This window comes from Mesorhizobium sp. WSM4850 (genome assembly GCF_055811735.1).
Map to the genome: position 1 here is coordinate 61637 of NZ_JBVVPV010000006.1, position 54352 is coordinate 115988.

Consider the following 54352-nt stretch of genomic DNA (forward strand, 5'->3'; position numbering starts at 1 on the left):
CACCGGGGTGTTGGCCCCTGACCGCCCACCCCCATACCCCCCCTTTTGGGGGTTTTTTGCCCCCCACGCCCACTGGGGGGCCCGCGGCGCGTGGAGCGCCGACATCTTTCGCGACGAAGTAAGACGCTGGCGATCTAGGCGAAACGACCCCCTCTGCCCTGCCGGGCATCTCCCCCCTCGAGGGGGGAGATCACGCGCTACTCCGCCGTGCCTTCCTCATACTCTGCCGACATCGACAGCCATTTTTCCTCATGGCCGGCCAGTGTCTGGGCCAGTTGCGAGCGCTCCTTGGCCAGCCGTGTCGCCGTCGACGGGTCCTTTTCGTAGACCGCCGGATTGGCGAGTTCGTCCTCGATCAAGTCGATGCGCTTGCGAATGCGGTCCATCAGCGCTTCGGTGGCGCGGATCTCCTTGGCCAGCGGCTCGAAGGCGGTGCGGCGCGCTGCCGCGTCACGGCGGCGGTCGGCCTTCGAGGCCTTTTCGGCCTCGCGCTTGCCGCGGCGGTCGCCGGCCACGCCGGTGACCAGCGTCTTGTAATCATCGAGGTCCCCGTCAAAAGGATTGACCGTCCCGTCCTTGACCAGCCACAGCCGGTCGGCCGTTGCCTCGAGCAGATGGCGGTCGTGCGAGATCAGGATGACGGCGCCGGGAAACTCGTTCAGCGCATGGATCAACGATTCACGGCTGTCGATATCGAGATGGTTGGTCGGTTCGTCGAGGATGAACAGGTTTGGCCCCTCGAACGCCGACAGGCCCATCAACAGCCGCGCCTTCTCGCCGCCCGACAGGTCCTTGGCGGCGGTGTTCATCTTTTCGGTGGTCAGTCCGAACTGGGCGACACGGCCGCGCACCTTCGATTCCGGTGCTTCCGGCATCAGCCGGCGGACATGCTCATAGGCGTTTTCACTCGGTCGGAGATCGTCGAGCTGATGCTGGGCAAAGATCGCCACCTTCAGGCCGGGCGCCACCGTCATGGTGCCGGTCTCCTGCTTCAGGCGGCCGGACAGCAATTTGGCGAAGGTCGACTTGCCGTTGCCGTTGGCGCCGAGCAGTGCGATACGGTCGTCGGCATCGATGCGCAGCGTCATCTTCTTCAGGATCGGCTCACCCTCGACATAGCCGACATTGACGTTGTTGAGCGCAATGATCGGCGAGGCCACCGTCTTCACCGGCTCGGGAAAGGAGAACGGCCGCACGTTGTCGTTCACAATCGCGGCGATCGGCTTCATCTTCTCCAGCGCCTTGATGCGCGACTGCGCCTGTCTCGCCTTGGAAGCCTTGGCGCGGAAGCGCTCGACGAAGGACTCCATGTGCTTGCGTGCGGCTTCCTGCTTGACCCTGCCCTTCTCCTGCAATTCGCGCTGCTCGGTGAATTGGCGCTCGAACTGGTCGTAGCCGCCGCGCCAGAAGGTCAGCTTCTTCTGGTCGAGATGGACGATCGAGTTGACGGCGCGGTTGAGCAGGTCGCGGTCGTGCGAGATCAGCAGCACTGTGTGCGGATATTTCGACACGTAGTTTTCCAGCCACAGCGTGCCTTCGAGGTCGAGATAGTTGGTCGGTTCGTCGAGCAGCAGCAGATCGGGCTCGGCAAACAGCACCGCCGCGAGTGCGACGCGCATGCGCCAGCCGCCGGAGAACGACGAGGCCGGCCGCCGCTGGGCGGCGTCGTCGAAGCCGAGGCCGGCGAGGATGGTGGCGGCACGAGACTCGGCCGAATGGGCGTCGATATCGGCCAGCCGCATGTGGATGTCGGCGATACGGTGCGGATCGGTCGCCGTCGTTTCCTCATCGAGCAATGCGGAGCGTTCGAGGTCGGCCTTGAGCACGATCTCGATCAGCGGCTCCTCGGTGCCGGGAGCCTCCTGCGCCACCTGGCCGATGCGCGTGTTCTTCGGCAGGCCGATCGAGCCGGTCTCGGAGGCGAGGTCGCCGGTGATCGCCTTGAACAAAGTGGTCTTGCCGGTGCCGTTGCGGCCGACAAGCCCTGCCTTGCTGCCGGCCGGCAAGGTCAGCGAGGCATGGTCAAGAAGCAGGCGTCCGGCCATGCGGAGCGAAAGGTCGTTGATGATCAGCATGGCCGCGCTTTTGCACGGGACGTCAGCGCTTCGCAAGACCTCGAGCACCGGTTGGCCGCATAAGGCATGAAAATGGCCGCCAGCGGCAGGTTGCCCGGTGCCGCGGGACGAGAAAGAAGACGATTGATCCGATCGCCGGCCTCGCCGGATCAAAGGACCAGCTCCGGGCTGGACCGGGAACCGGCTGCGATAGAGTGGCGCCTGGCGAGCACCGGCTTCTCAGCCGAAAACTGCACATTTGTCAGTTAATTGCCGGTGCAAAGGCGGTCGTCTTCGACTATCGCGTCATGACGCTAAGGCAAGACTCAGCTATGTCTAGGTGTGCGGCGGACCTGATACCCGCCTGGCCGGCGTCATCGCTCCCCTCCCAAGCGGCGCCGGCCATCTTTCCTACAGCTTTCACTGCGCCGGCGGCGCGGCGGGTTGATCATCGCCTGGCGTTGAGTTGGGCGCAGGGTCGACCTGCGGGTTTTGATCGGCGCCGGGAGCCTTTGTCGGTGGAATGTTGTTGTCGCAGGCCGCGACAGCCAGCGCTGCGGCCAAGACGAGCCAAGTCGGGGCCAGCAAAGTTGAGAGCTTGTTCATCGCAACCTCCTGTCACCGGGCAAACGAGACGGTGCCGATTTGGTTGCACGCTCGGGCAAGAGCTTGGGACGTTTTGGAACCCGGGGAACAAAACGAGAGAGGGGAACAAAACGCGGGCTCCTCGGTTGGTCCACACCAATGGAGAAAATCATGATCCGTCTGCTCATAGCCGGGGCCGCCGTCTATGTGGCCTACCGCATCGTCAGGGAAATCGTCGACGAAGTGCCCGACGACTTCGATCCGCTGTTGCTGCCGCCTCCCGATGACGACAAGTCGCTGCCGCGGCAGTCAGCGGCGATGGGCGTCGAGCCGCAGCGCTAGTTTCGGTTCGTCGGTGGGGCGCCAGTAGGATCGGAAGCATCGGACGCACGTACGAAAGCGTTGCGAACAAAGCAGAAACGATGCTTGATGGGCAATGAACCTCGCTGCCCGTGATTCGACCTTCCGGCCTGCCTATCTCGCAAAGCTGAATGCCGAGCAGTGCGTTGCCGTCGAGCATGGTGACGGCAAGGTCGCCGGGCCACTGCTGGTGATCGCCGGGGCCGGCTCCGGCAAGACCAGCACGCTGGCGCATCGCGTCGCGCATCTGATCGTCAGGGGCGCCGACCCTAGGCGCATCCTTTTGATGACGTTTTCGCGTCGCGCCGCATCGGAATTGGCCAAGCGGGTCGAGCGCATCGCCGGCGAGGTGCTCGGCCGCGACGCTTCCATCATCACCGATGCGCTTACCTGGGCCGGCACGTTTCACGGCATCGGCGCCAGGCTGCTGCGCGACTACGCGCTGGAGATCGGCCTCGATCCGGCCTTCACCATCCACGACCGCGAGGATTCGGCCGACCTGATGAATCTCGCCCGGCACGAACTAGGCTTCTCGAAGACTGAAGGCCGTTTTCCGACCAAGGGCACGTGCCTGGCGATCTATTCGCGTGCCGTCAACGCGCAGGCGCCGCTCGGCGAAGTTTTGGGTTCGGTGTTTCCCTGGTGCGCGGGATGGGCAGAACAGCTTAAGGCGCTGTTCGCCCGATATGTCGAGGCCAAGCAGGCGCAGAACGTGCTCGATTACGACGACCTGCTGCTCTACTGGGCGCAGATGGCCGGCGAGCCGGAGATATCGGCGCATCTGGGTGGGCGTTTCGACCATGTGCTGGTCGACGAATACCAGGACACCAACCGGCTGCAGGCCTCGATCCTCGCGGCGCTCAAGCCGGACGGATCCGGGCTGACGGTGGTCGGCGACGATGCGCAGTCGATCTATTCGTTTCGCGCCGCGGAAGTGCGCAACATCCTCGACTTTCCAAAACAGTTCGCCCGGCCGGCCGAGATCGTCATGCTGGAGCGCAACTACCGCTCGACCGAGACCATCCTGGCCGCCGCCAATGCGGTAATCGGCGAGGCCTCGGAGCGCTTTACCAAGAACCTCTGGTCGGAGCGCAAATCGACCGAAAAGCCGAAGCTGGTCAGCGTCCGCGACGAGGCCGAGCAGGCGAGTTACGTCTGTCAGGCGATCCTGACCGAGCGCGAGGCGGGCACGGCGCTGAAGGCGCAGGCCGTGCTGTTTCGCGCCTCGCACCACAGCGGGCCGCTGGAGATCGAACTGACGCGCCGCAACATCCCGTTCGTCAAGTTCGGCGGGCTGAAGTTCCTCGACGCCGCCCATGTCAAGGACGTGCTGGCGGTGCTGCGCTTCGCCGAGAACCCGCGCGACCGCGTCGCCGGTTTTCGCGTGCTGCAGCTTTTGCCCGGCATCGGCCCTTCGGCGGCTTCGCAGATCGTCGACACCATGGCGACGTCGCTCGACGAAGCGATGGGGCTGGCGCGCTACCGGCCGCCGCAACGCGCCGCCGACGACTGGCCGGGTTTCGTCGCGCTGTTCTCGCAGCTTCGCGCCGGGTCGGGAAAATGGCCTGTTGACCTCGAACAGGTCAGGCTCTGGTATGAGCCGCATCTCGACCGCATCCACGAGGACGCAACGACACGCCGGGCCGATATTCTGCAGCTCGAGCAGATCGCCTCGGGCTATGCCTCGCGCGAGCGTTTCCTCACCGAGCTGACCCTCGATCCGCCGGATGCAACCAGCGACGAGGCCGGGCCGCCGCATCGCGACGAGGACTATCTGATCCTGTCGACCATCCATTCGGCCAAGGGCCAGGAATGGAAGAACGTCTTCGTGCTCAACACCGTCGACGGCTGCATCCCGATCGATCTCGCCGTCGGCTCGAAGGAGGATATCGACGAGGAGCGCCGCCTGCTCTACGTGGCGATGACGCGGGCCAAGGACGGCCTGCACCTGGTCATGCCGCAGCGCTTTTTCGTCCACGGCCAGGCGGCGCGCGGCGATCGCCATGTTTACGCCTCGCGCACCCGCTTCATCCCGGCCTCGATCCTCGGCGCCTTCGAACAGACATCGTGGGCGAGCATCCAGGCCACGGATGATCCGCGCCGCCAGCCGCAAGTGCGCGTCGACCTTGGCGCCCGCATGCGCGACATGTGGAAATAGGCCGCTCTTCGGCACGACGCTCATGCCACGGAGCTTGGTGGCGAAAATCAAATTTCGGCAACATGGAACCTGATGCCGCAATCCGCGTTTCTGGGCGTCCTACCCCCGGTCGGAGAGCGGCGTCCGCCCGTCACCTCCGCCCAATTCGAGAGGCCAGAATGCACGATAAGACATTTTTCACCCCGGTCGCCGTAACCGTCGGCGCCGGCCATAAGCGCATGATCGCTTCGCTGTTCGACATGCATGAGTTCCTGACCGAGTTCCCGCCATCGCGGCGACGCCTGAGCTATGGCGCGGCGGTGAAGGCCTGCGAGGCGGCACGCGCTGGCGAGATCTCGCCCGAGGCCGCGCGCGACGCCCTGACCACCTTCGCAGTTTCGGCAGGCATTCTCTGGCCCTCGGCGCAGCCGGCAGTCTCGGTCAAGCCGATCTCCCGCGGCCAGGGGGGATACGCCGCCTGACTGCGCCAGGCCTGTTTTGCGACTATAGCCCGTCGAAGTTGCTGTTCGCCTTCGACGGGTTTCCTGTCAATTCGATCCGGATGATCCCAAATCAGGCGTAGGCGCGGCCCTCTTCGCTGCGCTGGAACAGCGTCAGGTCGAGCGGCACCGAAGGCCGGCCGAGAATGGTCAGGATCGCGTGCGCCTGGCCGCGGTGATGGGTCTGGTGATTGAAGAAATGATCAAGCGCCGGCGCCAATCGCTGCGAGACGGTGCGCATGTCGGAGACGGTCATGTAGGAGAAGCGGCCGGACAAAGCCTTGTCGCTTGACGCCCCAACCCAGTCGACGATCCTTTTGTCTTCGGCCTCGCGCGCCAGCCGCAAGCCCGGCAGGGCGCGGTGCAGGACCGTGTCGAGCCTGGCCGGCGCGTCGCCCTCGCCGGTAAAGCGCCTCATCCAGATGCGATCGGCAGTCAGGACATGGTTGAGCGTCCCCATCATCGAGCCGAAGAAGACCCCGACGTTGCGGTGAAAATCTTCCTCGTCGAGATCGGCGGCGGCATCGTAGATGCGGCTATTGGCCCATTGATTGTAGGCCGCAAACATCATGAAGTGCTGTTTCATCGTTTTCTCCGGCCCGCGAGACCCCGTTTCGGGTGCTTACCGCAAGGCCCGAACGTCGCTCTAGTAGACCGCAGGGAAGCTGCCGCCAATGACCATTCTGCTCTATGATCTCGTCGGACGCGATGGCGCCCGTCCGTTCAGCCCGCATTGCTGGAAGGCGACGATGGCGCTTGCCCACAAGGGCCTCGATATCTCAACCGTGCCGACACGCTTTCTCGAAATGCCCACCGTTGAAGGCGGCGTTTCAAAACTCGTTCCGGTGATCCGCGACGGCGAGAAGGTGGTCGCCGATTCTTTCGCCATCGCGCTCTATCTCGACGAGGCCTATCCAGAGCGACCGACATTGTTTTGCGGCGACGGCGGCAAGGCGATGGCGCGCTTCGTCGAACGCTGGTCGCAACTGACCATCCACCCCTATGTCACCACTGCGGCGATCATGGACCTGCACGCCATGCAGGACGAGGCCAACGCCGCCTATTTTCGCCAAAGCCGCGAGCAGCGCTTCGGCAAGAGACTGGAAGAGGTGGTGGCGGCGCGGGACGCCGGCCTTGGTGCCTTCCGTGCCTCGCTGGAACCATTGCGCTCGATGCTTGCCTATCAGCCGTTCATCGGCGGCCAATCACCGCTGTTTGCCGACTACATCGTCTTCGGCGCGCTGCAATGGGCGCGCATCGCCTCGCCCTACCGGTTGCTCGACGACAACGATGTGGTGGCGCAGTGGTTCGAGCGCTGCCTCGACCTGCATGATGGGCTCGGCCGCACGGTGGCGGCGGCTGCCGCCGCGGCATAGGGGAGTAAGGGAGTAGGGCAGTGGGGAGTAAGGAAGTAGCGGCGGCGCGCATTCCTACTCCCCTACTGCCCCACTGCCCTACTGCCCTATTCCCCTACTGCCTACTTCCTACTTCCTTACTGCCCTACTCCCCTAGCAAAGACAGCACGAGCACCATGACCTCAGACCCGGAATTCCCGGACGATTTTCGCGCCGATCTGGCCAATCTCTTGCTGTGGCGGCGGGATGTCAGGCGATTCAGGCCGACACCGCTCCCCGAAGGCGCGCTGGAACGGCTGCTTGACCTCGCCAGCATTGCGCCCTCGGTCGGGCTGAGCCAGCCCTGGCGTTTCGTCATGGTCGAGAGTGCGGAATGCCGCGCCGCCGTCAGGACATGCTTCGAGCGCTGCAATGCGGAGGCGCTCGCATCGTTCGGCGGCGAACGCGCCGCGCTCTACGCGCGCCTGAAGCTTGCCGGCCTGAACGAGGCGCCTTGTCAATTCGCGGTCTTCGCCGACCGCGGGACGCAACAGGGGCATGGGCTCGGCCGCCTGACCATGCCCGCTACCATCGAATATTCGGCGGTGATGGCGATCCATACTTTTTGGCTGGCGGCGCGCGCCGAAGGAATAGGCATGGGCTGGGTCTCGATCCTCGACCCGGCCGAAATGGCGACGATCCTGGACGCGCCGCCGGAGTGGACGCTGATCGGTTACTTCTGCGTCGGCTGCCCCTGCGAGAACCACAGCGTGCCGGAACTGGAACGGGAAGGCTGGGAAGTCCGGCGCGCTTCGATGGTGACAAGGCGGTAGGGCAACGGCAACGCTGCCATCCTCTTTTGCAGGGAAGAATGGATATCATGGTTGATTTCGCCGGTCGCCGGCGTTGCCGACAAGACACCATGGCAAAGCCAGCCGTGACGGCCTTGATCTGAGGAAGGGCACAAGATGTTTCGCTACGACGTGCAGGCCGAGATCTGGGTCTATCCAGGCAAGGGCGGCTGGCATTTCGTGACGCTGCCGCCGGAGCTTGGGGCACGGATCAAGTCGGCAATGGCGGGGATGGCACGGCCCTGGGGCTCGCTTGGCGTGGAAGCCGTCATCGGCCAGACCAGATGGCGAACATCGCTGTTTCCCGACAAGAAATCCGGCAGCCTGCTGTTGCCGATCAAGACGGCGGTGCGGGTCCGCGAAGGCCTTCGGGCTGGCGACACGGCCAATCTGACGATCGAGATGAAGTTATGACAACATTGGTTTTGGCTGACGGCGACACGCTATGCCGCGGCTAAAGCACGTCGGAGACGCGCTTAAGTTCTTGTTTTTATGCATGTCGTTATCGCAAAATCGCTGCGCACTTTTGCGCGACATGCATTAGCGCCAGCCCCTTGGCAAGCCGGCGGGCGGCTTGTATAGAGCCCGCCACCGTGAATTCCACCCTCCATCACAAGGACGACCCCATGGCGCTCGAACGCACCTTTTCCATGATCAAGCCGGACGCAACCCGGCGCAATCTCACCGGCGCCATTACCCAGATACTCGAAGAAGCCGGCCTGCGCGTCGTCGCCTCGCGCCGGGTGTGGATGAGCCGCCGCGAGGCGGAAGGTTTTTATGCCGTGCACAAGGATCGTCCGTTCTTCGGCGAACTGGTCGAGTCGATGTCGTCGGGCCCAACGGTCGTGCAGGTGCTGGAAGGCGAGAACGCCATTGCCAAAAACCGCGACGTGATGGGCGCCACCAACCCGGCCAACGCCGCCGAAGGCACCATCCGCAAAGTGCACGCGCTGTCGATCGGCGAGAATTCCGTGCACGGCTCCGACGCGCCGGAGACCGCCGCGCAGGAGATCAAATACTGGTTCTCGGACACCGAGATCGTCGGCTGAGCCGATAAGTCACCACGTCATATGCAGAAAGGCCGGCGCAATGCCGGCCTTTTTCGTTGCGGCGATCCGGCACCGGACGCCGGGCGCCGACACCCGCCAACTGCGCGTGATGCTCAAAAACCGAAACCGGTTATCAGCTCGCGGCGTTGAAGCGCAGGATGACGCGGTCGTCTTTGTCGACGATGATGAGCTTGCCGGCGTCGACGTGATACGATGCCGCCTTGGCCAGCGCCTCGAACAGCGCCTTTTCCTCGGCCATAGTCTCGGGCGCGCAGGCCTTGAACGTCGAACCGATGTCACTGATGGCAATCGTCGAACCATCGACTTTGGCGGTGGCGAAGTAGACGTTGCAAGGCCCGCTGCCTCCGGCCTTGCCGGCCTCGTCGATCCTGAACGTCGCCTGCGGCTCGGCGATCACACCAATGCCGTCGATATACTCGATCAGCCAGCTCTGCCCGACCACCGGGGCCGACGCCGGCTGCTCGCTCGACGTCACCATCTTCAGCATGATGGTCTGCGGCGCGTCGCTCAGTGGATCGACCTGGTGGCGCATATCGGAGATGAACAACAGCCTGTCGTCGACGGTGATGCGCGCCTGCAGCGCATAGGTCATATGAGGCCGGATCACCTGGGGATCAAAGCTGATCTCGAACTTGATCGGCACCTGGCCGGCCGGCGCCACCTTGCGCTCGCCGATGACAGCGGCCGTCGCGTCGGCCAGCGAGACATCGGCAAGCTGCACGGAAAGCACGGCTTTCGGCGGCAGAGCGATGCGCTCGCGATACATCACCTCGCCCTTCAGGGTCTTCTCGGCAGCGACTGACAGCTCAGGCACCACCAGTATACCGACCAGCGGCACGACACCGAAGATGAAGAACTCGGTGATCCTGCCCAGCATGATCCTGCTCCCCATAATGCGCCAAACTGGTCGGAAGGTCTCGCAGGATTGCGGTGGTTCCGTGGCGCCCCACACGGGCTGTTCACACGGCGGTGCCTTCCGGCGGCTCGTTGCCCTGTGGTCGGCCTCCTTGGCGTGACAGGCGAAATATTGCTCACGCCAGGTCCCCATGCGATCACGAAGTCGTGTTCCAAAAAGATGTAACGCAGGGAACCTCCGAACCGAACTAACCATGCGCGCTTGAGGAACGGCGCGCGCAACAACCCAAGCGGAGGTGAAATCATGTCAACAAGATCAACCGTGAGCACGGCCTTTCTGGCCGGCGCCGTTGCCACGGCCCTTGCTTCTTTTGCGACGGCCGCGCCGCTGTCCGAGGCAGAGGCCAAGGCAGCGATGGATGCCGGCAAGGAGAAGTGCTTTGGCGTCGCCCTGAAGGGGCAGAACGACTGCGCGGCAGGACCAGGCACCACCTGCCAAGGCACCTCGACGGTCGATTACCAGGGCAACGCCTGGAAGTTCGTCGACGGCGGCACCTGTACGACGATGGACCTGCCCGGCGACCGCAAGGGCTCGCCCACGGCGCTGACCCGCGACGTCCCGTCCTAAGCAATGCAAGCTGCCCGGAAAGCGGAGATGAAGATGAACGGACTGGCCCCGGCATCCCGCACATCGAAAACCTCGCGCTTTCCGGCGCACCCGATCGCCGGCCTTGCCGGCACCAGTTTCAAGCACGGGCATCTGCACGCGATCCTTGGCGACGGCCCAAAGGACGGCTTCTTCGAGGTCCACGCCGAAAACTACATGGGCGCCGGCGGTCCGCCGCACGATGCGCTGACCAGGATTCGCCGCGACTATCCCGTTTCGCTGCACGGGGTGTGCATGTCGATCGGCGGACCGCGGCCGCTCGACAAAGTGCATCTCGGCCGCTTCAAGGCGCTCGTCGACCGCTATGAGCCGGCGCTCGTTTCCGAGCATCTCGCCTGGTCGACCCACGACACCACCTATTACAACGACCTGCTTCCCCTGCCCTATACGCCGGCAACGGTTTCGCGCGTGGCGGATCACATCGATGAAATGCAGGAGACGATCGGCCGCCCGATCCTGCTCGAGAACCCCTCGACCTACGTCCTTTTCGCGGAATCGACGATGAGCGAGACGGATTTCATCGGCGCGCTGGTGCAGCGCACCGGTTGCGGCCTGCTGCTCGACGTCAACAATGTTTTCGTTTCGGCCACCAATCACGGCTATTCAGCCGTTTCCTACCTCGCGGATTTCCCGCTCGATCATGTCGGGGAAATCCATCTGGCCGGGCACGCCGAGCAGGAGGATGACGAAGGCGACCTGCTGCTCATCGACAGCCATGACGGTCCGGTCGCCGACGCGGTCTGGAAGCTCTTCGATATCGTCATCGGCCGATGCGGACCGCTGCCGACGCTGATCGAGTGGGACAGCAACATTCCCGACTGGCCGGTGCTCAAGGCGGAGGCCGCCGCCGCCCAAGCGATTCTCTACCATCACGGCGACAGCCACCATGTGTTCGGAAAAGCCCATGCCGCAGGATGAGCTCCAGTCGGGCGATCTTAGCCACCGGTTCGACTATGCCACGGCATTCACCGCCGGTTTGCTCGATCCTGACCGTGCCCCGCCTGACGCCGTCTCAGGGCCGAACGGGAAGGCGGCAGTCAAACGATACGCCGTCTACCGCAACAACGTCACGGTCAGCCTGATCGATGCGCTGGTCGCCAGCTTTCCAGCGACGCTGCGTATCACCGGCCCGGACTTCTTTCGGGCGATGGCGCGCTTCCATGTCCGCGAAACGCCACCCACTTCGCCGCTTCTGTTCGAATACGGCCGCGACTTTCCCGACTTCATCGAGCGCTACGATTATGCGCGGCCGATGCCATGGCTGGCTGACGTGGCGCGCCTGGAGCGGGCCTGGCTCGACGCCTATCATGCCGCCGACGCGGAACCGCTGGCTTGCGTAGCACTGGCCTCGATCCCGCCCGAACGGCTGGCCGATACCGTGTTCGTACGGCACTCGGCAACGCATGCCATTCGCTCGCGCTATCCGGTCGTGACGATCTTTGCGGCGAACCGGCGCGACGGCCCCGTCGGGCGGATCGAGGCGGACGGCCCTGAAGATGCGCTGGTCACGCGGCCCGGACTCGAAGTCTTTGTTCGCCACCTGCCGCCCGGCGGCGCAGCTTTTCTGGATCGTCTGATGGCGGGCGAGCCGCTCGGCGCGGCGGCCGCGGCAGCATTTGCGGAAACTGCCGAATTCGACCTTGCCGCCAACATTGCCGGCCTGCTGCAAGCAGGCGCCTTCACAGCGGCAGACCAGGGAGGGTGAGCATGACGAACCATGGATGGAACGCCAGCACCGAGCCGCGAGGGGCTGCCACCCTCGTCGAGAGGGTGAATGCCGCGCTGCGCACGAGTGCCACACCGTCGCTGACGCAACTCGTCCTGCGCTGCGCCCTCGCTGTCCCGTTCTGGCGGTCCGGCGTCAACAAATGGGACGGGTTTTTGCAGCTGAACGAGGTGGCCGTGCTGCTTTTCAGTTCGGAGCTCAAGCTGCATCTGCCCGGCGGCCCCTACGATTTTCCCGCGCCTGGGCTGGTGGCGTTCGCCTCAGGATCGGCGGAAATCCTGCTGCCAATTCTTCTCGTTCTCGGCCTGGCGACACGACTGGCGGCATTCGGCCTGCTCGTGATGACGCTGGTCATACAACTCACCGTGCCGGACGGCTGGCCGCTGCACATCACCTGGGCGGCGATGGCGCTCGGCATCATGGCGTGGGGACCCGGCCGGATTGCGCTCGATCACTGGATCGGCACTGACAAGGGCTGATGGAAGGCCCGGGGGCTGATGGGAGGCCGAGGGGTGATCGGGGTTGATGTGAACCTCGCCCTCCAGCGGTGACGCGAAGCATCAATTTCGTTTCGGCACGGCCTGCTTCCAGCGGCTTGCGGCCTCGTCGTCGGCCTCCTTGGCGTCGACCCAGCCGCCTTGCGAGCCGTCGGTGTGGTGTTCCTTCTTCCAGAACGGCGCGCGCGATTTTAGATAATCCATCAGGAAGTTCGCCGCCTCGAACGCCGCCTGGCGGTGGGCGGAGGCCGCGACCACCAGCACGATGTTCTCACCGGGCGCGATCCTGCCGTGGCGATGGATGGCGGTGAGCCCCTGCAGCGGCCAGCGCTGAACCGCTTCGGCGGCGATGCGGCCGATCTCGGCCTCGGCCATGCCGGGATAATGTTCGAGCTCGAGTGCCGCGAGCCTGCCCGCTTCATCGCGGCAGAGACCTGAGAAAGTCACCACGGCGCCGATGTCGGCGCGGCCTTGCGTCATCCTGGCGATCTCGGCGGCGACATCGAAATCCTCCGCCTGGATGCGCACCGTCGGCACCACCGCGCCGGGCATTTCAACCACCCGTCATCGGCGGGAACAGCGCGATCTCGCGCGCGCCTGATATCTTCTCGCGGTGCTCGACATGTTCCTGGTTGATGGCGACGCGGATCACGTCAGGATATTGCAGCGCGTGCTCGTACTCCTCGCCGCGCGATTTCAGCCAGCGCAGCAGGTCGGCCACCGTCTCGATGCCGGCGGGCAAATCGACGTCCTCTTGCGGCTTGCCGATCCGCTCGCGCACCCAGGCGAAATAGATGAGCCTCGTCGACATGCTACTCGTCCATGATGTGCTTGAGGCCGGCACGGAAATAGTCGTAGCCGGTGTAAAGCGTCACCAGCGCGGCGATCCACAACAGCACAAGCCCGATCTGGGTGGTCAGCGGGAAGATCTTGTCGCCGGCAGGTCCCGCGAGCAGAAAGGCGATGGCGATCATCTGGATGGTGGTCTTCCACTTCGCCAGCTGCGTCACCGGCACCGAGACCTTCAGCGCCGCCAGATATTCGCGCAGGCCCGAGACCAGGATCTCGCGGCACAGGATGATGATTGCCGCCCACAGCGACCAGCCGGCGATGCCGGCATGCCTATCGGTATCGGCCGCCAGCAGCAGCAGGCATGTGGCGACCAGCAACTTGTCGGCGATCGGATCGAGCATCTTGCCGATATTCGAGGTCTGCTGCCAGGCGCGCGCCAGATAGCCGTCGAAATAATCGGTGATCGAGGCAAGCAGGAAAATGACCAGCGCCGACCAGCGGGCGAAGTCGCTCGACTTCAGATGGCCTTCGAGAAAAAAACACAGCACAACCAGCGGCACCGCGAGGATGCGGACGTAGGTGAGCATGTTGGGCAGGTTGAATGCGCGCTGGGCCATTTCTTTGGAACTCTTTCTACCTGCCTACTCAAATCAGAAGCGAATGTGGGGGGTCAACAGATGATAGTCGATGGACCAGCCGAAAATAGCCGAATTATCAGCTCTCGTGAAAATGGTTGTAGACCAGCTTGGCGACCTGTTCGGAAATGCCATCGACCTTGACCAGATCCTCGATCGCGGCGCGGCTGACCGCCTTGGCGGTGCCGAAATGCATGAGCAGCGCGCGCTTGCGACCGGGACCGATGCCGCTGATCTCGTCAAGCGGGCTCTTGACCATCTCCTTCTTGCGGCGGGCGCGGTGGGAGCCGATGGCGAAACGGTGGACCTCGTCGCGCAGCCGCTGAACGAAATAGAGCACGGGGTCGCGTACGGGGAGCGAAAACGGTGGCTTGCCCCTGACGAAGAAGCGTTCACGGCCGGCGTCACGGTCCTGGCCCTTGGCGATGCCGATGGCCTGGACACGGTCCTCGATGCCGAGGTCGGCGAGGATTTGTCGCACCGCCGTCATCTGGCCCTGGCCGCCATCGATGAGGATGACGTCTGGCCAGGCCGGGAAGCCGCCTGCATCCTCGATATCGTCGCCCTGTTCGGCCAGGATGTCGTCCGCCGCCAGTTCGCTCCGCGGCACATCGCCATGTTCCTTCAGCAGACGGGAGAAACGCCGCTCCATCACCTCGCGCATCATGCCGAAATCGTCTCCCGGCGTTATCTCGGTCGAGCGGATGTTGAATTTCCGGTACTGGTTCTTCACGAAGCCTTCCGGCCCGGCGACCACCATGGCGCCGACGGCGTTGGTGCCCATGATGTGGGAGTTGTCGTAGACCTCGATGCGCACCGGCGGTTTCTTCAGGCCGAAAGTCTCGGCGAAACCGGTGAGCAACCGCCCTTGCGTCGAGGTCTCGGCCAGCCGGCGGCCGAGCGCCTCACGGGCATTCTGCAGGGCGTTGTCGGTCAAATCCTTCTTCTCGCCGCGCTGCGGCACCGAGATCGCCACCTTGCGACCCGCGCGGGTGGAGAGCGCCTCAGCCAGCAATTCCTGGTCCTCGACGCCATGCGACAACAGGATGGCGCGCGGCGTCGGCTTGTCGTCATAGAATTGCGCCAGGAACGAGCCCAGCACCTCGGCCGCCTCCATCGCCGGATCGGCCTTGGGGAAATAGGCGCGGTTGCCCCAGTTCTGGCCGGTGCGGAAGAAGAAGACCTGGATGCAGACCTGGCCGCCTTCCTGATGGATGGCGAAGACATCGGCCTCGTCGACGGTCTGCGGGTTGATGCCCTGATGGCTCTGCACATGCGACAACGCCGCCAGCCGGTCGCGATAGATTGCGGCGCGCTCGAAATCGAGATTCTCCGCGGCCTGCTGCATGGCGGCGGAGATGTCGGTCTTCACCTTCTGGCTGCGGCCGGACAGGAAGTCCTTCGCCTCGGCGACCAGCCTGGCATAGTCACTATGCGAGATTTCGCCGGTGCACGGGCCGGCGCATCGCTTGATCTGGAACAGCAGGCACGGCCGGGTGCGGTTCTCGTAGAAGGAGTTGGTGCAACTCCTGAGCAGGAAGGCGCGCTGCAGCGAGTTGATGGTGCGGCCGACGGCGCCGGCCGAGGCGAAGGGGCCGAAATAGTCGCCCTTGCGCGAGCGCGCGCCGCGATGTTTGTAGATGCCGGGCGAGACATGATCGCCGGTCAAAAGGATGTAGGGAAACGACTTGTCGTCCCGCATCAGCACATTGAAACGCGGCCGCAAGCGCTTGATAAGATTTGCTTCCAGCAGCAGCGCTTCGATCTCGGTGCGGGTGACGACGAACTCCATCGTCGCCGTCTCGCGCACCATGCGGCCGATGCGGCTGGTGTGGAAGCGGCCTTGTGCGTAATTGGTCACCCGCTTCTTCAGGCTGCGCGCCTTGCCGACATAGAGCACGTCGCCTGCGGCATTCATCATGCGGTAGACGCCGGGCGCGTTGGGCAGCCGTTTGACCAGCGTCTGGATGACTTCGGCGCCGACCATGCCGTCGGCATCGCCGGCATGCGGCGTCCAATCGATGGCGGTGAAGGCGACGTCAGGGCCACCGGGACCGGGCGTTGACGGTTCGACGATCTCCTCCGCCACCTCGTCCTCGAGGTCGACATCGGGCGGCAGGTCTACGGCAGCGCCGACACGTTTGGGTTTCTGGTCCATGGGACTCATTCGACAATGCCTGTCACATCGGGAGTCTGCCACGCAAGGTGCTGGCCGCCGTCGAGCGCGATCATCTGGCCGGTGACCGAGCTTGCGCCCCAGAGATAGCGGATGGTGGCGCCGAATTCAGGCAATTCCGGGCCGCGCTTCAGGATCAGGCCGTCGACCTGCGCGGCAAAGTCGCTGTCTTGCTGACGCGCGCTCTTCAGCGTCGGGCCGGGACCGATGGCATTGACGCGAATGCGGGGTGCTAGCGCCTGCGCCATCATCTGCGTCTGCGTCCACAATGTCGATTTCGACAGCGCATAGGAGAAATAGCGGGGCGTCGGGCGCCAGACGCGCTGGTCGATCATATTGACGATCAGCCCTTCCTCGCCTTCCGGCAGCGCGCGGGCGAATTGTTGCGCCAAAAATGCCGGCGCCTTCACGTGGATGGCGAAGTGACGGTCCCAGGCAAGCCAGTCGACGTCCTGAACCGTATCGTCCACGAACAGCGACGCATTGTTGACCAGCAGTGTAACAGGCCCGAGCGCGGCTTCGGCGCGGCCAACGAGGTCCTCGACCGCGGCCATGTCGGTCAGGTCAGCGGCGACCACAGCAGCCCGGCCACCCTGGCCAAAATGACCGCCGTTGATCCGCGCGGCCAATGCTTCCGCCTCGGCCCGCGAGCGGTTGCAATGGATGGCGACGGCAAAACCGTTCGCGGCGAGATCCTCGACGATCGCCTTGCCGATCCGCTGGCCCCCGCCCGTCACCAGCGCCGTTCCAGCGGCCTTGCTCATCCTGTCAATCCTCAATGGGGCTCGATTTTGAGCCAGCCGGCAAAATATGGCCGGCGAAGCGTTAAATGCCGTTCGGACCTTGGGCAGCATTGTGGCAAAGCGGCCGGATCAGTCTTTCGACTGTGGCCGGGACTCGGCCTGCCAGCCGCAATATAGGACTACGGACCCCTTGCTCCAAGCGTCGTTCAGCGCGGCACGGCTAAGCCTCCTGACACCATCTGTTGCGCAGATGCAACGTCAAAGTTCAGCCTTATTCGTGCCAGGTAATGACCCAAGTTCAGGTTCGCTTCAGCCGTATTTTGACACGACATTCGGAACCGTTGAGCGCCAGACCCGTTTTTCCCCCGGCGGGTTGAGGGCGCTTGTGAAAAGCAAGCCTGTGCCTGTGGCTTAAGGAGTAAAGAACAATGCAAGCCAATCTTAAATTTGCGCGACCGCTGGCGGTGGCGTTCGGGCTCTTCGCCCTCGGCGGAACCGCCTATGCTGCTGACGTCATCGCGGAAGAGCCGCCGGCCCCCGCCCCGATCGCCGAACTTCCGGTCGCTTCCTGGGCCGGTCCCTATGCCGGTGTGAGCGTCGGCTACGGCTTCAGCGGTCACGCCGATGCCGAGGATATCGGCACTGACGTCGACACCGATGGTTTTGTCGGCGGCGTCTTCGGCGGCTATCAGTGGCAGCAAGAGAACTTCGTCTACGGTGCTGAAGCCGATATCGGCTATAGCGGCATCGAGGGCGACGATGGCGGCGTTGAGGCCAAGGGCGGCTTCGAAGGCTCGCTGCGCGCCCGCCTCGGCTACGCCGTCACCCCGGAAATCCTGCTCTACGGCACCGCCGGTGGCGCGCTCAAGAACCAGGAGATCGAAGCGGCCGGCGCCAGCGACGAAAACACCATGCTCGGCTGGACGGCCGGCGTCGGTACCGACATCAAGATCACCGACAATGTGTTCGGCCGTGTCGAGTATCGCTACACCGACTTCGGCGACAAGGACTTTGACGGTATCGGCAAGGTCAAGTCGACCGACAACCGCGTCACCTTCGGCGTCGGTATGAAGTTCTAAAATCGTCCAAGCCACGACACGAAAAAGCCGGGCCTCGTGCCCGGCTTTTTTTATGACCCCTTCTCTGGCTGCCGCTCACGCCGGGACGCAGGGTTTCAGCTCGGGAAACTTCTCGTCAAATCGCGTTGCCCATCGGACCAGCCTGCTGCGGCCCTTTTCCCATTTTCCGGCAAAGCGCAGTGAGAGATAGCCAAGGCAGGCGCGCAGCGCCAGCTGGCCGGCGGTGATCTTTTTTGGCAGCTTAGGCGGATTGGCGTTGAGCAGGTCGAGCGCGCTGGTGATCTTGGCCCACTGGCGGTCGAGCCACGGCTGGTAGACCATGTCCTCGGGGCGCGTGCGCCGCTCATAGACCATCGACAGCGCGCAGTCGCAGATGCCGTCGGCCAGTGCCTCAAGCACTTCCGCCTCGAGGCGCTTGTCGGGATTGCGCGGAAACAGCGCGTTCTTCGACATGCGGTTGAGATGCTGGGTAATTGCGCGGCTATCGTGGATCGAGCGGCCGTCGTCGAGCACCAGCACCGGGATCTTGCCGAGTGGATTGGCGTCGATCAGATCAGCCGGTTTGTCTTCTGTTTTTATCGGCACGAGCTCGACGGCGATGCCGGCATAAAGCGCGGCCATGCGCACTTTGGAACTATAGGGTGACGTGGACGCGTAGAGCAGTCTGGGCATGATCGGGTTCCTGTTTGCCGAGTACAGAGCATGGACGCGCAAAGGACACTGTAGCACTTTGAATTTGCGTGTGATCCATTTCCGCGACACTGTTGGCCGGACATCCCGACATGATCAACAGCCCACAGGCGGAAAAACCGGGCGCCACGGCGAACGACCGTCCTCTTCCATGATCCGCAGGCAGATGAGCGGTACAGTTCCAGCCTGAGAGCATCTGAACAGGTCAGACGGGTTCGAAACCGAGCCAACTCGGTCTTGCACCAAGAATTTCTCTCCGGGCACAGAGAAATGCCCCACCGGACTTCGCCATAAGGCGAAGTCCTGGGAGCTGCGAAAAGCTGTCTTCCCTCCGCCTCTGTTGCTGCCCGAGCACTGACCCTGCGAGCGAGGCGCCTATCCGGCACCCGCCCCCAACCGTCCTCAGCACTGTCCTCCGCGAGCGAAGAAGCGCGATTACTTCTTGGCCTTCGCGGTCGCGGCCTTCGCCTTTGGTTTGGCCGCAGGCGCTGTTTTCTTCACCGCTACCGAAGACTTCGCTGCAGCCGCTTTCTTTGCCGGCGCAGCCTTCTTGGCCGGTGCAGTCTTGGCAGGCGCAGTCTTGGCAGGCGCAGCTTTCTTCGCTGCCGGCTTGGCCGCGGCCTTTGCAGCCGGCTTCTTGGCCGCCGCTGCTTTTGCCTTGGCGGGCGCAGCCTTGGCCGGTGCTGCTTTCTTCACTGCCGGTTTTGCCGCAGCCTTCGCAGCCGGCTTCTTGGCGGGCGCTGCTTTTGCCTTGGCCGCGGCGGCCTTCGGCTTGGCAGCAGGTGCTGCTTTCTTCACAGCGGCTGCGGCCTTTGCCGCCACTGCCTTTACTGGTGCTTTCTTTGCCGGTGCCTGCTTTGCCGGTGACTTGGATGCCGGCGCTTTGGATGACTGTTTAGCCATATCATGCCCCTTAGTTGTGCCGACGGCCGTTAATGACCCGGCGCGTAATGCATATCTGACTCGCGCTTGTCTAGCCAGCGAAGCATCAGCATGATTTTCGAAGTTTAAGTTTCGGTTACACGCGACACTACGCTCGTGCTGATTTCGCAAAATGCCGGCGCTGCTCTTCGAGCTTTGCCGACCGTTTGCGACAGACATTCTGCGCGCATTGCCGGAACCAATCCCACTTCAAGGCGCTGAAGCTTAGCAAGCCTTTTTTGTTCGTTGATCGTCGACCGACACCACCATGACGGCTGCTTCATCGATCTCATCTTCTTGTTCTAGCAGGCGATCTACACAAGCTGCAAAAGCAAAGCGCGGCAATTCCGCTGCCATGATTTATTCGCGGTTGACAGATTACTCTATTTGGCAGAGTATTCTGAATCATCTGGAAAGCGCATGTCATTCGCGCAATATCGGGCGGCGCTGTCCCAGATCAGTGAGACTGAACGCCGGACACCACAGCAGGTCCGATAATGGCTGCCGACGAAATCATCCACCAGAGCGTGCGGCTCAGGATCATGGCGGCGCTGAATTCTCTGGAACGGCGCGAAGCGCTGGAATTCACCCGATTGAAGCTCATCGTCAATGCGACCGACGGCAATCTCGGCTCGCATATCGATACGCTTGCCACGGCGGGCTATGTCGATGTCGAGAAGCTGTTTGTCGGACGTCGACCGCAGACGCGGGTCAGGGCGACGTCAATCGGACGGCGCGCCTTTCGCGGTCACGCCGCTTTCCTTCGCGCCATCCTCGATGAGGCGGAGCAGCCCGGCAAACGCAATCAGCGCAGGACGCGGCAGCGGCCGTTGTAGACCATCCAGCGGTCGAAGCCCGCGACGCAGAATTCGACATTGTCGCCGATCGAGGCAAAGCCCTGCCCTTCCTCGATCAGATACCAGATGGTGCGGGCGTGGCCGTCGGACAGGCTGACGGTGGCGCCGCAATAGCGGCGGCCGATCGGCCAGGTTTCGTTGGCTGGCAGATAGCGATGCTGGTGGATGCCCTGGAAATCGACAATCTCGACGTCGGGCAGATTCGGCACGTGGTGCACCTGGTAGGAGAAGCGGTTGGTGATCTTGTTCAGCACCCAGGCCTCACCGCAAACGCCGCTGTCTTCTTCGGTATAGACGACGGCAAGGTCGGCCGCCTTTGCTGGCTGGATGACAGCGAGGGACGTGCCGAGCGGCGTGCAAAGCGCGATCAGTGCGGCAAGGGCGGATTGGGCGAAGCGAGTCATGGCAGCCTCTTATGGTCGACTGCGCGCACTGTGCGGATTCGCTTGCGCGCGGTCAAGCGGTTGTAGCGACAATGGTTTCCTAGTTCGAAATCGCCTTCAACCAGGACAGGCGCGCGGATAGCTCTGCCGCCTACGCCGCCAGCCATTCCAGCGTCCAGTGCGCCGGTTTTTCAACGACAAGCAAATTGTGCAAAGCCGCCAGCAGCGTGCGCAATTCGCCTTCCAGCGTGAACGGCGGGTTGACCACCACCATGCCGCTGCCGTCAAGGCTGGGCTCGGCCGTTGGCGGCCTGATCTCGAAGCCGATGTCGAGCAGCTTCGGGACACCTGACTGCGCCAGCGCCTTGCGGAAGGCGGCGACCGCCTTGCGGTCCTTGACCGGATACCACAACGCATAGACGCCGCCGGGCCAGCGCTTGTGGGCTTTGCGCAGCCCGTCGACGAGGCGGTCGAACTCGCCCTGCTCCTCGAAGGGCGGATCGACGAGTACAAGGCCGCGCTTTTCCTTCGGCGGCAGATGCGCGCCGAGTGCCAGCCAGCCGTCGAGCTCGATCACCCGGGTCTGGAAATCGCCAGCGAATAGCGCCCTCAGCTTCGCGGCGTCTTGGCGATGCAATTCGACCGCCGACAGCCGATCCTGCTTGCGCATGAGATGACGCGCGATCAGCGGCGAGCCCGGATACTTTTTCACGCCGCCTTCAGGATTGAGCGAACGAACGGCTTCCAGATAAGGCGCCAGCAGTGCTGCCGCCGGCGCGTCAAGCGCGGCATCGACCAGTCGGCCGATGCCGCCTTGCCATTCGCCGGTCTTTTGCGCTTCAGTCGACGATAGGTCGTAGCGGCCGATGCCGGCATGGGTGTCGATGACGCGAAAGGCCTTGTCCTTCTGCTTCAGATATTCGACGAGCCGGCTCAGCACGACATGCTTGACGACATCGGCGAAGTTTCCGGCGTGATAGGCGTGGCGGTAATTCACGATCTAGTTCGAGCCCCTGCCCCAGCGTGGCGGTGGCGGCTGCGAGTTCGGATTTTGCGGCCGGCGGCCGCCGAAACACAACGCCAACAGCATCCCGATCAGGCCGGCCGCTATCAGCGAGAAGCCGACCGGCCGCGCCCGGCGATCGATCTCGCCGACGCCGGAACGCAGCACGAGGTCCACCGCCCGCATCTCGATGCCTTCGGCGTCGCCCGGGCCGATGGTGAAGAGGTACGGGCCGGGGCTGACCTTCGCGATCAGGCCGGCTTCGTCGCGAAAGATCTTGTCCGGCAGTTGCGGGCTGACCTGGCGCGGATTTTCCGAATGGTTGAATTGCAGCGCCGAGGCGAGCACGGTCCTGCCGCCGGTGGCGGCGGTCAGCGTCAGCACGGTGCGCTGTTGCGAGACGACGATACGTTCGGTTCTCGCGGTGAGGTCGACCAGCACCCGCACCGGCGCGTCGCGAGCGGCCAGCGGCACCGTCACCGGCATGAACCGGCCCTGTTCGTAAACCCGCCAGGTGCCGATCTCACGGCCGGAGAAATTGGTCATCGCCCAGGGATAGACGACGCCGATGCTGATGCCGGCGAGCAGGATCAGAAGAAACAGAAAGCGCATGCGCTCGACTACCTTGCCGGATATTAGCATTAGCGCCGCGCGGGCGCGTTCCATCTCGTCCCAGGAGCCATGTCGAGGCCGAGATCAAATGTCGTATCGAATTCGGCCGTGCCAAGATAGACAATAGCATCGGACCCAAAGGTGGGAACAGAATCCGAATGATCTGAGCGCCCGATAAGGAGGATCAGCCCTTCCCCTTCTGGAGGCTCGATTCCAATGCGCGCATTCCAGTCTCGTCGAACAAATGCAGATGTTGCGGCGGGAAAGCCACCGTCACCGTCGGGCCAGCCGTCAGCGCCGCCCTGTCCAGCGTGAAGACGTTGAATGGCAGGCCATGCAGGCCGAGATGCAGGATGATGCCGAAGCCGGTCGGCTCGATCAAGTCGACCGTCGCCCTCAGGCTGCTCTCCGATGCCGGCGACATCTCGACATGCTCCGGCCGGATGCCGAGCGTCACCGCCGCGCCCTCCTCGAGTTGATAGGCTGACGAAAGCCCAATCAGCGTTCCGTCAGGCAATCGTGCGCCGGCCGTGCCTGCGCCGACCTCATAGCGCGCCGACAGAAAATTCATCGCCGGCGATCCGATGAAGCCGGCGACGAACAGGTTGGCAGGGCGGTCGTAAAGCTCCAGCGGACTACCGACCTGCTGCACCACGCCCTCATGCATGGCGACGATCCGGTCGGCCAGTGTCATCGCCTCGATCTGGTCGTGAGTGACATAGATCGAGGTCGCGCCGAGATCGCGGTGCAGCTTCTTGATCTCTGCCCGCATCTGCTCACGCAAGCGCGCATCGAGATTGGACAGCGGCTCGTCGAACAGGAATGCCTTGGGCTGTCGCACGATCGCGCGGCCCATCGCCACGCGCTGGCGCTGACCGCCCGACAGTGCCTTCGGCCGCCGCGCAAGCAGCGGCTGCAGTTCGAGCTTCCTGGCTGCATTGCTGACGGCGGCCGTGATCTTCTCGCGGGCAGCCTTCCGGATGCGCAGGCCGTAGCTCATGTTCTCGGCGACATTCATGTGCGGATAGAGCGCGTAGGACTGGAATACCATGGCGATGTCGCGGTCCTTGGGCGCCCGCTCATTGACGCGCATGCCGTCGATCCGGATCTCACCTTCGGTCACCTCCTCGAGCCCGGCGATCATGCGCAGCAGCGTGCTCTTGCCGCAGCCCGACGGCCCCACCAGCACCACGAACTCGCCGTTCTCTATCGACAGGTCGACGCCATGCAGCACGGAGACGACGCCGAAATTCTTGCGGACGTTGCGGATGTCGATCGATGCCATTGAACCTCACTCAGCCCTTGACCGCGCCGGCCGTCAGGCCCTGGACCAGATAGCGCTGGATGAACAGGAAGAAGAGGCAGGCCGGGACCAGCGCCAGCACGCCGGCTGCCATCATCTGCCCGAAATCGACCGAAAACTTCGACACGAAGGTGAGCAGACCGACCGGAAACGTGGCGGCGCTGTTGCCCGAAATCAGCATCAGCGCGAACAGCAGTTCGCTCCATGCGGCGGTGAATACAAAACCAAGCGTCGCCGCAATGCCGGGCAGCGTCAGCGGCAGGACGATCTGGCGAAACGCCATGAACTGCGTGGCGCCATCGATCTTGGCCGCCTCCTCCAACTCCTTGGGAATGCCGTCGAAAAACGACTGCATCAGGAACGTCGCGAAGGGGATGTTGAAGGCGGTGTAGACGACCACCAGCCCGGTCAGGCTGTTGGTCAGCCCGAGCGGCGAGAGCATCTTGAAGATCGGCGCGACCAGCATCACCAATGGAAACATCTGGGTGAGCAGCATCAGCGCGACCAGCCAGTATTTGCCGCGGAAGGTGAAGCGCGACAGCGCATAGCCGGAGAGAGACGCAAGCAGCGTCACGATCACGGCCGTCGCGCCGGCAACGATCATGCTGTTCCTGAAGAAGACCGGGAATGCGCTGTGGGCCAGCACGAAGCGGAAATGTTCAAAGCTCATCCGTGACGGCCACATGCGCACGCCCTCGGAATAGAGCAGGTCGTTCGGCGTGACCGATACTTTCAACAGCCAGAACAGCGGGAACAGTGCAAAGAGGACGTAGCAGAGGATCGCCAGGCGGTGCAGCGCGGTGCCGAAGGTCGAATAGCTGTTCATCTGGTCATCCCGATCAGGCCCGATCCATCAGGACTTGCCGCAGCATGACGATCAGCATCGAATAGGCGAGCAACAGGACGAGCAGCACCAGCGCAATGGCCGAGGCATAGCCGAAATCCAAGGCCCTGAAGGCTTGCGTGAAGATGTAGCTCGCGACGATCTGCGTGCGGTCGGCTGGCCCGCCGCTGGTCATGACGATGATCAGGTCGGCGAAGTTCGAGATCCAAACGGTGCGCAACAGCACGGTGATCGCAATGGTCGGCGCAAGGAACGGCAAGGTGATCGACGTGAACCGCCTGAATGCCCCGGCGCCGTCGATCGCCGCCGCCTCGTAGAGGTCGCGCGGGATGGCCTGGAGCGCGGCCAGCAGCGTGATGGCGAAGAAGGGAATGCCCCACCAGACGTTGGCGATGATCGGTCCCCACATGGCAAGCTGCGGATTGGAAAGGATGTTGGCCGGTTCATTCATGAGGCCGAGCGCATAAAGCCAGTGCGGCAGCGGTCCGATGACGGGGTTGAACAGCCACGCCCAGTTGAGCCCGGTGAGGAAAGTCGGTACCGCCCAGGGCAGGAACACCAGCGCCTGCGCTATGGCGCGGCCGGCGAACGGCCGGTCGAGCAACAGCGCCAGGATCAGGCCGAACACGAATTGCAGCAAGACGGACGCGCCGGTCCACCACAGCGTGTTGCGCAGCGCCCGATAGAAATTGTCGTCGTCATAAAGGGTGCGAAAATGATCGAGCCCGACATAGCCGCCGGAGAAGGGGTTGAGCAAGTGCACGTCGCGGAAGGCGTAGGACAGGCCTAATACCAGCGGCGCCAGCATGATGGTGACGATCAGAATCAGCGCCGGGGCGGTGTAAAGATATGGCTCGGCATGGCGCGTGATCCGGTCGACCAGCGACCGGCGGCGCGATTCCGGGAACCCGGCGGTGGCGTCAAAGACCATCAGCTAACGCTTTCGCTCCAATTGGCCATCCGTCCAATCGACCATCCTTCCAACCGACCCTCCTTCCAATTGACCATGGACGAGACGTATCGGAGCCACCCGCGATGGGCGGCTCCGACGCCTGGCGTCCGCCGTTTATTTCTTGGCCAGGTATTTTTGCTGCGCCTTGGTCAGATAGTCGGCCCACTGGTTGGCCATTTCCTCTGGCGTGATATCGCCAAGCAGTGCCTGTTGACTGGTCTTGATGACCATCGAGTCCTTGAAGAAGGCGAACTCCTCGAGATAGGTCGGCATAACCGTTGGCACCGCATCCTTGTCCTCGAGTTCAGCGAACCAGCCCTTGAACTGCTCGCTTGCGTAGAAGGGATCCTTTTCGGCCGACTTGTGGACCGGCAGCGCTCCGGTGCGCTTGTTCCACTCGACATTGCCCTCGGGCCCTTCGAGCGTTTCGATCAGCTTCCAGGAGAGGTCCTTGTTCTGGCTGGCCGCCATCATCGACCAACCGGCATAGCCGATGGTCGGGAACGTCTTGCCGCTCGGCCCCTTCGGCATGGTCGTGACGCCGTAGTCTTCCGGCTTCATCCGCTCGGCTATCGCGATCAGCGCGTCTGGATCCTGATCAAGCATTGCGCAGGTGCCGGTGTAGAATCCGGCGACGATTTCGTTAAAACCCCAGTTGACGCTGTCCTTCGGCGCCAATCCCTTCTTGTACAGATCGACGATCCAGGTCAGTCCCTTGACCCAGCCCTCGCTGTTCATGGTCGAGGTGCCGTCCTCATTGAAGAACTCGTTGGAGCCGGCCATGGTTGCGCCGAACATGATCCAGCCGTTGAGGCCACCCGGCCCGCCGCGCAGGCAGTAGCCATATTTGCCTGGAAGCTTGGATACTTTCTCCGATGCCGCCACGAACTCGTCCATCGTCTTGGGCGGCTCGGTGACACCAGCCTCCTTGAACAGCTTCTTGTTGTAGAACATCGCCCGCAGATAGAAGCCGTAGGGCAGCATGTAGGCGGTGTTGTTCACGTCGCGGCCGAGTTCGAGCGTGCGATCGGTGAGGCCCGAGGTGTGCTCCCATTTGGCAAGATAGGGTTCGAGGCTTTCGAGAAGGCCGTTGTTGGCATAGAGCGACAGCCAGGTGTCCGGCATCTCTATGACGTCGGGGATTTCGCCGGCAGACACCATGGTCGCGAATTTCTGGAACGCCTCGCCCCAAGGCAGCGAGATCACCTCGACCTTGGTGCCCGGGTTGGCCGCCTCGAACTTGGCGACGATCGACTTCAGGGTTTCGGTGCGCTCGGGGCTGGTGATCACCTCCACGAGCTTCAGCGTCGTGTCGGCGAGTGCAGCACCCGACATCAGTACGGTGGCGAATGCGGCGATAAGAAGCTTCTTCATTTTCCGTTCCCTTCTTGTCTGGTTGCTTCAGGTCTTTTCTTCGGAAGCGGCGTCGATCGCCGTTTCCAGGTCACTCCACAGCGCCTCGGTTCCCTCGAGGCCGACATGGAGACGCACGGACCGCGGATGGACGCCGAACGCCATCGCGGAATTGGGTTGGGCCTTCTGCTGCAGCACGACCTCGCCGGGCACGATGAGGCTTTCGTGGCCGCCCCACGACACGCCCAGCTTGAACAGCTTGAGGCGGTCGGCAAAGGTGCGGATGTCGATGCCGTCGCGGAAGACAAATGAGAACAGGCCCGACGTGCCGGTGAGCCCCGCGGGAAGCAGGTTGGCCAACCCTGGATGGCAGACCCTCTCAACGATTGGATGATCCCGCAGGCGCCGTGCGATTTCGAGGCCGGAGGCCTGATGAGCGCGCATCCGAATCGGCAGTGTGCGCAAGCCGCGAATCAAGAGCCAGGCATCGAATGGCGACAGCTTGCCGCCGAGATATGGATAGGCTTCGCCGCGGATGCGGCCGATCAATTCCTTCGAGCCCGCGACCACGCCGGCCACCACGTCGCTGTGGCCGCCCAGGTACTTGGATGCGGAGTGGACCACAACGTCGACGCCGAGCGACAGTGGCCGCTGAAAGACCGGGCTGGCCCAGCTGTTATCGATGATGGTCGGGATGCCGCGGGACTTTGCCAGCGCAGCGAGCGCGCCGATGTCATGCGTTTCCATGACCCAGCTGGTCGGGCTTTCCATATAGAACAGCCTGGCGCCAGGCAGGGCGCTCGCGACAGCCGCCTCGTCGCGCCCGTCGACATAGGTCACCTCGATGCGCATGCGCGCGAGCAACGTCCCGAACAGTCTGAACGCGTCCGGGTAGATATGCCTGACCGCGACAATGCGGTCGCCCGGTTCGACGAAGCTCAGCACTGCCGATGAGATGGCGGACATGCCGCTTGCAAAACCGATCGCGTCCTCGGCGCCCTCCAGCTTCGCCAGCATTTCCTCGAACATACGCACGGTCGGGTTCAGCCCGCGCGTGTAGGTCGGCCGCACTTTTTCGCCGCGGTATGTTTCGAGCATCTCGTCATAATTCGAGAAGGTGAAGAGCGAGGTCTGCACGATCGGCGGGACGACGGCATCGAAGGCGTTGCCCTCGTCATGGGCGGCGATCAGCGAGGCCTGGTCGAAAAAATCCTGGCCGTTCATTTCGACATTTCCTCGATATCCTGTTCCACGATCTCGAGGATCTTCAGCGTTTTTCCGCGCGCCAGCTCCGCGTCCCCGGCGACGATGGCATCGAACAGCTCACGGTGATACGGGAACGATCGCCGCGCGAAATCCTGCCGGTCGAAAGGATGGTCCCAGAAGCGCTCAAACGCTTCGCGCATCTGCCCCAGGAGCTGCCGGAAAAGCGGATTGTGCGTGGCATCGTAGACCGCCAGGTGAAAGGCCAGGTCTTCCGGCCCCGACGTGCCGGTGGCGAGATGGACGCGCTCCATCTCGATGAGTTTTTCCTCGATCGTCCGCAGATCGTCGACTGTCCGCCGCCGTGCCGCAACCATGCTTGCCTCGGCCTCGATGCCGCGGCGCACCTCGAGGGTGTGCAAGAGACCGTCGCGCAGCTCAGCCGCATTGAGCGACAGCGGCAAATGGATCGTGCCGGCGGATATCGGCTTGAGCAGATAGGTGCCGCTGCCTTTGCGGGTCTCGGTGACGCCTAGCGCTTCGAAACGCCCCATCGCCTCGCGAATTGTCGAACGCCCCACGGAAAGCGCGGCCATCAATTCGCGTTCGGTTGGAAGCCGGTCACCGCTCTTCAGCGCAGCGCGCTCGACATAGTCTGCCAGCGCTTCCATGACTTGTTTGCCGCGGTCCAACGGCGGAAGCGTGGCGATTGCCGCACGCGTGGCAGGTGCCCCGGGCAGTTCGCCGCGCATACGCATGGGTACCTACGCCCAAAATTGGTCTGACATCTTAGCAGTTTTGCGCGCCACCGGCCTTTCGTCAAGTGGCCTCGGCAGTGCAGAGGTTGCATTTCGGCTCACACCCATTGCGGAACCTTGGACGTTGCCGCGTCTTCTGCGACCTTGCAAAAATCAGCTGCAAAACTGTGATTTTAATCAGCGATTTTGCGACAGTCGCTTTCAACCAAACGTTCAGCCTCATTTTGGAGAGAGGCCATCGAGCAGGAAGCCGAGGCCATTCCTGAAAGCGCCGTCCCAATCATTGTCCAACAGCAGACGAGAGCGTTCGATTGTCGGATAACGTTCGCTGAGACGTGTAAGGCGCTGCTGCGCAGCGGCCCTGTCGTCGTCCGAGAGGTCGAAGCTCGCCCGGGCGATGGTGGCGCCCATCACATAGTTCCAGAGCGACCATATCGCAACGTTCACATCTGCGTCCGCAACGCCGGCTCTGGACAACGTCTTGCTCAGCAGTTCCAAGCGACCGAGGATGTTCGGGCCGAGTGCCCGGCGCGGCAACAGCGTCGCCGACCAAGGGTGGCGCAGCATGCTGGCGCGCCAGTCTTCGAGCACATGAACGACTTCTCCGCGCCAGTCTTGAGCTATTTGCGGCGGTCCGCGATATTCAAGCACCGAGTCGAGCGCCAGATCAAAGACATCCTCTTTGTTGTCGACGTGCCAATATAGGCTCATCACGCCCGAGCCGAGGCGATCGGCCAGCCGACGCATCGTCAATCCGTCGACTCCTTGAGCGTCAAGCAGTTCCACCGCGGTCGCCACGATACGTTCCCGAGAGAGCGGCGGTTCACTGCGCGGCTCCTGCAAGGGCTGGAGCCGCTCATTTATCCCTCGTTTGCTCCGGCCGCTGCGTTTGGTCGCCATCCGTCTTCCTCGCTGTTCAGAACGTCGATTTTGACCGGCAACGCGAACGAATGTCGATCTGAACGATTGACTCGTACGGCGTACCATACGATGACTCGTACGTCGCACGAGTCATCGTATGGGCGATACGGTTAAAGTTCAATAATGCCGGCCGCGAGGCACGTTGCTCGCATAGCCAAGAGAAAATCATGTCACGCGCAATCAAGCATCTGCTTATCGAAGGGCTAATCATCATGACCATGGGAGTTCCCACTGCCACGACAGCCAATGAGAAGGATCTCAAGCTGACCATCGTCAATCCACAAAACCTCTACGACCCGTCGCCAAATGGCTACAGCACGGCGGTGATCACGCCGCGCGGAGCCCGGGTGGCCTACATCTCCGGACAGGGCGGCCAAGACAGCACGGGAGCCTTGTCGCCCGACTTCGCTGTCCAGGTTGAGCAGGCCTACACAAATTTGCGCACCGCCCTCGATGCGCTCGGTGCGAGGCCGGATCAGGTCGCCAAGCTCACCGTCTTCGTGGTCGATCACGATATGTCCAAGCTTGAGGTGTTGACCAAGAACGTCAAGAAAATGTTCGGTGAAGCGCTGCCGGCGCAGACCCTGATTCCCGTCCCCAAGCTTGCAATTGACCCCATGCTCTTCGAGGTGGAGGCCGTCGTCATTCTGGAATAGTGGTGCAGCTCGCCTTTCGCAATTGTCCAGAGCTTCGCGGAATTACGAATTACGGATCGCGGTAGGGACGCTCAGCAATGGGCGTCCTACCGCGATCAGTAATTAGACGCCATCAACAGCAAAACCGGACAGCCGGCATTTCCGAGATCAGGCCATAATTGGACATTTTGCTGATTTGCCTCCCTGACTGCACTACAACAAGGCACAGATGGTGCTTGACGGGGTCTCCATGATGCGGGGAATCCGATCCGCCTTGGCAATCGTCCTACTATCCGTTTCCGCTTTCGGAGCCGATAATTCTCCTGGAGAGGATGCGATTAGGACCCTCCTTATCAGACCGGAGACCTGGACGATGTACTTGGAGTTCACGGACGCGGCGATGCCCAGCGACCGAGCCCAGAAGATGATTTGGGAGTACTTTCAGCGTGATCAAAAGGTAATGGGACGCCGGGTCGGCCTCGCATTTGGAGGCTGCGATCTTGAACTCTCGTTGAGAAGCGACGGGTTCAGTTTTCGTTGGTGCCCGCCCCTCGACGCCGGCGGGCCCTCACTCGTTTACGATCCGAGTGATCCACAATACCCCTTCAAGGGTCACGGTCCGCAAAAGATCTGGCTCAAGGCAAACGAATGAAGGAGGGGGGCGCGATGGTGGCGCCCGCCACCCTTCCGCTCATGCCGGTACCGGGTTGTTGCCGGCGCCCAGGCCACTGGAATATCGGTGACAGTGCCCTTTGTCTATTTTGCAATCTAATTGGCACAGCCGTCATCGCGCGTAAGCCCGACCGCATCGCCGAGCAAATTGGCAAGGCCGTGAAAAGGGGAAAACGAGGCAGGCGACGAAGGAAAAATAGTGGGGATCGAGGAGCCGAATGTGATGGCATTGGATCGCGTACGTGCGTTGGTATTCGACGTGTTCGGCACTGTCGTCGATTGGCGCAGTGGCGTGGCGCGCGATGCTGAGCCGTTCCTGAAGCGGCATGGAGCAGGATCCGCTATCCCTACCGCTTTCGCGGATGCGTGGCGTCGCCGTTACTCTCCAGCGATGGAGGAGGTGCGCAGCGGCCGGCGGCCCTTTACACGGCTCGACGTGCTGCATCGGGAGAATCTGGAAGCCATTTTGCAAGAATTCGGGATCGACCCGGCTTCGGTGCCGGCGTCCGAGCTGGACGAACTGAACCTGGCATGGCACCGATTGGAGCCATGGCCGGACGTGGTGGCCGGCCTTACACGGCTCAGGGCCCGCTATATCATCGCGCCGCTCTCGAACGGCAACATCGTCCTCATGCTCAACATGGCGAAGCGGAGTCGCATCCCCTGGGATGCGATCCTCGGCGCCGAAGTCGTGCAAGCCTACAAGCCTGCGCCGGAAGCCTATCTTCGCACCGCTGACGTGCTGTCAATGAAGCCGGATGAGATCTGTCTTGTGGCCGCCCACAATGGCGACCTTGCAGCGGCTCGGGCATGCGGATTGCGAACAGCCTTTGTCCCGCGTCCGACCGAGCACGGGGTGGCGCAGACCACGGATCTGCACCCTGATCAAGCCTGGGACCTGGTGGCCAGCGACTTCATTGACTTGGCTGAACGACTTCAGTTGTAGCACCCCCAGGTTGCTGATCGCCCAGGCGGCAGGCTTTGCTACGCCTTGCGTTCCCAGCGCCGGTCTGAGGTCTGCTGCCAGTAGGTGACTGCGTGGCCGGCTTCCTTCATCGTCTTCCAGTGCGTGCGCGCCGCCTCGAGCTGGGCCGCATCGTGGCCGTCGAACAGGAACACGGCGCGCTCGTAACCGGCAAGCTTCGGCGGCACCGCGCCGTCAACCAGGAAGCGTATCTGCGCCTCGTTCGGATTGTCATGGCTGGTTGTCAAAAGGATCGGCTGCTCGGCCAGATAGGATTCGCGGTCCGTCGCATGCGCCAGGAAGGAATCGTCCCTGAAGGTCCAAAGATGCTGGTCCAGCGCGTCGCGCCGTTCTTCGGAGCCGGTCTGTACCACGGCGCGCCAACCGCGATCGACACTGCGCTCGAGCAGGCCGGGCAACGCATCCTCCAGAGTCGATTCGGTCAGGTGGTAGAACAGGACGTCGGCCATGATCGCGCCTTGAAAGGCCTCACTCCTCATAGTTGTCGCGAACCAGCCGGTCGAGCAGCCTGACGCCGAAGCCGGAGGCCCATGACTGGTTGATCTCGCTGGACGGCGCGCCCATCGCGGTGCCGGCGATGTCGAGATGCGCCCAGGGTGTATCCCTGACGAATCGCTGCAGGAACTGCGCCGCGATGATGGCACCGCCATAGCGGCCGCCGATGTTCTTCATGTCGGCATTTTTCGAATCGATCAGCTTGTCGTATTCGGTGCCGAGCGGCATCCGCCACACGCGTTCCTGCGTCGCCTGCCCGGCGCTCGTCAGCCTGTTCGCCAATTCGTCATTGTTGGAGAACAGCCCGGCATAGTGCTGGCCGAGCGCGACCATGGTGGCGCCGGTCAGCGTCGCCAGATTGACCATGAATTTCGGCTGGAAGCGATCGCTGCAGTACCACAGCGCATCGGCCAGGACGAGGCGGCCTTCGGCGTCGGTGTTGAGCACCTCGATGGTCTGGCCCGACATCGAAGTGACGATGTCGCCGGGGCGCTGCGCATGGCCGTCGACGGCATTTTCCACCAGCCCGATGATGCCGACGACATTGGCCTTGGCCTTGCGCGCGGCCAGCGCGTGCATCAGCCCGGTCACCGCGGCCGCGCCGCCCATGTCGCCCTTCATGTCCTCCATGCCGGAGGCCGTCTTTATCGAATTGCCGCCGGTGTCGAAAGTGACGCCTTTGCCGACGAAAGCAATCGGGCTGTCCTTGGCCTTGCCGCCGTTCCATCGCATGACGGCCAGGCGCGCGCCACGCGGCGAGCCTTGTGCGACGCCGAGCAGCGCGCCCATGCCGAGCTTCTTCATCTCCTTCTCGACCAGGATCTCGACCGCGACGCCGAGCGCCTCCAGTTCGTTGACGCGGGCGGCGAATTCCACCGGCCCCAGTATATTGGCCGGTTCGTTGACCAGATCGCGCGCCAGGAGCACGCCGTCGATCACCGCCACCTCGTCGGCGAAGGCCTTCTTCGCCGACGCCGGGTCGGCGGTGTGGATGGTCACCTTAACCGGCTTTTTGGGCTCGGCCTTGTTGCCGTCGCGCTGGCCGTCGCCATTGTCCTTTTTCGTCTTGTACTTGTCGAAAGCATAGCTGCGCAGAAGAATGCCCGCGGCAAGCTGTGCCGCTTGCCTGCCGCCGACGTCAGCACCCGGCAGATCGAGCATGACCGCCACCTCCGTCGCCTTGCGCAAGGATGCAGCGATGGTGCCGCCAAGCTTGAGCCAGGCATAGTCGTCGAGCGCCGAGACCTTGCCGGCGCCGACCGCCACCAGCCGGTCGAGCGATGTGCCCTCCGGCGCCAGCACTTCGACCAGGCCGGCGAACTTGCCGGAAAAGTCGGCCACCGGAAACGCCCGCTCCAGGGTCTTTGCCGGATCGCAAGCCTTTGCCGCGTCGCCGAGACCGCCATCGTTGGCCGCCAGCATGAAGACGCTGCCTTTTTTGGGCACTGCGAACCTGGCAAAGGCGATCGAAGGTCTCGAAGTCATCATGTCCTGCTTTCGGGAAAGGCGTTGGGTTTTCGGGGGAGTGCCTTGACGAACCAGATATTTGGCTGTTTCCGACCGGAAGCACCACCCCCATTTTCAATCATCGCCCCTGCCTGGCGATCTGCTGCGTGATTGTGTTGGCGCCGATCACGACCGCACCGTGAAAAATCGATTCCTGGCCGGTTTTGCTGCGCAATTCTGTTACTTCTGCTTTCATGCTTGTACCTGTCGCAGCCGCGGCGGCCATGTCGGTGACCGGCGCGACATTTGGTCGTTTTCCGGCATTTGGCAAGACTTTGCCGGGATCCGATCCCATATGGCAGATGGAATCGATGGCGATTCGTCGCGGCACGGCCCCGCTTTACTGCCGCAACCTGTTGTTAACCATTGATGTTCGCCCTTTCTTATCCAATGCCGCCGACACTCCGGCCACCGGAAACAACGATGTGGGACGGGAACCAGATCGAACCGCCAACGGACCGGTTGTGCAGGCGTCGCCGGGCGACTACCTTGTCTGGAGGCATGATGCCGTTCGGCAAAATCGAGAAAAGCCTTCATGAAGGTCGTTGAACGCTACATCATGCGTCGTGCGTTGGCGGTCTTCCTCGCAGCGCTCATCTGGACGCTGGCGATCGTGTGGACGACGCAGGTGCTCGCCCGCATCGATCTCGTGACCGACAGCGGGCAGTCGGCGCTGACCTTCTTCGAGGTCGCTGCGCTGATCATTCCGTCGATCGTCCCGATCGTCGTGCCCTTCGCCCTGGTGGTCGCGGTCGCGCAGACACTGAGCGCGATGAATTCCGATTCTGAGCTTGCCGTCTTGAACGCCGCAGGCGCTTCGCGCTGGACCATCGTCAGGCCGATCATGCTCCTGGCACTGGCGGCCAGTGTTTTTTCGTTCGCCGTCGACAACGGCGTCGACCCCTATGCACGACAGAAAAACCGCGAGCTGGTGGCGTCGTCGCGCGCCGATCTTCTGTCGCTCATCATCCAGGAAGGCACCTTCCACAAGATCGACGACGGCCTGTTCCTGCAGATCGGCCAGCGGCTTCCGGACAACCGCCTTGGCGGCATTTTTGTCGCCGATTCACGCGAAGAAGGCGTCAACCTCATCTACTACGCCAAGAGCGGCGCCATCATCGAAAGTGGCGACGAGCGGGTGCTGATAATGAACGACGGCGTCATCCATCGCAAAACGCTGGCCGGCGATCTTTCGGTCATCCGGTTCACCTCCTATGCCTTCGACCTGTCGGCCTTCATGTCGGCCTCATCGGAGGTATTGCTCTTGCCGAAGGACCGGACGACACAGTACCTGCTCAATCCCAGTCCGAACGACAAGATGTTCCAGAAAAGGCCGAACAAGTACCTGGCCGAGGTCCACCAGCGTTTCTCCGAATGGTCCTATTCACTCGTTTTCGCGCTGATCGCGCTTGCAGTCGCGGGAGACGCGCGCTCCCATCGCGAGGCGCGCATTCATCCGCTGATCACGTCTATCGCGATTGCCCTTTTCGTGCGCTGGCTCGGTTTCTTTGCCGCTGGGAAGGCCGACAACATTCCGCAATACGCCTATGTGGTCTACGGCGTTCCTATTGTGGCCTCCGCAGTCGCGACATGGTTCATCGTCTCCAACCGGACCATGGAACTGCCGGTCGCCTGGGCCGACTGGATGACGAATTTCGCCGGCCGCTTCGGTGACGGCTGGAGCGCCCTGAAGCTCCGCTTCGCCAGGCGCGGCGCTTCTGGCCAAGAGGCCAGCTGATGGGCTGGACACGCTAATGGGCTGGACTCTGGGCAGATACTTCTTCTTCCGCTACGTGACGATCACCATCTGGTTCTTCATCGGCCTCCTGGCGCTTGTGTTCCTGATCGACTTCACCGAGCTTTCCGGCCGCACGACCGGCTTGCCGGGTTTTACCTACGGCACGGCGTTTGCCATCTCAGGATTGCGAATGCCGATGATCATGCTGCAGACGGTGCCGTTCGTCGGCCTGTTCTCGGCGATGGCGACGCTGGTCTCGCTTAATCGCAGGTATGAACTGGTCATCGCGCGTTCCGCCGGCGTATCCGCATGGCAATTCCTGCTGCCGTGCTGCATCGGGGCGCTGCTGTTCGGGGTGTTGTCGGTCGGTGTCATCAATCCGATCGCCGCGTATGCGTTTTCCTGGTCCGAAAAAATCGAAACCCAGCTCCGCTCCGGCAAGTCGAACACCGTCTCGGCTGACGCCGAGCCCTGGATCCGGCAGAAAACCAGTTCCGGCGATACTATCATCGGCGCGCGCGCCATCCTCAATCAAGGCCTGGAGATGGCCGACGCCGCCTTCTTCGTCCTCAACCCGCAAGGCGACATCGTCGAACGCAAGGACGCAGCGCACGCCTATTTGCGGGATGGCTACTGGGAACTGCAGGACGTCAAGGTGTTCCGGGACGGCAACATCCAATCGGTGGCAACCGACCGCATACCGACCGATCTCAAGCCCGAGTTCGTGCAAGAGCGGCTGGCGCGCCCGGAAACCATCCCTTTCTACGATCTGCCCGGCAAGATCGAGGTTGCCCGCTCCTTCGGCCTCAAGGCAAATGCCTTTGCCATGCAATTTGATTCACTGGTAGCGCTGCCGTTCCTTCTCGTCGCCATGACTTTGATCGCCGCAACGGTGTCGATGCGATTTGCGAGGATGGGACAATCCGCGACGATGATTCTGGGTGGCGTCCTGGCCGGGTTTCTGCTTTATGTCGTGACAGTGCTGGTCAAGGCATTCGGCGTGGCGGGATTCGTACCCACAGTCGTCGCTGCGTGGGTTCCGGTTGTCGTGGCTATGTTCTTCGGGGTGACTTTCTTGCTGTACAAGGAAGACGGCTAGTGAGGGGGGCGGTTTTGCGCATCCATAGGCATGCCGATTCGGCGCGCCTCTATGGGGCGAGCGCCTTGGCGTGCCTGCTCGCTTGCGTCGTTCCGAGTATCCCGGCTTTTGCCCAGGATATCAGCGGCATGGCAGCCGACGTTCCCACCGGTTCGCAAATGCTGCTGGCGGCAGATACGCTGGTCTATGACAATGACAACCAGACCGTAACGGCCGTCGGCGGCGTGCAGATCGATTATGGCGGCAACCGCCTCGTCGCCCAGCGGGTAGAATACAATCGCAACACCAAGCGGCTCGTCGCCAGCGGCAATGTCGAGGTCATCAACAGCGACGGCACCAAGATCTATTCGCAGCATGTCGACATCACCGACGATTTTGCCGACGGCTTCGTCAACGCGCTGCGTGTCGAAACCGTCGACAAGACCTATTTCGCCGCCGAAAGCGCGGAACGCATGGGCGGCGTGCTGACGACGTTCCACAACGGCGTCTACACGGCCTGCGAGCCGTGCGAGGACAAGCCGGACAAAGCGCCTACCTGGCGCATCAAGGCCAGAAAGATCATCTGGAACGGCGAAAAGAAGACGGTTCGCTTCGAGAATTCGAATTTCGAGTTCTTCGGCTTTCCGCTCGCCTATCTGCCGGCCTTCGAGATTGCCGACCCGACCGTCAAGCGCAAGAGCGGCTTCCTGATCCCCAGCATCGCTTACAAGAGCGACCTCGGCCTCGGCGTCAAAGTCCCCTATTATTTCGCGCTCTCACCAACCTACGACCTCACCGTCACCGGCAGCGGCTATACCAGGCAGGGCTTTCTCGGCGAAGCCGAGTGGCGCCAGCGCTTCAACAACGGCCAGTACAGTCTGAAGATCGCCGGCATCCGGCAAGAGGATCCCGACGAGTTTATCGACGACGACGGGCGCAATGTCGATTCGGGTGCGGCCGGCGACCCGAACGAGTTCCGCGGCATGATGGGCACCAAGGGCCAGTTCGCTATCAATCCGCGCTGGGACTTCGGCTGGGACGTCCTGCTGCAGACCGACAAGAACTTCTCACGCACCTACGCCATCGAAGACTTCGGCGACAGCGTGCATCGCTCCTCGATCTACCTGACCGGCCTCAACGGCCGCAACTATTTCGACGTGCGCGCCATGCGCTTTGTGGTCCAGGAAGAGGCACTCCCTGACGATCCGACCGCGCGCGCCGGCAAACAGCCCTGGGTGCTGCCCTCGCTCGACTACGCCTACATCCCCGACATGGCGGTGGGCGGCGGGCAGCTGTCGCTCAATATCAATGCGCAGGCTATCAGCCGCGACAGGCTGGATAGGGCCCTTGCCGATCCGAACAACGCTGCGTCCGTCACCAGTGTACGCGGCATCGAGGGCCAATCGGGCCGTCTCACTGCCGAAGCGGAATGGAAGCGCACCTTCACCACCGATGGCGGGCTGCTGCTGACGCCCCTGCTGGCGCTGCGCGGCGATGCCGGCTATGTCAACGCCTCTTCGGGATCGCTCAATGCCATCAATCAGATGGCGTCTAACCTCGGCGTCGACGACGATACGCGATCGTCGCTCGCCCGCTTCATGGCAACCGCCGGACTGGAAATGCGCTGGCCGGTGCTGTTCTCGTCGACCAGTTCCAGTCACATCTTCGAGCCGATGGCGCAGGTGTTCGTGCGTCCGAACGAGCAATATGTCGGCGGCCTCGCTGTTCCCAACGAGGACGCGCAGAGCTTCGTCTTTGATGCCACTACATTGTTCGAGCGCGACAAGTTCTCCGGCTACGACCGCTTGGAAGGCGGCACGCGCGCCAATGTTGGGCTGCGCTATTCCGGCGCCTATGACAATGGCTGGAGCACCAACGCGCTATTCGGCCAATCCTACCAGCTTGACGGCCAGAACTCCTTCGACGCGCCGGACCTGGTCAACGTCGGCGAAGATTCGGGCCTGGAGACCGCGAGCTCCGATTATGTCGGCCTTGTCGGATTCAACAGCCCCGGCGGGCTTTCCGGCTCGGTCAGCGGCCGCTTCGACGAGCAGAGCTTCGAGATTCGCCGCGCCGAGGTGAAGGCAGCCTATTCCGGCCTGCCGATTTCGTTCAGCGCCAAATACGCCTTCATCCAGGCTCAGCCGCTCTATGGTTTCACGACCGATCGTCACGAGGTCACGCTCGGCGCCTCGGCGCAACTTGCTGAGAACTGGCGTGTCTTCGGTACCGGCACCTACGATCTCGAGCAAAGCGTCCTGGTCAAGGACGGGGTCGGCTTTGCCTATAGTGATGATTGCTTCACCTACTTGATGACGTTCTCGGAATCCCGCGACCTGAGCACCAAGGAAGTGTCGCAGAATATCGGTTTCAACCTGTCGTTTCGCACGCTCGGCGATTTCGGCTCGACGCAAAGCTCCTTCAACACTGTCCAGTAGCAGACCACTGGCCAATAACGGACAGGCGGAACGGGCGGCCGGCCAACACACCAGCCCGAAAAATTCAAAGTGTCTTGAGCATACGTCGTGTGTCAAAGTGGACGCACTTCGCAGCTAACGACATCGTTTCGCCGCATAGGGCAGGCACGGGTTCCAGTTCCCTCAAAATGCGATAAAATTGGGCCGCAACCGAGATAGGATTGGGATGCTTTCGATGAGGAAATACCTCTTTTCGGCAGGGTTCGCGCTGCTGGTGGCGGCGACCTCAGCCTCGATCACCATGATGACGCCGCCGGCTTTCGCCAGCCAGATCAAATACGTCGTCAACAACGTACCGATCACCACTGGCGACATCCAGCATCGGGCTGCCTTCCTGCGCCTGCAGCGCAAGAAGGGCAATGCCGCCGAGGAAATGATCGAGCAGACGCTGCGCGTCGCCGAAGCCAAGCGTCTCGGCATCCGCATCACCGACGCCCAGGTCGAGGCTGCCTATCAGCGCTTTGCCACGACCAACAAGATGCAACTCAAGCAACTCGATGGCGTCATGGCGCAGTCCGGCGTCGGCAAGGAGCATTTCAAGGAGTTCATCCGCTCCCAGATGGCCTGGAACCAGGCGCTGACCGCGCGCCATCGCTCGGAGAGCGGCGGCTCCGTGAGCGAGCAGGACGCAGTCAGGCGCATGCTCGACAAGGGCGGCAACAAGCCGACCGCCATGGAGTACATGCTGCAGCAGGTCATTTTCGTCGTGCCGGCGGCCGAGCGCAGCGCGACGCTGTCCAAGCGCAAGCGCGAGGCCGACGCTATGCGCGCCCGCTTCAACGGCTGCAACACCTCGCGCGAATTCGCCAAGGGCCTGATCGACGTCACCGTTCGCGATCTCGGCCGGATACTGGCGCCGCAATTGCCGCCGGACTGGGCCGACCAGATCAAGGCCACCAAGGTCGGCGGCGCCACCCCCACGCGCGAAACAGACCGCGGCGTCGAGTTCATCGGCATCTGCTCGTCGCGCGAAGTGTCCGACGACAAGGCCGCCCAGATGGTGTTCCAGAGCGAAGGCTCGAGTGGCAAGGACGCCGACGAGCTCTCCACGAAATATGTCGAGGAGTTGCGGAAGAAAGCCCGCATCGTCGAGCGCTGAAGCCGCCAGAGGCAGCGCTGGCGCTGAGCGCCGGTGATCCATCCGGTGTTGGGCCGGAAATCGCCATTGCCGCCTGGCAGGCGCGCGACAGCGCAGGTGTGCCGCCCTTCTACCTTATAGCCGATCCGGCGCTGATTGCCGCACGGGCGCGCCTGCTCGGCGCCGATGTGCCAATCACGGAGACAGTGCCAGCCGAAGCGGAGCGCGTCTTTGAGCGCGCCCTGCCCGTCATGCCGCTTGCCGCCCGCTTCGTCGACGACCCCGGCCGGCCGGACCCGGCCAACGCCGCCGGCATCATCGAGGCCATCGACCGCGCTGTTGACGACTGCCTTGGCGGTCGCGCGGCGGCGGTCGTTACGTGCCCGATCGCCAAGAAGCCGCTCTACGATGCCGGCTTCCGTTTTCCCGGTCACACTGAGTATCTGGCGCATCTGGCGACGCTCCACACCGGCGCACAAGCGATGCCGGTGATGATGCTTGCCGGTCCCGAGTTGCGCACGGTTCCGGTCACCATCCACATTGCACTGCGCGAGGTGCCGGAAGCGCTGACGACGGAATTGATCGTCGCGACCGCCCGCATCACCGCCGCCGACCTCGAATATCGCTTCGGCATTGCCAAGCCGCGGCTTGCCGTTGCCGGCCTCAATCCGCATGCCGGTGAAGGCGGCGCGATGGGCGCCGAGGACGAGCGCATCATCCGCCCGGCGATCGAAAGGCTGAGGGCGGAGGGCATCGACGCTTTCGGGCCGCTGCCGGCCGACACGCTGTTCCACGCCCGCGCCCGAGCCGGCTACGATGTGGCGCTGTGCATGTATCACGATCAGGCGCTAATCCCGGCTAAGGCGCTGGCGTTCGACGAGGCGGTCAACGTTACGCTCGGCCTACCCTTCATCCGCACTTCACCGGATCACGGCACCGCTTTCGATATCGCCGGCAAGGGCATAGCCCGGACCGACAGCCTGATCGCGGCGCTCAGGCTCGGCCCGCAGGCTTGCGGACATCGGGGCGAAGGCTGCCGCCGCATGAGGCTTTGCATGAGAGCGGTCGCATGAGCATCGACGGGCTGCCGCCGTTACGCGCGGTGATCGAACGCCATGGGTTGCAGGCAAAAAAGGCGCTCGGCCAGAATTTCCTGCTCGACCTCAACCTTACCGGCAAGGTCGCGCGTGCCGCCGGCGACCTGACCGACGCCACGGTAATCGAGGTCGGTCCGGGTCCAGGTGGCCTGACCCGGGCGCTGCTTTCCCACGGCGCGGCTCGGGTCATCGCCATCGAGCGCGACGAGCGCTGCCTGGCAGCGCTCGCGGAGGTGTCAGATCACTATCCGGGCCGTTTGGAAATCATTGCCGGCGACGCGTTGAAGACGGATTTTGCAGCGCTTGCCGAAGGCGCACATGGAGGCAATGGATCTGTGAGGATCGTCGCCAATCTCCCCTACAATATCGGCACCGAACTTTTGATACGCTGGCTGACCGTCGCCGAGTGGCCGCCCTTTTACGCATCGATGACGCTTATGTTCCAGCGCGAGGTGGCCGAGCGCATCGTCGCCCGCCCCGGCAGCGATGCCTATGGCCGGCTGGGCGTGCTGGCAGGCTGGCGGACGGAGGCAAAAATCGCTTTCGACGTGCCGCCGCAAGCCTTCACGCCGCCGCCCAAGGTGGTGTCGTCGGTGGTGCATCTGGTGCCGCGGGCAAATCCGCTGCCCGCCGAAGTCAAGAAGCTCGGCCGCGTTACCGAAGCAGCCTTCGGCCAGCGCCGCAAAATGCTGCGGCAGAGCGTCAAGAGCCTCGGCGGCGAAGCCCTGCTCACCCGCGCCGGCATCGATCCGACGCGGCGGGCGGAAACCTTGAGCGTCGAGGAATTCGTGCGACTGACCAACGCGGTGTGATTGCGCCGGCCCCTAGTCCGTCTTCTCGTCGAGCAGCCCCGAGACGAAATCGAACAGCCCGGGCCGGCGGTCGCGTCTGAGCCGCTCGGCGATGACTATGCCGCGTACCTCGGCGAAGGCACGGTCGAGATCGTCGTTGATGATGACGAAATCATATTCTTTCCAGTGCTCGATCTCGTTGCGAGCGTTCTTCAGACGGGTCTCGATCACCGATTCCTGGTCCTCGGCGCGGCGCTTCAGCCGCGCCTTCAACTCTTTCATCGAGGGCGGCAGGATGAAGATCGAGACGATGTCGGCGCGCATCTTCTCCTTGAGCTGCTGGGCGCCCTGCCAGTCGATGTCGAACAACATGTCGCGGCCCTGTGCCAGCGCCAGTTCGGCCGGCTCACGCGGCGTGGCATAGCAATTGCCATGCACTTCGGCCCATTCAAGCAGTTCGTCCGAATCGCGCAGCCGCTCGAACTCACGCATAGTGCGGAAATGATAGTGGACGCCTTCGATCTCGCTGCCGCGGCGCGGCCGCGTGGTGACGGAGACCGACAGTTCGAGACTGGAATCGCTCTCCAGAAGATTGCGCGCGATCGTCGACTTGCCGGCGCCGGACGGCGACGACAGCACGAGCATCAAACCCCGCCGGCGAATGCGGGAACCCAAATCCCTGGCAACCATAGGCTCCTTGGCGACCATCAGGGTTACTCCAGATTCTGGACCTGTTCGCGAAACTGGTCGACGACCGCCTTCAGCTCCAGCCCTATGGCGGTGATCGCAGCGGCGTTCGACTTCGAACACAGCGTATTCGATTCGCGGTTGAATTCCTGCGCCAGAAAATCGAGCTTGCGGCCGATGGCGCCGCCGCCTGCCAGCAGCACCCGGCCGGATGCCACATGTGTCTTCAGCCGGTCGATCTCCTCGCGGATGTCGGCCTTGGTGGCCAGGAACGCCGCTTCCATATGCAACCGGCTGGCGTCGAGATTGGCGGAGGCATCCATCAGCAGCCGCACCTGCTCGGTAATCCGTTCGCGGATCACCGCCGGCTCGCGCGACGGATCGGCCTCGGCGCGCAGCGTCAGCGCCTCGATAGCGTCGATATGACCGGACAGCAGCGAGCGCAGGGCGGCGCCCTCGCCCTGGCGTGCCTGCTCCAGCCCGCCCAGCGCCACTTCGAGCGCCGAGAGTATCGCGCTGTCAAGCGCCGCCCGCGCCTCTTCGGTTTCGACGGTTTCGGGGATGTCGAGCACGCCGCGCAGCGAAAGCAGCCCGTCGGCTGTCGCAGGCGCTGCGCCGAACATCTCCTGCAGCCGCTGGGCCAGCCCCGCCAGATCTCTCAGGAAGGCCTCGTTGACCACGGGCTGCGCCTGCTGGCCGGGTGCGCGGCCGACGGTCAGCGTTGCCTGGAAATTGCCGCGCGCAAAGCGCTTCTGCACCGTCTGCCTGACGGCCGGCTCAAGCCGCTCGAGGCCTTGCGGCAGCCGCAGCCTGACCTCGACGCTCTTGCCGTTGACCGACTTGACCTCCCAGGCGATCGACGTGCCGTCATGTTCGGCGACGGCCCGTGCAAAACCGGTCATGCTCTGCAAATTCATGATGCCCTTGCTTCCCCCTGGCGCATGATCCCGGAAGCGGTTCCGGGCCAGATCGTGCGCGGCTTCAAAATCCGGAGCGCCTGTTCGCGTCGAATCGGACGCAGGGCGCTCCTGATGACAAAATCAGCACGTCCCGGCCGTCAGACGAATCGGAGGGACGACTTCACAACCGTCCGGCGCTACTGCGCCGCCGCTCCGGCGTCGCCATCGCCGTCGTCAACCGGCGCGTCGGTCTGACCTTCCACCTTGGCGGCGTCGGCCTTGGCAGCACCGGCCTTGGCGGCTTCATCGGCCAGTTCCTTCTGCAGCGCCCGGTAGCGGGCGACGTTCTCGTTGTGCTCGGCGAGCGTCGCGGCAAAGACGTGACCGCCGGTGCCGTCGGCAACGAAATACAGGTCGTCGGTCTTCGACGGATTGGCGACGGCTTCCAGTGCCGCACGGCCAGGATTGGCGATCGGCGTCGGCGGCAAGCCGTTGATCAGATAAGTGTTGTAGGGCGTCGGCTTCTTGATGTCAGACTGATAAATCGGGCGGTCGGCGGGTTTGCCCTTGCCGCCGAACAGGCCGTAGATAATGGTCGGGTCGGACTGCAGCCGCATGCCCTTGGCCAACCGGTTGAGGAAGACGGCCGCGACCCGCGAGCGTTCGTCGCCCTTGCCCGTCTCTTTCTCGACGATCGAAGCCAGGGTGACGAAGTCTTCGACACTGGCCAGAGGCAGATCGGAGGCGCGCCGCTGCCAGACTTCCTCGACAAGCTTCTTCTGGTCCGCCAAAAGCTTTTCGACCATCTGCTGGCGTGTCGCGCCGCGGGTGAAACGCAGCGTGTCGGTAGCAAGGCTGCCCTCGGGTGGAATGGTCCCCGGCATATCGCCATCGAGCGCTGCCTGATCGGCGATGCGCTGCAGCGCCTGCTCGACCGTCAGCCCCTCGGGGACGGTCAGCGAATACATCACCGACTTGCCGCTCTTCAGCAACTCCATGATGTCGCGCATCGAGGCCTGCGGCTTGATCTCGTATTCGCCGGCCTTCAGAGCGGAATCATTGCCAAAAGCGCGCACGCCAAGGCGGAAGATGCGCGCGTCGCTGATCAGTCCGCGCCGCTCGAGCTGCTCTGCAATCTCCTGAACGCCGGTGTTCGGCTTGACCAGGAAGGTGTCGGCATTGGCCGAAGGGCCGGGCTCGTTGAATTCCTGCTTGCCGAAATACAATGCAAAGCCAGCCGCCAGAACCATCAGCATCACCAGGGAGATGACGAAGTTCATGAACACGACGAACTGGCTGCGCGAGGCGCGCGAGCGCTTGGGCGGCGGCGTGCCGGCTTCAGGCCGCAATGCCTCGCTGGCCGTTTTCGGCACGATCGGGCCCGACGGTGCGGACCGTTGCCCGAATTGCCCGTTGTCCGCCGAATTTGTGCTCATGGCGCCCTACCGTTTGATCTTGTAACGAATCCCCTTGGGCACAGTAGGGGCGAATATGGCAAAATTGACGACACGCATAGACCGTGCCGGTCGGCGGACCGGTCAGCCATTGTAGCGCTGGAAGACCAGCGAGGCGTTGGTGCCGCCGAAGCCGAAGGAATTGGACAGCGCCACATCGATTTGGCGGGCGCGCGGCTTGTGCGGCACCAGGTCGATCGCCGTTTCGCGCTCCGGGTTGTCGAGATTGATGGTGGCCGGCGCGGTGTTGTCGCGAATGGCGAGGATCGAAAAAATCGCCTCGGCGGCGCCCGCCGCCCCCAGAAGGTGGCCTATCGACGACTTGGTCGACGACATCGATATTTTCGACGCGGCGTTGCCGACCAGCCGCTCGACGGCGCCGAGCTCGATCGTGTCGGCCATGGTCGAGGTGCCGTGCGCATTGATGTAGTCGACGTCTGCGGGCGTCAGCTTGGCCCGGTTCAGCGCCGCAACCATGCAACGGAAGGCGCCGTCACCATCTTCGGCCGGCGCGGTGATGTGATAGGCATCGCCGGTCAAGCCGTAACCGGTGACCTCGGCATAGATCTTAGCGCCGCGCGCCTTGGCGTGTTCCAGTTCCTCCAGAATGACGACGCCGGCGCCCTCGCCCATGACGAAGCCGTCGCGGTCGCGGTCATAGGGACGCGAGGCCGTTTCCGGAGCGTCGTTGCGGTCGGTCGACAGCGCCCGGCAAGCGGCGAAGCCGGCGATCGACAGCCGCGTCACCGGCGCTTCCGTGCCGCCTGCGACCATCACGTCGGCATCGCCCCACATGATCAGCCGGGCGGCATCGCCGATAGCATGCGCGCCAGTGGAGCAAGCGGTGACGACGGCGTGGTTGGGGCCTTTCAGCCCATGCCGGATCGAAACCTGGCCGGATACGAGATTGATGATCTGGCCGGGGATGAAGAACGGGCTGATGCGGCGCGGGCCGCGCTCCTTCAGGATCATCGCGTTCTCGGCGATGCCTTCGATGCCGCCGATGCCGGAGCCGATCAGCACGCCGGTGGCGCACTGCTCCTGATGCGTCTTCGGCGCCCACCCCGAATCCTTCAGCGCCTCGTCGGCGGCCGCGATCCCGTAGAGGATGAAGTCGCCGATCTTGCGCAGTTCCTTCGGCTCGAGAACGGTCTCGGGATTGAAGGTGGCATTCTCACCATTGCCGCGCGGGATGACGTGGGCGACCTTGCAGGCAAGATCCTCCACCTCGAACTCAGTGATGCGCTTGGCTGCGCTGCGGCCGGTCAGAAGTTCCTTCCAGCCATGCTCAAAGCCTACGCCGAACGGCGAAAGCAGCCCAAGGCCCGTGACGACGACACGCCTCATCGCAGGTCCTCCTCGGTGATGACTGCAAATAGCGTCAGGCCGAAGCCTTGTCGATGTACTTCACCGCATCGCCGACAGTCAGGATGGTTTCGGCCGCATCGTCCGGGATCTCGACGCCGAATTCTTCTTCGAACGCCATGACGAGTTCGACCGTGTCGAGACTGTCCGCGCCCAGATCATCGATGAAGCTCGCCTGCTCCGTCACCTTGTCGGCATCGACGCCAAGGTGCTCGATAACGATCTTCTTGACGCGCTCTGCGGTGTCACTCATTTGGGCATCCTCGTCTTTTGTTTGTCTGTCTTCGTTAGCGGGCAGAATGCCGCTAATCAAGCTGAAAGATGGTCCTGTCGGAAACGCAACGGCACCGGACCGGTTTTTGCCCGAACCGCCGGGTTGCGGGCCGCAGTACACGAAAATAGGCCGGGCTCCAAGGTGAAAAGGGGTGTTTTCCCGCAACTTTCAAATCATCGCCATGCCGCCATTGACGTGAATGGTCTGGCCGGTGACATAGGCGGCTTCGTTGGAAGCGAGGTAGGCGACGGCGGAGGCGACTTCGGCGCTGGTGCCCATGCGCCGTGTCGGAATCGCCGCCATGATCGCCTCTTTCTGCTTGTCGTTGAGCTTGTCGGTCATCGCCGATTCGATGAAGCCCGGGGCGACGCAGTTGACGGTGATGTTGCGCGTGGCGATCTCCTGCGCCAGCGACTTGGAAAAGCCGATCATGCCGGCCTTGGAGGCGCAGTAGTTGGTTTGGCCGGGATTGCCGGTGACGCCAACCACAGAGGTGATGTTGATGATGCGGCCGTGCCGGCGCCGCATCATCGGATGGGTGAGTTCGCGGGTCAGCCGGAACACGGCGGTCAGATTGACCTCGAGCACCGAATCCCAGTCGGCGTCCGCCATGCGCACGAACAGCCCGTCCTTGGTGATGCCGGCATTGTTGACGAGAATGTCGACGCCTTCGAGATCGGCCTCGACCTTCTGGCCGAGCGCCTTGACCTCGTCGCGATTGGAAAGGTTCGCCGGGAACAGCTTGACCCGGTCGCCGAGCTCGGCCGCCAGCGTTTCCAGCTTCTCGACGCGGGTGCCGTGCAGGCCGACGACAGCGCCCTGCGCATGCAGCACCCTGGCGATCGCCTCGCCGATGCCTCCCGATGCGCCTGTGACGAGCGCCTTGCGGCCGGTCAATTCGAACATTTCTTTGATCCTCTTCCAAATCGGACAGGCCGGCGAATGTGGCTACCTGTAGACATCACTGCGGTGGCCTATTGTAACCACCAGAATGACGAGCCGCTTGTCCTGCACATCGCAGATAATTCGATAATCCCCAACCCGGTACCTCCAAAAAGTCGCTAACGGTCCCTTCAGCGGCTTGCCGGCTTCACGCGGATTGTCGAGGGCGGCAATACGGTTCTCGATGAAGTCGCGGAGCCGGTGACGTGTCTGCGGATCCAGTTTTTCCATAAATTTGCGCGCCGACCGGGCATATTCAAGCGTCCAGGCCACGCCAGAAGTCCTCGGCTGTCATGACGTCCTCCTCGCCACTTCTGATCCGCTCCAGCACTTCGGCCGCGAGGTAATAGTCTTCCACGTCCTCAAGACCGCGCTCGATGAGTTCGCGCAGATAATAAGCTTTACTGCGGCCAGTCCTGGCCGCGAGAAAATCCAGACGCTCTTCGATTTCGGGGGCAAGTCGGATTGATGTCGGCATTCCGATCTCCTGTGAATACATGTATTCACATATCCCGACGAGGCTAAGAATTCAAGCGCCCGCATCAGCCGGACGCGCGTGGTTCAATCGAGCGCCGCCAGCGCCGCCTCGACATCGGCCGGCGTGCCGACCGCGCCGGTGGCGATGTCGCGGTTGATGCGCCGCGCCAGTCCCGACAGCACCTTGCCGGCGCCCACCTCGTACAGCGTCGCAATGCCGTTGGCGCCAAACCATTCCACCGTTTCGCGCCAGCGCACGCGCCCCGTCACCTGTTCGACCAGGCGGTGGGCGATTGCATCCGGATCGCTGGACGGCGTGACCGACACGTTGGAAACCACGGGTACGATCGGCGCGTTCTTCGTCACGCCGGCCAGCGCCTCGCGCATGACCTCGGCCGCCGGTGCCATCAGCGCCGAATGGAAAGGCGCCGAGACCTGCAGCATCAGCACCCGCTTGGCGCCCTTTTCCGTGCACAGCTTCGCCGCCTGCTCGACCGCCGCCCTGGCGCCGGAGATCACCAGTTGGCCACCGCCATTGTCGTTCGCGATCTGGCAAATCGAATCTTTGGCCGCTTCAGCGCAGGCGGCTTCGACATCTGCCTGTTCCAGCCCGATGATCGCCGCCATGGCGCCCTCGCCGGCCGGCACAGCCGCCTGCATGGCATTGCCGCGGATACGCAAGAGCCGGGCGGCATCGGCGACCGAAACGAAACCGGCGGCGGCAAGTGCCGAATATTCGCCGAGCGAATGGCCGGCGACATAGGCGACCTTGTGCTTCAGCGAGAGGCCGCGCGATTCCAGCGCCCGGATGGCGGCGAGCGACACAGCCATCAGCGCCGGCTGGGCATTGGAGGTCAGCGTCAGCCTCTCTTCCGGCCCTTCCCAGATCAGCTTCGACAGGTTTTCGCCGAGCGCGTCGTCGACCTCTTCGAAGATCTTCCGCGATTCCGGAAAGGCGTCGGCGAGGTCCTTGCCCATGCCGACAGCCTGGCTGCCCTGTCCCGGAAAGGTGAATGCGACGGCCATGCGTGCCTCCCAAGCGGCTGATTTTTCCTGCCTGTGACGCAAGGCAGGCTGACAAGTCAAGTCCGCTAGCAGCCCGACCCGGGCCGCTCCGGCTCGGTATCGCTGGCCGAGTACCTGTTCCAAAAGGCTTTTTTTCGATCACTCATGATGAAAATCGCTCACGATTCGTTTGCTGGCTCTTCTTATTTCAGCCACAGACGCTAGCTTTTCGTGACATATCGATGACAGCTGAATGACACTTTTGTGTATGGTCGGGGGAATTGTAAGGTGGCAAGGATCAAGAAAGGCGTTGGCAAATCCGCGCCACAGTTTCTAGAAGGCGATCCGGCCACCGGCTATCTGCCGGGCCGGAAATGGCCTGTTATCCGCTATGGCCTCGTCAGCCTTCTCGTCGCCACCATCCTGGTTTTTGCCATCGAACTGATCGTGCGCGGCGACTTTGCCGGCACCGTCGGCTTCTTCCTGCAGCCCTTCAAGCCGGGCTGGACCACCATCATCATCTTCGCGCTGATCCTGATCGGCCTCGATGCCGTGCTCGGCCGCAGCCACCAGAGCCTGATGATCGTTGCGCCGCTGACGCTGGCGCTGGCCTTTGTCGGCCACCAGAAATCGCTCTATCTCGGCGATCCGCTCTATCCGACCGATTTCCTCTATTCACGTCAGATCGTGGCGCTGATGCCGCTGCTGGTGCGAGAACGTCCGGGAACCGCCATCGCTCTGGCGGTCGGCATCGTCGGCAGCCTCTCGCTGCTCGTTTATGGCTGGCGGCTGTGGCGCCGCCGCGTACCGGCGCTCGGTCGCAAGGGGCGCCTGGCCCGGCTGACGCTGACCGTGCCGCTGCTCGCCTTCTTCGTGTCGATCATGGATTACGCGACGTTCTCGTGGACCCGCGACCGGCTGCAAATCATCCCGATCATGTGGGATCAGAAGGAAAATTACGCCTCCAACGGCTTCGCACTGGCCTTCGCCCTCAACGTGCCGATGGCCCATGTCCCCGCGCCTGCCGGCTACTCCGACAAGGCGATCGCGGCGATCGAAAGGCCTGACGTGAAGGCATCGGTGCCGGCCGAGAAGCCAGACATCATCATCGTCATGAGCGAATCCTTCTGGGATCCGACCGAACTGCCCGGCGTCACCATCACGCCCGATCCGATTCCCAATGTGCGGGCGTTGCGCTCCGGCCACGTGTTCTCGCCCGAATTCGGCGGCATGACCGCCAATGTCGAGTTCGAGGCGCTGACCGGCTTTTCCAACGCCTTCCTGCCGGCCGGCAGCATCCCCTACCAGCAATATGTCCGCGCGCCGGTGCCGTCGATGGCGACGTTCCTGAAGAGCCAGGGCTATGAGACACGCGCCATCCATCCGGGTACAAGCTGGTTCTGGAACCGAACGCCGGTCTATGCCGATTTCGGCTTCGACGACTTCAAGTCCGAAGAAAACATGCCATATCTCGAAAAGCGCGGGCCGCTGACGTCGGACGCGGCGATGACCGACGAGATCATCCGCGAAGCCGACGCCACGGACGATCCGTTCTTCTACTTCGCCGTCAGCCTGCAAAACCACGGACCCTATGAACCGAATCGCTATTACAATCCGACCCACAAGGTGCAGGCTCCGACCAGCCAGTGGGCAAAGGATTCGCTGCTGAGCTTCACGGAAGGCGCATCCGACGCCGACAAGAGCCTCGAGCGCCTCATCGAATGGGCGAAGAACCGGCGGCGACCGACGGTCATCGCCTTCTTCGGCGACCATCTGCCGCCGCTCGGTCCGGTCTATGTCGAGACCGGCTTCCTTAGGGATAACGTCGCGCCACGCAAGGAGCCGCCCGACCAGATGCTGCTGCATCACCGAACACCGCTGATCGTATGGTCCAACCGCACCGGTCCGGTCGCGGACATGGGCACTGTCAGTCCAGCCTTTCTGCCCTACCATGTCCTGACCACGGCCGGGATCAGCCACCCCTATTACACCGGCTTCCTCGGCCAGATGCGCGAGCGCTACAGCGTCGTCGACCGCAATTTGTTATTGACGCCGACGGGCGAGGATACGCCCGACTGGGCGCGCAAGAAGCAAATCGACCCGGCGATTCGCGATTTCCGTCTGCTGCAATACGACATGATGTTCGGCAAGCGCCGTGCAGCGCCCGATTTCTTCCCGGAGACGGTGAACAAGCGGGTCCCGCATACAAGCTGAAGATGCGCGACATGTCGTCCTGAGCGCGGCGGTTTTTCGGCTCGCCCTTGTCTTGCGGCCAAATTCCTGTATAGACGCCCGCAATCTGCCGGTCCTTGCTGGGGGCTGAACGGAGGGCCGGAGGTTTTTCGAAACCTTCGCGTGGAGCCAGAAGCGCTTCCGCCTCCCGTGTCTCCGCTCTCGACCGTCTCGTCATGCTCCTTTCTTCCCCGCCCCGCCAGGGATCGCCGGGTCAGAGAAGTTGCAGAGGCTTTTGCCGCCGGGACCGGGAGAGAAACGAAGAAAGGCAAAGAACAATATGGCTCTTTACGAACATGTGTTTCTTGCCCGGCAGGACCTCTCGCAGCAGCAGGTCGATGCGCTTGTCGAACAGTACAAGGGCGTCATCTCAGCGAATGGCGGGTCCGTCGGCCGGGTCGAGAACTGGGGACTGAAGTCCCTCACCTACCGGGTCAACAAGAACCGGAAGGCATACTATACGCTGATGGACATCACCTGCCCGCCGGCCGCGCTCAACGAGATGGAGCGCCAGATGGGCCTGTCCGAGGATGTGCTGCGTTTCCTCACCATCAAGGTCGATGCGCATGAGGAAGGCCCGTCGGCAATGATGCAGAAGCGCGAAGAGCGCTCGGAACGCGGCGGCTTCGGCGACCGTGACCGTGGCCCGCGCTCGTTCGGCGACCGCGATCGCGGCGACCGTGGCGATCGCCCGCCGCGCAGCTTCGGTGGCGATGGTGCAGACCGTGGCCCGCGCCGTCCGCGCGAAGCTGTTGAAGGGGGTGCAGAATAATGGTCGACATCAACCAGATCCCGACCCGGCGCCCGTTTCATCGCCGCCGCAAGACCTGCCCGTTCTCCGGCGCCAACGCGCCCAAGATCGACTACAAGGACGTGCGACTTCTGCAGCGCTATATTTCCGAGCGCGGCAAGATCGTGCCGTCGCGCATCACCGCCGTCAGCCAGAAGAAGCAGCGCGAACTCGCCAAGGCGATCAAGCGCGCCCGCTTCCTCGGCCTGCTGCCCTACGTGGTTCGCTAACACTGATCAGTTGACCATGATCTTATCCGAAAACCGGTTTCCACTTTTCGGGATCATGGACAAACTGACTAGTTGACCATGATCTTATCCGAAAACCGGGTTCCACTTTTCGGGATCATGGTCTAGCCAGCGGGCGGTTCGCCGCCCGCTTTTCCCACGGCGACGGGCGCCGCGGGGTTGCCATCAAATCCCGGGTTGGGGTGAAGACCTCTAACTGCCGCGACAGGCAGGACAGCGACATCGGCGGCGACGCCCTCAGCTTCCTGACCTGTTCCAGACAATTCGGCGTCGATGCCAGTGATTTGGCGCCCAAACGAAGGAACAAAACCATGGAAGTCATTCTTCTCGAACGCGTTTCCCGCCTCGGCCAGATGGGCGATACCGTCAAGGTCAAGGATGGATTCGCCCGTAACTTCCTGCTGCCGCAGGGCAAGGCGCTGCGCGCCAACGAAGCCAACAAGAAGAAATTCGAAGGCCAGCGCGCCCAGCTCGAAGCCCGCAACCTCGAGCGCAAGTCCGAGGCCATGCAGATTTCGGAGAAGCTGGACGGCAAGAGCTTCATCGCCGTGCGTTCGGCCGGCGAAACCGGCCAGCTCTACGGCTCGGTGTCGACCCGCGACATTGCCGAGTTGCTGACGGCGGAAGGTTTCTCGGTCAACCGCAACCAGATCCTGCTCAACCAGCCGATCAAGACCATCGGCCTGACCAATGTGGCGATCGCCCTGCATCCGGAAGTCGAGGTCACCATCACGCTCAACATCGCCCGCACGGCCGACGAAGCCGAGCGCCAGGCCAAGGGCGAGATGCTGACCACAGCCGAAGCCATCTATGGCGACGACATCAACGACAATGCGCGCCCGGACAACTTCTTCGATCCCAATGCCGAGTTCGAAGGCGGCGAAGACAACGGCTGATTGCACGTCACAAGGCGTCAGAGCGGCGCTTTAAAACATTTCGTCGGCTTCCAGTCATTTCTGGGCCAACGCCCGGGCGCCTCGCCCGGGCTTTTTTGTGCCAAACGGAACTTTTCGACCCCCTATATCTTGATGCAGACTATAGCGCCGCGCGTCGTTTGGACGCGCAAAGGACGCTGCAGGACTTTGGTTCGGCGCATGATCCTTTCCGAAATCGATTTCGATTGTCGGGTCATGCGCCGAGACAGCGTGTCTGACCGAGAGGGGACTTTGTTCATGAATATTCTGCTGAAACGCATTCTCGACCGCCTGGTGCGCACCGGCAATCTCAAGGTCACCGGACCGAAAGGCCTCTCGGTGACTTTCGGTGACGGCAGCGGCGATCTGGTGCACATGCACATCAAGACCACGCATGCCGAGCGCGCCATCAGCTTCGATCCGATGCTGGCGGTGCCGGAAGCCTATATGGACGGTGAGCTCGATATACTCGAGGGCGGCGTGCTTGGGGTGATGCGCATCGCCTTCCAAAACATGGACAGCGGCGGCATCGATGCCACCTGGTCGAAGGCGATTGAAGGCCTGCGTCACGCCTTCCGCCGCCTGCAGCAGATCAACACGGCGGCGCGAGCGCGCCGCAACGTGCAGCGCCATTATGATCTGTCAGGCGACC

At 62.9% G+C, this 54352-nt stretch carries 60 protein-coding genes and 1 pseudogene (1 of these 61 only partly in view); 27 read left to right on the forward strand and 34 right to left on the reverse strand.

Features of this window, described 5'->3' with window-relative positions; genetic code table 11:
- Positions 1–197 precede the first annotated feature (197 nt).
- Positions 198–2075 carry an ABC-F family ATP-binding cassette domain-containing protein gene (locus tag AC0L2Z_RS09295; RefSeq protein ID WP_128169222.1) on the reverse strand — a complete coding sequence of 626 codons (1878 nt, stop codon included), beginning with the start codon at positions 2073–2075 and terminating at the stop codon, positions 198–200.
- Between the two features lie 399 nt (positions 2076–2474).
- The gene (locus AC0L2Z_RS09300) at positions 2475–2660 is read right to left on the reverse strand and encodes a hypothetical protein (RefSeq protein WP_128169223.1); all 186 of its coding nucleotides are present in this window, start codon (positions 2658–2660) and stop codon (positions 2475–2477) included.
- A gap of 150 nt (positions 2661–2810) precedes the next feature.
- Here AC0L2Z_RS09300 and AC0L2Z_RS09305 point away from each other — a divergent pair, with 150 nt between their 5' ends.
- From AC0L2Z_RS09305 to AC0L2Z_RS09315, 3 genes are all read left to right on the forward strand, one after another.
- Positions 2811–2981, forward strand: a complete 171-nt coding sequence (locus AC0L2Z_RS09305; protein ID WP_077375704.1) for a hypothetical protein — start codon at positions 2811–2813, stop codon at positions 2979–2981.
- Positions 2982–3075: 94 nt separating this feature from the next.
- On the forward strand, positions 3076–5157 hold the full coding sequence (locus AC0L2Z_RS09310) for an ATP-dependent helicase (RefSeq protein ID WP_473627663.1): 2082 nt from the start codon (positions 3076–3078) through the stop codon (positions 5155–5157).
- A 158-nt stretch (positions 5158–5315) separates the two neighbouring features.
- Positions 5316–5618, forward strand: coding sequence for a DUF982 domain-containing protein (locus AC0L2Z_RS09315; protein ID WP_023800658.1), 303 nt, complete (start codon positions 5316–5318; stop codon positions 5616–5618).
- A 91-nt stretch (positions 5619–5709) separates the two neighbouring features.
- Here AC0L2Z_RS09315 and AC0L2Z_RS09320 read toward each other — a convergent pair whose 3' ends face one another.
- Positions 5710–6222, reverse strand: coding sequence for a DinB family protein (locus tag AC0L2Z_RS09320; protein ID WP_091590605.1), 513 nt, complete (start codon positions 6220–6222; stop codon positions 5710–5712).
- Between the two features lie 88 nt (positions 6223–6310).
- On the opposite strand from AC0L2Z_RS09320, the gene AC0L2Z_RS09325 reads away from it, so the two are divergent.
- The 4 genes from AC0L2Z_RS09325 to ndk all read left to right on the forward strand — a co-directional run bounded on the left by AC0L2Z_RS09325 (position 6311) and on the right by ndk (position 8870).
- On the forward strand, positions 6311–7012 hold the full coding sequence (locus AC0L2Z_RS09325) for a glutathione S-transferase family protein (RefSeq protein ID WP_473627664.1): 702 nt from the start codon (positions 6311–6313) through the stop codon (positions 7010–7012).
- A gap of 155 nt (positions 7013–7167) precedes the next feature.
- A complete protein-coding gene (bluB, locus tag AC0L2Z_RS09330) occupies positions 7168–7803 on the forward strand; it encodes a 5,6-dimethylbenzimidazole synthase (RefSeq protein WP_473627666.1) in 636 nt (211 codons plus the stop codon).
- A gap of 135 nt (positions 7804–7938) precedes the next feature.
- Positions 7939–8235: a DUF1905 domain-containing protein gene (locus AC0L2Z_RS09335; protein WP_128169229.1), complete on the forward strand. Its 297-nt coding sequence runs from the start codon at positions 7939–7941 to the stop codon at positions 8233–8235.
- Positions 8236–8447: 212 nt separating this feature from the next.
- Positions 8448–8870 carry a nucleoside-diphosphate kinase gene (gene ndk / locus AC0L2Z_RS09340; protein WP_287244040.1) on the forward strand — a complete coding sequence of 141 codons (423 nt, stop codon included), beginning with the start codon at positions 8448–8450 and terminating at the stop codon, positions 8868–8870.
- Positions 8871–9003: 133 nt separating this feature from the next.
- Here ndk and AC0L2Z_RS09345 read toward each other — a convergent pair whose 3' ends face one another.
- Positions 9004–9768, reverse strand: coding sequence for a YbaY family lipoprotein (locus AC0L2Z_RS09345; protein ID WP_287229930.1), 765 nt, complete (start codon positions 9766–9768; stop codon positions 9004–9006).
- 282 nt (positions 9769–10050) lie between these two features.
- On the opposite strand from AC0L2Z_RS09345, the gene AC0L2Z_RS09350 reads away from it, so the two are divergent.
- Genes AC0L2Z_RS09350 through AC0L2Z_RS09365 form a run of 4 tightly spaced genes read left to right on the forward strand, consistent with a single transcriptional unit; the run spans position 10051 to position 12618 of the window.
- Positions 10051–10374 carry a BufA1 family periplasmic bufferin-type metallophore gene (locus AC0L2Z_RS09350; protein WP_128172761.1) on the forward strand — a complete coding sequence of 108 codons (324 nt, stop codon included), beginning with the start codon at positions 10051–10053 and terminating at the stop codon, positions 10372–10374.
- 27 nt (positions 10375–10401) lie between these two features.
- Positions 10402–11331, forward strand: coding sequence for an MNIO family bufferin maturase (gene bufB, locus AC0L2Z_RS09355; protein WP_473627667.1), 930 nt, complete (start codon positions 10402–10404; stop codon positions 11329–11331).
- Positions 11318–12118 (forward strand): HvfC/BufC N-terminal domain-containing protein, encoded by an 801-nt coding sequence (locus tag AC0L2Z_RS09360; RefSeq protein WP_023800667.1) that lies wholly within the window; start codon positions 11318–11320, stop codon positions 12116–12118. The genes bufB and AC0L2Z_RS09360 overlap by 14 nt, the downstream gene beginning before the upstream one ends.
- A 2-nt stretch (positions 12119–12120) precedes the next feature.
- The gene (locus AC0L2Z_RS09365; protein ID WP_236386678.1) at positions 12121–12618 is read left to right on the forward strand and encodes a DoxX family protein; all 498 of its coding nucleotides are present in this window, start codon (positions 12121–12123) and stop codon (positions 12616–12618) included.
- Between the two features lie 81 nt (positions 12619–12699).
- Here AC0L2Z_RS09365 and AC0L2Z_RS09370 read toward each other — a convergent pair whose 3' ends face one another.
- The 5 genes from AC0L2Z_RS09370 to AC0L2Z_RS09390 all read right to left on the reverse strand — a co-directional run bounded on the left by AC0L2Z_RS09370 (position 12700) and on the right by AC0L2Z_RS09390 (position 17003).
- A complete protein-coding gene (locus AC0L2Z_RS09370; RefSeq protein WP_287317050.1) occupies positions 12700–13188 on the reverse strand; it encodes a molybdenum cofactor biosynthesis protein MoaE in 489 nt (162 codons plus the stop codon).
- 1 nt (position 13189) lies between these two features.
- Complete coding sequence (gene moaD, locus AC0L2Z_RS09375) at positions 13190–13447, reverse strand: molybdopterin converting factor subunit 1 (RefSeq protein ID WP_292482847.1); 258 nt, start codon at positions 13445–13447, stop codon at positions 13190–13192.
- A 1-nt stretch (position 13448) separates the two neighbouring features.
- Positions 13449–14045, reverse strand: a complete 597-nt coding sequence (pgsA, locus tag AC0L2Z_RS09380) for a CDP-diacylglycerol--glycerol-3-phosphate 3-phosphatidyltransferase (RefSeq protein WP_128169236.1) — start codon at positions 14043–14045, stop codon at positions 13449–13451.
- Positions 14046–14142: 97 nt separating this feature from the next.
- Entirely contained in the window at positions 14143–16230 is a 2088-nt protein-coding gene (uvrC, locus tag AC0L2Z_RS09385) for an excinuclease ABC subunit UvrC (protein WP_287229939.1), read from the reverse strand.
- Complete coding sequence (locus tag AC0L2Z_RS09390; protein WP_023800673.1) at positions 16227–17003, reverse strand: SDR family oxidoreductase; 777 nt, start codon at positions 17001–17003, stop codon at positions 16227–16229. The genes uvrC and AC0L2Z_RS09390 overlap by 4 nt, the downstream gene beginning before the upstream one ends.
- Positions 17004–17410: 407 nt before the next feature.
- Between AC0L2Z_RS09390 and AC0L2Z_RS09395 the strand changes: the two genes are divergently transcribed.
- The gene (locus AC0L2Z_RS09395) at positions 17411–18061 is read left to right on the forward strand and encodes an outer membrane protein (protein ID WP_027152642.1); all 651 of its coding nucleotides are present in this window, start codon (positions 17411–17413) and stop codon (positions 18059–18061) included.
- Positions 18062–18136: 75 nt separating this feature from the next.
- Here the strand turns inward: AC0L2Z_RS09395 and AC0L2Z_RS09400 are convergent, their stop codons facing one another.
- The 3 genes from AC0L2Z_RS09400 to AC0L2Z_RS09410 form a co-directional block, all read right to left on the reverse strand.
- The gene (locus AC0L2Z_RS09400; protein WP_287138925.1) at positions 18137–18733 is read right to left on the reverse strand and encodes a glutathione S-transferase family protein; all 597 of its coding nucleotides are present in this window, start codon (positions 18731–18733) and stop codon (positions 18137–18139) included.
- A gap of 453 nt (positions 18734–19186) precedes the next feature.
- Positions 19187–19852 (reverse strand): hypothetical protein, encoded by a 666-nt coding sequence (locus tag AC0L2Z_RS09405; RefSeq protein WP_473627669.1) that lies wholly within the window; start codon positions 19850–19852, stop codon positions 19187–19189.
- A gap of 45 nt (positions 19853–19897) precedes the next feature.
- Positions 19898–20029: a hypothetical protein gene (locus tag AC0L2Z_RS09410; protein ID WP_268931698.1), complete on the reverse strand. Its 132-nt coding sequence runs from the start codon at positions 20027–20029 to the stop codon at positions 19898–19900.
- Positions 20030–20169: 140 nt separating this feature from the next.
- Between AC0L2Z_RS09410 and AC0L2Z_RS09415 the strand changes: the two genes are divergently transcribed.
- Positions 20170–20508, forward strand: a complete 339-nt coding sequence (locus tag AC0L2Z_RS09415) for a transcriptional regulator (protein WP_473627671.1) — start codon at positions 20170–20172, stop codon at positions 20506–20508.
- Here the strand turns inward: AC0L2Z_RS09415 and AC0L2Z_RS09420 are convergent.
- The 10 genes from AC0L2Z_RS09420 to AC0L2Z_RS09465 form a co-directional block, all read right to left on the reverse strand.
- Positions 20478–20933 (reverse strand): hypothetical protein, encoded by a 456-nt coding sequence (locus AC0L2Z_RS09420; protein WP_023800678.1) that lies wholly within the window; start codon positions 20931–20933, stop codon positions 20478–20480. The two genes, AC0L2Z_RS09415 and AC0L2Z_RS09420, sit on opposite strands and share 31 nt — an antisense overlap.
- Before the next feature lie 130 nt (positions 20934–21063).
- Positions 21064–21909 (reverse strand): 23S rRNA (adenine(2030)-N(6))-methyltransferase RlmJ, encoded by an 846-nt coding sequence (locus AC0L2Z_RS09425; RefSeq protein ID WP_473627673.1) that lies wholly within the window; start codon positions 21907–21909, stop codon positions 21064–21066.
- A 3-nt stretch (positions 21910–21912) separates the two neighbouring features.
- Positions 21913–22527 (reverse strand): hypothetical protein, encoded by a 615-nt coding sequence (locus AC0L2Z_RS09430; protein ID WP_473627738.1) that lies wholly within the window; start codon positions 22525–22527, stop codon positions 21913–21915.
- 184 nt (positions 22528–22711) lie between these two features.
- The gene (locus tag AC0L2Z_RS09435) at positions 22712–23812 is read right to left on the reverse strand and encodes an ABC transporter ATP-binding protein (RefSeq protein ID WP_128169242.1); all 1101 of its coding nucleotides are present in this window, start codon (positions 23810–23812) and stop codon (positions 22712–22714) included.
- 10 nt (positions 23813–23822) lie between these two features.
- Positions 23823–24656 carry a carbohydrate ABC transporter permease gene (locus tag AC0L2Z_RS09440; RefSeq protein ID WP_023800682.1) on the reverse strand — a complete coding sequence of 278 codons (834 nt, stop codon included), beginning with the start codon at positions 24654–24656 and terminating at the stop codon, positions 23823–23825.
- 13 nt (positions 24657–24669) lie between these two features.
- The gene (locus tag AC0L2Z_RS09445) at positions 24670–25605 is read right to left on the reverse strand and encodes a carbohydrate ABC transporter permease (protein ID WP_027152651.1); all 936 of its coding nucleotides are present in this window, start codon (positions 25603–25605) and stop codon (positions 24670–24672) included.
- Positions 25606–25740: 135 nt separating this feature from the next.
- Positions 25741–27000 carry an ABC transporter substrate-binding protein gene (locus AC0L2Z_RS09450; protein ID WP_473627674.1) on the reverse strand — a complete coding sequence of 420 codons (1260 nt, stop codon included), beginning with the start codon at positions 26998–27000 and terminating at the stop codon, positions 25741–25743.
- A 27-nt stretch (positions 27001–27027) separates the two neighbouring features.
- On the reverse strand, positions 27028–28203 hold the full coding sequence (locus AC0L2Z_RS09455) for a PLP-dependent transferase (RefSeq protein WP_287260717.1): 1176 nt from the start codon (positions 28201–28203) through the stop codon (positions 27028–27030).
- Positions 28200–28934: a FadR/GntR family transcriptional regulator gene (locus tag AC0L2Z_RS09460; protein ID WP_473627740.1), complete on the reverse strand. Its 735-nt coding sequence runs from the start codon at positions 28932–28934 to the stop codon at positions 28200–28202. Before AC0L2Z_RS09460 ends, AC0L2Z_RS09455 begins: the two co-directional genes overlap by 4 nt.
- 225 nt (positions 28935–29159) lie before the next feature.
- Complete coding sequence (locus AC0L2Z_RS09465) at positions 29160–29840, reverse strand: TetR/AcrR family transcriptional regulator (protein WP_473627676.1); 681 nt, start codon at positions 29838–29840, stop codon at positions 29160–29162.
- Positions 29841–30028: 188 nt separating this feature from the next.
- Between AC0L2Z_RS09465 and AC0L2Z_RS09470 the strand changes: the two genes are divergently transcribed.
- Positions 30029–30517: a RidA family protein gene (locus tag AC0L2Z_RS09470; protein ID WP_254023828.1), complete on the forward strand. Its 489-nt coding sequence runs from the start codon at positions 30029–30031 to the stop codon at positions 30515–30517.
- Between the two features lie 874 nt (positions 30518–31391).
- A complete protein-coding gene (locus AC0L2Z_RS09475) occupies positions 31392–32114 on the forward strand; it encodes a haloacid dehalogenase type II (RefSeq protein WP_287341965.1) in 723 nt (240 codons plus the stop codon).
- A 38-nt stretch (positions 32115–32152) separates the two neighbouring features.
- On the opposite strand, the gene AC0L2Z_RS09480 is transcribed toward AC0L2Z_RS09475, so the two are convergent.
- From AC0L2Z_RS09480 to AC0L2Z_RS09490, 3 genes are all read right to left on the reverse strand, one after another.
- Positions 32153–32602, reverse strand: a complete 450-nt coding sequence (locus AC0L2Z_RS09480; RefSeq protein WP_091590560.1) for a DNA polymerase III subunit chi — start codon at positions 32600–32602, stop codon at positions 32153–32155.
- A gap of 19 nt (positions 32603–32621) precedes the next feature.
- The gene (locus tag AC0L2Z_RS09485) at positions 32622–34133 is read right to left on the reverse strand and encodes a leucyl aminopeptidase (protein WP_287260713.1); all 1512 of its coding nucleotides are present in this window, start codon (positions 34131–34133) and stop codon (positions 32622–32624) included.
- A 100-nt stretch (positions 34134–34233) separates the two neighbouring features.
- Positions 34234–34380, reverse strand: a complete 147-nt coding sequence (locus AC0L2Z_RS09490; RefSeq protein WP_023800694.1) for a hypothetical protein — start codon at positions 34378–34380, stop codon at positions 34234–34236.
- On the opposite strand from AC0L2Z_RS09490, the gene AC0L2Z_RS09495 reads away from it, so the two are divergent.
- The 7 genes and pseudogenes from AC0L2Z_RS09495 (at position 34379) to rsmA (ending at position 42434) form a co-directional block, all read left to right on the forward strand.
- Positions 34379–34693: a hypothetical protein gene (locus AC0L2Z_RS09495; protein WP_473627678.1), complete on the forward strand. Its 315-nt coding sequence runs from the start codon at positions 34379–34381 to the stop codon at positions 34691–34693. The genes AC0L2Z_RS09490 and AC0L2Z_RS09495 overlap by 2 nt on opposite strands.
- A complete protein-coding gene (lptF, locus tag AC0L2Z_RS09500; protein WP_473627680.1) occupies positions 34690–35892 on the forward strand; it encodes an LPS export ABC transporter permease LptF in 1203 nt (400 codons plus the stop codon). Before AC0L2Z_RS09495 ends, lptF begins: the two co-directional genes overlap by 4 nt.
- Positions 35893–35908: 16 nt before the next feature.
- Positions 35909–36991 carry an LPS export ABC transporter permease LptG gene (lptG, locus tag AC0L2Z_RS09505; RefSeq protein WP_023800697.1) on the forward strand — a complete coding sequence of 361 codons (1083 nt, stop codon included), beginning with the start codon at positions 35909–35911 and terminating at the stop codon, positions 36989–36991.
- A 128-nt stretch (positions 36992–37119) separates the two neighbouring features.
- Complete coding sequence (locus AC0L2Z_RS09510; RefSeq protein WP_473477415.1) at positions 37120–39408, forward strand: LPS-assembly protein LptD; 2289 nt, start codon at positions 37120–37122, stop codon at positions 39406–39408.
- A gap of 205 nt (positions 39409–39613) precedes the next feature.
- The gene (locus AC0L2Z_RS09515; RefSeq protein ID WP_473627682.1) at positions 39614–40546 is read left to right on the forward strand and encodes a SurA N-terminal domain-containing protein; all 933 of its coding nucleotides are present in this window, start codon (positions 39614–39616) and stop codon (positions 40544–40546) included.
- Positions 40543–41572 (forward strand): annotated as a pseudogene (gene pdxA, locus AC0L2Z_RS09520) (4-hydroxythreonine-4-phosphate dehydrogenase PdxA). The gene AC0L2Z_RS09515 and the pseudogene pdxA overlap by 4 nt, the downstream one beginning before the upstream one ends.
- 22 nt (positions 41573–41594) lie before the next feature.
- The gene (gene rsmA, locus AC0L2Z_RS09525; protein ID WP_473587133.1) at positions 41595–42434 is read left to right on the forward strand and encodes a 16S rRNA (adenine(1518)-N(6)/adenine(1519)-N(6))-dimethyltransferase RsmA; all 840 of its coding nucleotides are present in this window, start codon (positions 41595–41597) and stop codon (positions 42432–42434) included.
- A gap of 12 nt (positions 42435–42446) precedes the next feature.
- Here the strand turns inward: rsmA and gmk are convergent, their stop codons facing one another.
- From gmk to fabD, 9 genes are all read right to left on the reverse strand, one after another.
- Positions 42447–43121 carry a guanylate kinase gene (gmk, locus tag AC0L2Z_RS09530; protein ID WP_027152668.1) on the reverse strand — a complete coding sequence of 225 codons (675 nt, stop codon included), beginning with the start codon at positions 43119–43121 and terminating at the stop codon, positions 42447–42449.
- Between the two features lie 5 nt (positions 43122–43126).
- The gene (locus AC0L2Z_RS09535; RefSeq protein ID WP_287174194.1) at positions 43127–44017 is read right to left on the reverse strand and encodes a YicC/YloC family endoribonuclease; all 891 of its coding nucleotides are present in this window, start codon (positions 44015–44017) and stop codon (positions 43127–43129) included.
- A 179-nt stretch (positions 44018–44196) separates the two neighbouring features.
- Complete coding sequence (mltG, locus tag AC0L2Z_RS09540) at positions 44197–45435, reverse strand: endolytic transglycosylase MltG (RefSeq protein ID WP_473627684.1); 1239 nt, start codon at positions 45433–45435, stop codon at positions 44197–44199.
- Between the two features lie 102 nt (positions 45436–45537).
- Positions 45538–46800 (reverse strand): beta-ketoacyl-ACP synthase II, encoded by a 1263-nt coding sequence (gene fabF / locus AC0L2Z_RS09545; RefSeq protein ID WP_473627686.1) that lies wholly within the window; start codon positions 46798–46800, stop codon positions 45538–45540.
- 34 nt (positions 46801–46834) lie between these two features.
- Entirely contained in the window at positions 46835–47071 is a 237-nt protein-coding gene (locus tag AC0L2Z_RS09550) for an acyl carrier protein (protein WP_006203723.1), read from the reverse strand.
- Positions 47072–47260: 189 nt separating this feature from the next.
- Positions 47261–47998, reverse strand: a complete 738-nt coding sequence (gene fabG / locus AC0L2Z_RS09555; RefSeq protein WP_023800706.1) for a 3-oxoacyl-[acyl-carrier-protein] reductase — start codon at positions 47996–47998, stop codon at positions 47261–47263.
- A gap of 42 nt (positions 47999–48040) precedes the next feature.
- Positions 48041–48307: a type II toxin-antitoxin system RelE family toxin gene (locus AC0L2Z_RS09560; RefSeq protein WP_473627688.1), complete on the reverse strand. Its 267-nt coding sequence runs from the start codon at positions 48305–48307 to the stop codon at positions 48041–48043.
- Positions 48291–48512, reverse strand: coding sequence for a type II toxin-antitoxin system RelB family antitoxin (gene relB / locus AC0L2Z_RS09565; RefSeq protein ID WP_091590868.1), 222 nt, complete (start codon positions 48510–48512; stop codon positions 48291–48293). The genes AC0L2Z_RS09560 and relB overlap by 17 nt, the downstream gene beginning before the upstream one ends.
- Before the next feature lie 83 nt (positions 48513–48595).
- Complete coding sequence (gene fabD, locus AC0L2Z_RS09570) at positions 48596–49537, reverse strand: ACP S-malonyltransferase (protein ID WP_473627690.1); 942 nt, start codon at positions 49535–49537, stop codon at positions 48596–48598.
- Between the two features lie 267 nt (positions 49538–49804).
- Here fabD and AC0L2Z_RS09575 point away from each other — a divergent pair, with 267 nt between their 5' ends.
- The 5 genes from AC0L2Z_RS09575 to AC0L2Z_RS09595 form a co-directional block, all read left to right on the forward strand.
- A complete protein-coding gene (locus AC0L2Z_RS09575) occupies positions 49805–51730 on the forward strand; it encodes an LTA synthase family protein (protein ID WP_473627692.1) in 1926 nt (641 codons plus the stop codon).
- 298 nt (positions 51731–52028) lie between these two features.
- On the forward strand, positions 52029–52520 hold the full coding sequence (gene rpsF, locus AC0L2Z_RS09580) for a 30S ribosomal protein S6 (protein ID WP_236371601.1): 492 nt from the start codon (positions 52029–52031) through the stop codon (positions 52518–52520).
- Positions 52520–52768: a 30S ribosomal protein S18 gene (gene rpsR / locus AC0L2Z_RS09585; RefSeq protein WP_006203718.1), complete on the forward strand. Its 249-nt coding sequence runs from the start codon at positions 52520–52522 to the stop codon at positions 52766–52768. The genes rpsF and rpsR overlap by 1 nt, the downstream gene beginning before the upstream one ends.
- 329 nt (positions 52769–53097) lie before the next feature.
- Positions 53098–53682, forward strand: coding sequence for a 50S ribosomal protein L9 (gene rplI / locus AC0L2Z_RS09590; RefSeq protein ID WP_091590536.1), 585 nt, complete (start codon positions 53098–53100; stop codon positions 53680–53682).
- 276 nt (positions 53683–53958) lie between these two features.
- A protein-coding gene (locus tag AC0L2Z_RS09595; RefSeq protein WP_473627693.1) for a class I SAM-dependent methyltransferase crosses the window boundary here: on the forward strand, positions 53959–54352 show its start. 896 nt of this gene lie beyond the right edge of the window; 394 of the gene's 1290 nt are visible here — the first part of the coding sequence; its start codon is at positions 53959–53961; the stop codon falls past the right edge of the window.

Coding starts and splice junctions, on each gene's coding strand:
- lptF (WP_473627680.1), top strand. CDS start 34,690: ATGAAGGTCGTTGAACGCTACATCATGCGTCGTGCGTTGGCGGTCTTC.
- AC0L2Z_RS09430 (WP_473627738.1), bottom strand. CDS start 22,527: ATGCGCTTTCTGTTTCTTCTGATCCTGCTCGCCGGCATCAGCATCGGC.
- AC0L2Z_RS09485 (WP_287260713.1), bottom strand. CDS start 34,133: ATGACTTCGAGACCTTCGATCGCCTTTGCCAGGTTCGCAGTGCCCAAA.
- bluB (WP_473627666.1), top strand. CDS start 7,168: ATGACCTCAGACCCGGAATTCCCGGACGATTTTCGCGCCGATCTGGCC.
- gmk (WP_027152668.1), bottom strand. CDS start 43,121: ATGGTCGCCAAGGAGCCTATGGTTGCCAGGGATTTGGGTTCCCGCATT.
- AC0L2Z_RS09300 (WP_128169223.1), bottom strand. CDS start 2,660: ATGAACAAGCTCTCAACTTTGCTGGCCCCGACTTGGCTCGTCTTGGCC.
- uvrC (WP_287229939.1), bottom strand. CDS start 16,230: ATGAGTCCCATGGACCAGAAACCCAAACGTGTCGGCGCTGCCGTAGAC.
- AC0L2Z_RS09305 (WP_077375704.1), top strand. CDS start 2,811: ATGATCCGTCTGCTCATAGCCGGGGCCGCCGTCTATGTGGCCTACCGC.
- relB (WP_091590868.1), bottom strand. CDS start 48,512: ATGCCGACATCAATCCGACTTGCCCCCGAAATCGAAGAGCGTCTGGAT.
- AC0L2Z_RS09495 (WP_473627678.1), top strand. CDS start 34,379: ATGTCGGTGACCGGCGCGACATTTGGTCGTTTTCCGGCATTTGGCAAG.
- AC0L2Z_RS09345 (WP_287229930.1), bottom strand. CDS start 9,768: ATGCTGGGCAGGATCACCGAGTTCTTCATCTTCGGTGTCGTGCCGCTG.
- AC0L2Z_RS09400 (WP_287138925.1), bottom strand. CDS start 18,733: ATGCCCAGACTGCTCTACGCGTCCACGTCACCCTATAGTTCCAAAGTG.
- AC0L2Z_RS09535 (WP_287174194.1), bottom strand. CDS start 44,017: ATGAATTTGCAGAGCATGACCGGTTTTGCACGGGCCGTCGCCGAACAT.
- AC0L2Z_RS09350 (WP_128172761.1), top strand. CDS start 10,051: ATGTCAACAAGATCAACCGTGAGCACGGCCTTTCTGGCCGGCGCCGTT.
- AC0L2Z_RS09510 (WP_473477415.1), top strand. CDS start 37,120: ATGGCAGCCGACGTTCCCACCGGTTCGCAAATGCTGCTGGCGGCAGAT.
- AC0L2Z_RS09465 (WP_473627676.1), bottom strand. CDS start 29,840: ATGGCGACCAAACGCAGCGGCCGGAGCAAACGAGGGATAAATGAGCGG.
- AC0L2Z_RS09470 (WP_254023828.1), top strand. CDS start 30,029: ATGTCACGCGCAATCAAGCATCTGCTTATCGAAGGGCTAATCATCATG.
- rpsF (WP_236371601.1), top strand. CDS start 52,029: ATGGCTCTTTACGAACATGTGTTTCTTGCCCGGCAGGACCTCTCGCAG.
- AC0L2Z_RS09490 (WP_023800694.1), bottom strand. CDS start 34,380: ATGGCCGCCGCGGCTGCGACAGGTACAAGCATGAAAGCAGAAGTAACA.
- AC0L2Z_RS09360 (WP_023800667.1), top strand. CDS start 11,318: ATGCCGCAGGATGAGCTCCAGTCGGGCGATCTTAGCCACCGGTTCGAC.
- AC0L2Z_RS09435 (WP_128169242.1), bottom strand. CDS start 23,812: ATGGCATCGATCGACATCCGCAACGTCCGCAAGAATTTCGGCGTCGTC.
- lptG (WP_023800697.1), top strand. CDS start 35,909: ATGGGCTGGACTCTGGGCAGATACTTCTTCTTCCGCTACGTGACGATC.
- AC0L2Z_RS09415 (WP_473627671.1), top strand. CDS start 20,170: ATGGCTGCCGACGAAATCATCCACCAGAGCGTGCGGCTCAGGATCATG.
- bufB (WP_473627667.1), top strand. CDS start 10,402: ATGAAGATGAACGGACTGGCCCCGGCATCCCGCACATCGAAAACCTCG.
- AC0L2Z_RS09475 (WP_287341965.1), top strand. CDS start 31,392: ATGGCATTGGATCGCGTACGTGCGTTGGTATTCGACGTGTTCGGCACT.
- AC0L2Z_RS09390 (WP_023800673.1), bottom strand. CDS start 17,003: ATGAGCAAGGCCGCTGGAACGGCGCTGGTGACGGGCGGGGGCCAGCGG.
- fabF (WP_473627686.1), bottom strand. CDS start 46,800: ATGAGGCGTGTCGTCGTCACGGGCCTTGGGCTGCTTTCGCCGTTCGGC.
- AC0L2Z_RS09410 (WP_268931698.1), bottom strand. CDS start 20,029: ATGGCAGCGGAATTGCCGCGCTTTGCTTTTGCAGCTTGTGTAGATCGC.
- AC0L2Z_RS09310 (WP_473627663.1), top strand. CDS start 3,076: ATGAACCTCGCTGCCCGTGATTCGACCTTCCGGCCTGCCTATCTCGCA.
- AC0L2Z_RS09395 (WP_027152642.1), top strand. CDS start 17,411: ATGCAAGCCAATCTTAAATTTGCGCGACCGCTGGCGGTGGCGTTCGGG.
- AC0L2Z_RS09315 (WP_023800658.1), top strand. CDS start 5,316: ATGCACGATAAGACATTTTTCACCCCGGTCGCCGTAACCGTCGGCGCC.
- AC0L2Z_RS09420 (WP_023800678.1), bottom strand. CDS start 20,933: ATGACTCGCTTCGCCCAATCCGCCCTTGCCGCACTGATCGCGCTTTGC.
- AC0L2Z_RS09440 (WP_023800682.1), bottom strand. CDS start 24,656: ATGAACAGCTATTCGACCTTCGGCACCGCGCTGCACCGCCTGGCGATC.
- AC0L2Z_RS09455 (WP_287260717.1), bottom strand. CDS start 28,203: ATGAACGGCCAGGATTTTTTCGACCAGGCCTCGCTGATCGCCGCCCAT.
- fabG (WP_023800706.1), bottom strand. CDS start 47,998: ATGTTCGAATTGACCGGCCGCAAGGCGCTCGTCACAGGCGCATCGGGA.
- rpsR (WP_006203718.1), top strand. CDS start 52,520: ATGGTCGACATCAACCAGATCCCGACCCGGCGCCCGTTTCATCGCCGC.
- AC0L2Z_RS09450 (WP_473627674.1), bottom strand. CDS start 27,000: ATGAAGAAGCTTCTTATCGCCGCATTCGCCACCGTACTGATGTCGGGT.
- pgsA (WP_128169236.1), bottom strand. CDS start 14,045: ATGGCCCAGCGCGCATTCAACCTGCCCAACATGCTCACCTACGTCCGC.
- ndk (WP_287244040.1), top strand. CDS start 8,448: ATGGCGCTCGAACGCACCTTTTCCATGATCAAGCCGGACGCAACCCGG.
- AC0L2Z_RS09320 (WP_091590605.1), bottom strand. CDS start 6,222: ATGAAACAGCACTTCATGATGTTTGCGGCCTACAATCAATGGGCCAAT.
- moaD (WP_292482847.1), bottom strand. CDS start 13,447: ATGTCGACGAGGCTCATCTATTTCGCCTGGGTGCGCGAGCGGATCGGC.
- AC0L2Z_RS09370 (WP_287317050.1), bottom strand. CDS start 13,188: ATGCCCGGCGCGGTGGTGCCGACGGTGCGCATCCAGGCGGAGGATTTC.
- mltG (WP_473627684.1), bottom strand. CDS start 45,435: ATGAGCACAAATTCGGCGGACAACGGGCAATTCGGGCAACGGTCCGCA.
- AC0L2Z_RS09480 (WP_091590560.1), bottom strand. CDS start 32,602: ATGGCCGACGTCCTGTTCTACCACCTGACCGAATCGACTCTGGAGGAT.
- fabD (WP_473627690.1), bottom strand. CDS start 49,537: ATGGCCGTCGCATTCACCTTTCCGGGACAGGGCAGCCAGGCTGTCGGC.
- rsmA (WP_473587133.1), top strand. CDS start 41,595: ATGAGCATCGACGGGCTGCCGCCGTTACGCGCGGTGATCGAACGCCAT.
- AC0L2Z_RS09445 (WP_027152651.1), bottom strand. CDS start 25,605: ATGGTCTTTGACGCCACCGCCGGGTTCCCGGAATCGCGCCGCCGGTCG.
- AC0L2Z_RS09295 (WP_128169222.1), bottom strand. CDS start 2,075: ATGCTGATCATCAACGACCTTTCGCTCCGCATGGCCGGACGCCTGCTT.
- AC0L2Z_RS09460 (WP_473627740.1), bottom strand. CDS start 28,934: ATGCGCGGCGAACTGCCCGGGGCACCTGCCACGCGTGCGGCAATCGCC.
- AC0L2Z_RS09365 (WP_236386678.1), top strand. CDS start 12,121: ATGACGAACCATGGATGGAACGCCAGCACCGAGCCGCGAGGGGCTGCC.
- AC0L2Z_RS09550 (WP_006203723.1), bottom strand. CDS start 47,071: ATGAGTGACACCGCAGAGCGCGTCAAGAAGATCGTTATCGAGCACCTT.
- AC0L2Z_RS09515 (WP_473627682.1), top strand. CDS start 39,614: ATGCTTTCGATGAGGAAATACCTCTTTTCGGCAGGGTTCGCGCTGCTG.
- rplI (WP_091590536.1), top strand. CDS start 53,098: ATGGAAGTCATTCTTCTCGAACGCGTTTCCCGCCTCGGCCAGATGGGC.
- AC0L2Z_RS09335 (WP_128169229.1), top strand. CDS start 7,939: ATGTTTCGCTACGACGTGCAGGCCGAGATCTGGGTCTATCCAGGCAAG.
- AC0L2Z_RS09325 (WP_473627664.1), top strand. CDS start 6,311: ATGACCATTCTGCTCTATGATCTCGTCGGACGCGATGGCGCCCGTCCG.
- AC0L2Z_RS09405 (WP_473627669.1), bottom strand. CDS start 19,852: ATGTCTGTCGCAAACGGTCGGCAAAGCTCGAAGAGCAGCGCCGGCATT.